The 57,671-nt window shown below is 70.9% G+C and carries 45 protein-coding genes (2 of these 45 cut by a window edge); 20 read left to right on the top strand and 25 right to left on the bottom strand.

Annotated features, from left to right (window positions below; genetic code table 11):
• The 4 genes from WMF19_RS18045 to WMF19_RS18030 form a co-directional block, all read left to right on the top strand.
• Positions 1 to 429, top strand: partial view of a fused MFS/spermidine synthase gene (locus WMF19_RS18045; RefSeq protein WP_437900231.1) — the 3' portion only. It extends 234 nt beyond the left edge of the window; 429 of the gene's 663 nt are visible here — the last part of the coding sequence; its start codon lies beyond the left edge, outside the window; the stop codon is at positions 427 to 429.
• A complete protein-coding gene (locus tag WMF19_RS18040) occupies positions 426 to 1,967 on the top strand; it encodes a spermidine synthase (RefSeq protein WP_437900230.1) in 1,542 nt (513 codons plus the stop codon). Before WMF19_RS18045 ends, WMF19_RS18040 begins: the two co-directional genes overlap by 4 nt.
• 124 nt (positions 1,968 to 2,091) lie before the next feature.
• Positions 2,092 to 2,871: a hypothetical protein gene (locus WMF19_RS18035; RefSeq protein ID WP_437900229.1), complete on the top strand. Its 780-nt coding sequence runs from the start codon at positions 2,092 to 2,094 to the stop codon at positions 2,869 to 2,871.
• A 155-nt stretch (positions 2,872 to 3,026) separates the two neighbouring features.
• Positions 3,027 to 3,272 (top strand): hypothetical protein, encoded by a 246-nt coding sequence (locus WMF19_RS18030; RefSeq protein WP_437900228.1) that lies wholly within the window; start codon positions 3,027 to 3,029, stop codon positions 3,270 to 3,272.
• A 28-nt stretch (positions 3,273 to 3,300) separates the two neighbouring features.
• On the opposite strand, the gene WMF19_RS18025 is transcribed toward WMF19_RS18030, so the two are convergent.
• From WMF19_RS18025 to WMF19_RS18015, 3 genes are all read right to left on the bottom strand, one after another.
• Positions 3,301 to 5,343, bottom strand: coding sequence for a G8 domain-containing protein (locus WMF19_RS18025; RefSeq protein WP_437900227.1), 2,043 nt, complete (start codon positions 5,341 to 5,343; stop codon positions 3,301 to 3,303).
• 21 nt (positions 5,344 to 5,364) lie between these two features.
• Positions 5,365 to 7,074, bottom strand: a complete 1,710-nt coding sequence (locus WMF19_RS18020; protein ID WP_437900226.1) for a hypothetical protein — start codon at positions 7,072 to 7,074, stop codon at positions 5,365 to 5,367.
• 382 nt (positions 7,075 to 7,456) lie between these two features.
• Entirely contained in the window at positions 7,457 to 7,984 is a 528-nt protein-coding gene (locus tag WMF19_RS18015; protein WP_272098291.1) for a MerR family transcriptional regulator, read from the bottom strand.
• 179 nt (positions 7,985 to 8,163) lie between these two features.
• On the opposite strand from WMF19_RS18015, the gene WMF19_RS18010 reads away from it, so the two are divergent.
• Both WMF19_RS18010 and WMF19_RS18005 read left to right on the top strand, forming a co-directional pair.
• Positions 8,164 to 9,240, top strand: a complete 1,077-nt coding sequence (locus tag WMF19_RS18010) for an aldo/keto reductase (protein ID WP_437900225.1) — start codon at positions 8,164 to 8,166, stop codon at positions 9,238 to 9,240.
• A gap of 229 nt (positions 9,241 to 9,469) precedes the next feature.
• Positions 9,470 to 10,699, top strand: coding sequence for a hypothetical protein (locus WMF19_RS18005; RefSeq protein WP_437900224.1), 1,230 nt, complete (start codon positions 9,470 to 9,472; stop codon positions 10,697 to 10,699).
• A 195-nt stretch (positions 10,700 to 10,894) separates the two neighbouring features.
• Here the strand turns inward: WMF19_RS18005 and WMF19_RS18000 are convergent, their stop codons facing one another.
• Complete coding sequence (locus WMF19_RS18000) at positions 10,895 to 11,344, bottom strand: hypothetical protein (protein ID WP_437900223.1); 450 nt, start codon at positions 11,342 to 11,344, stop codon at positions 10,895 to 10,897.
• A 421-nt stretch (positions 11,345 to 11,765) separates the two neighbouring features.
• On the opposite strand from WMF19_RS18000, the gene WMF19_RS17995 reads away from it, so the two are divergent.
• Together WMF19_RS17995 and WMF19_RS17990 are read left to right on the top strand one after the other, a co-directional pair.
• Positions 11,766 to 12,140, top strand: a complete 375-nt coding sequence (locus WMF19_RS17995) for a hypothetical protein (protein ID WP_437900222.1) — start codon at positions 11,766 to 11,768, stop codon at positions 12,138 to 12,140.
• Positions 12,141 to 12,520: 380 nt separating this feature from the next.
• Positions 12,521 to 15,523: a hypothetical protein gene (locus WMF19_RS17990; RefSeq protein ID WP_437900221.1), complete on the top strand. Its 3,003-nt coding sequence runs from the start codon at positions 12,521 to 12,523 to the stop codon at positions 15,521 to 15,523.
• 158 nt (positions 15,524 to 15,681) lie between these two features.
• Here the strand turns inward: WMF19_RS17990 and WMF19_RS17985 are convergent, their stop codons facing one another.
• Positions 15,682 to 16,131 carry a hypothetical protein gene (locus WMF19_RS17985; protein ID WP_437900220.1) on the bottom strand — a complete coding sequence of 150 codons (450 nt, stop codon included), beginning with the start codon at positions 16,129 to 16,131 and terminating at the stop codon, positions 15,682 to 15,684.
• A 642-nt stretch (positions 16,132 to 16,773) separates the two neighbouring features.
• On the opposite strand from WMF19_RS17985, the gene WMF19_RS17980 reads away from it, so the two are divergent.
• The 3 genes from WMF19_RS17980 to WMF19_RS17970 all read left to right on the top strand — a co-directional run bounded on the left by WMF19_RS17980 (position 16,774) and on the right by WMF19_RS17970 (position 20,367).
• Positions 16,774 to 18,138, top strand: coding sequence for a hypothetical protein (locus tag WMF19_RS17980; protein WP_437900219.1), 1,365 nt, complete (start codon positions 16,774 to 16,776; stop codon positions 18,136 to 18,138).
• Between the two features lie 49 nt (positions 18,139 to 18,187).
• The gene (locus WMF19_RS17975; RefSeq protein WP_437900218.1) at positions 18,188 to 19,885 is read left to right on the top strand and encodes an amidohydrolase; all 1,698 of its coding nucleotides are present in this window, start codon (positions 18,188 to 18,190) and stop codon (positions 19,883 to 19,885) included.
• Positions 19,886 to 19,983: 98 nt separating this feature from the next.
• Complete coding sequence (locus WMF19_RS17970; protein WP_437900217.1) at positions 19,984 to 20,367, top strand: hypothetical protein; 384 nt, start codon at positions 19,984 to 19,986, stop codon at positions 20,365 to 20,367.
• A gap of 79 nt (positions 20,368 to 20,446) precedes the next feature.
• On the opposite strand, the gene WMF19_RS17965 is transcribed toward WMF19_RS17970, so the two are convergent.
• Positions 20,447 to 21,316 carry a DUF899 domain-containing protein gene (locus tag WMF19_RS17965; protein WP_437329811.1) on the bottom strand — a complete coding sequence of 290 codons (870 nt, stop codon included), beginning with the start codon at positions 21,314 to 21,316 and terminating at the stop codon, positions 20,447 to 20,449.
• A gap of 400 nt (positions 21,317 to 21,716) precedes the next feature.
• Here WMF19_RS17965 and WMF19_RS17960 point away from each other — a divergent pair, with 400 nt between their 5' ends.
• From WMF19_RS17960 to WMF19_RS17945, 4 genes are all read left to right on the top strand, one after another.
• The gene (locus WMF19_RS17960; RefSeq protein WP_437900216.1) at positions 21,717 to 23,129 is read left to right on the top strand and encodes a cytochrome P450; all 1,413 of its coding nucleotides are present in this window, start codon (positions 21,717 to 21,719) and stop codon (positions 23,127 to 23,129) included.
• 103 nt (positions 23,130 to 23,232) lie between these two features.
• Positions 23,233 to 25,317 (top strand): alpha-amylase family glycosyl hydrolase, encoded by a 2,085-nt coding sequence (locus WMF19_RS17955; RefSeq protein ID WP_437900215.1) that lies wholly within the window; start codon positions 23,233 to 23,235, stop codon positions 25,315 to 25,317.
• 203 nt (positions 25,318 to 25,520) lie between these two features.
• The gene (locus tag WMF19_RS17950) at positions 25,521 to 26,195 is read left to right on the top strand and encodes an O-methyltransferase (RefSeq protein ID WP_437900214.1); all 675 of its coding nucleotides are present in this window, start codon (positions 25,521 to 25,523) and stop codon (positions 26,193 to 26,195) included.
• A gap of 341 nt (positions 26,196 to 26,536) precedes the next feature.
• A complete protein-coding gene (locus tag WMF19_RS17945; protein WP_437900213.1) occupies positions 26,537 to 27,067 on the top strand; it encodes a hypothetical protein in 531 nt (176 codons plus the stop codon).
• A gap of 96 nt (positions 27,068 to 27,163) precedes the next feature.
• Here the strand turns inward: WMF19_RS17945 and WMF19_RS17940 are convergent, their stop codons facing one another.
• A complete protein-coding gene (locus WMF19_RS17940) occupies positions 27,164 to 28,807 on the bottom strand; it encodes an FAD-dependent oxidoreductase (RefSeq protein WP_437900212.1) in 1,644 nt (547 codons plus the stop codon).
• Positions 28,808 to 28,890: 83 nt separating this feature from the next.
• Here WMF19_RS17940 and WMF19_RS17935 point away from each other — a divergent pair, with 83 nt between their 5' ends.
• On the top strand, positions 28,891 to 29,544 hold the full coding sequence (locus tag WMF19_RS17935; protein ID WP_437900211.1) for a TetR/AcrR family transcriptional regulator: 654 nt from the start codon (positions 28,891 to 28,893) through the stop codon (positions 29,542 to 29,544).
• A gap of 48 nt (positions 29,545 to 29,592) precedes the next feature.
• On the opposite strand, the gene WMF19_RS17930 is transcribed toward WMF19_RS17935, so the two are convergent.
• From WMF19_RS17930 to WMF19_RS17910, 5 genes are all read right to left on the bottom strand, one after another.
• Positions 29,593 to 30,003 (bottom strand): VOC family protein, encoded by a 411-nt coding sequence (locus tag WMF19_RS17930; RefSeq protein ID WP_437900210.1) that lies wholly within the window; start codon positions 30,001 to 30,003, stop codon positions 29,593 to 29,595.
• Positions 30,004 to 30,093: 90 nt separating this feature from the next.
• Positions 30,094 to 31,983, bottom strand: coding sequence for a c-type cytochrome (locus WMF19_RS17925; RefSeq protein ID WP_437900209.1), 1,890 nt, complete (start codon positions 31,981 to 31,983; stop codon positions 30,094 to 30,096).
• A gap of 250 nt (positions 31,984 to 32,233) precedes the next feature.
• Complete coding sequence (locus tag WMF19_RS17920) at positions 32,234 to 33,271, bottom strand: sulfotransferase family protein (RefSeq protein WP_437900208.1); 1,038 nt, start codon at positions 33,269 to 33,271, stop codon at positions 32,234 to 32,236.
• Positions 33,232 to 33,435: an SDR family oxidoreductase gene (locus WMF19_RS17915; RefSeq protein ID WP_437900207.1), complete on the bottom strand. Its 204-nt coding sequence runs from the start codon at positions 33,433 to 33,435 to the stop codon at positions 33,232 to 33,234. The genes WMF19_RS17920 and WMF19_RS17915 overlap by 40 nt, the downstream gene beginning before the upstream one ends.
• A gap of 51 nt (positions 33,436 to 33,486) precedes the next feature.
• The gene (locus WMF19_RS17910; RefSeq protein ID WP_437900206.1) at positions 33,487 to 34,647 is read right to left on the bottom strand and encodes a ferritin-like domain-containing protein; all 1,161 of its coding nucleotides are present in this window, start codon (positions 34,645 to 34,647) and stop codon (positions 33,487 to 33,489) included.
• A 295-nt stretch (positions 34,648 to 34,942) separates the two neighbouring features.
• Between WMF19_RS17910 and WMF19_RS17905 the strand changes: the two genes are divergently transcribed.
• Both WMF19_RS17905 and WMF19_RS17900 read left to right on the top strand, forming a co-directional pair.
• Positions 34,943 to 36,748 (top strand): TolB family protein, encoded by a 1,806-nt coding sequence (locus WMF19_RS17905; protein WP_437900205.1) that lies wholly within the window; start codon positions 34,943 to 34,945, stop codon positions 36,746 to 36,748.
• Positions 36,745 to 39,015: a hypothetical protein gene (locus tag WMF19_RS17900; protein ID WP_437900204.1), complete on the top strand. Its 2,271-nt coding sequence runs from the start codon at positions 36,745 to 36,747 to the stop codon at positions 39,013 to 39,015. Before WMF19_RS17905 ends, WMF19_RS17900 begins: the two co-directional genes overlap by 4 nt.
• A 57-nt stretch (positions 39,016 to 39,072) precedes the next feature.
• Here WMF19_RS17900 and WMF19_RS17895 read toward each other — a convergent pair whose 3' ends face one another.
• The 3 genes from WMF19_RS17895 to WMF19_RS17885 all read right to left on the bottom strand — a co-directional run bounded on the left by WMF19_RS17895 (position 39,073) and on the right by WMF19_RS17885 (position 41,596).
• On the bottom strand, positions 39,073 to 39,648 hold the full coding sequence (locus WMF19_RS17895) for a c-type cytochrome (protein ID WP_437900203.1): 576 nt from the start codon (positions 39,646 to 39,648) through the stop codon (positions 39,073 to 39,075).
• Positions 39,649 to 39,736: 88 nt separating this feature from the next.
• Positions 39,737 to 40,696 (bottom strand): TauD/TfdA dioxygenase family protein, encoded by a 960-nt coding sequence (locus WMF19_RS17890; protein WP_437900202.1) that lies wholly within the window; start codon positions 40,694 to 40,696, stop codon positions 39,737 to 39,739.
• A gap of 84 nt (positions 40,697 to 40,780) precedes the next feature.
• Positions 40,781 to 41,596, bottom strand: coding sequence for a class I SAM-dependent methyltransferase (locus WMF19_RS17885; RefSeq protein ID WP_437900201.1), 816 nt, complete (start codon positions 41,594 to 41,596; stop codon positions 40,781 to 40,783).
• Between the two features lie 687 nt (positions 41,597 to 42,283).
• Between WMF19_RS17885 and WMF19_RS17880 the strand changes: the two genes are divergently transcribed.
• On the top strand, positions 42,284 to 43,459 hold the full coding sequence (locus tag WMF19_RS17880; RefSeq protein WP_437900200.1) for a hypothetical protein: 1,176 nt from the start codon (positions 42,284 to 42,286) through the stop codon (positions 43,457 to 43,459).
• 492 nt (positions 43,460 to 43,951) lie between these two features.
• Here WMF19_RS17880 and WMF19_RS17875 read toward each other — a convergent pair whose 3' ends face one another.
• The 5 genes from WMF19_RS17875 to WMF19_RS17855 form a co-directional block, all read right to left on the bottom strand.
• Positions 43,952 to 45,421 (bottom strand): hypothetical protein, encoded by a 1,470-nt coding sequence (locus WMF19_RS17875; RefSeq protein WP_437900199.1) that lies wholly within the window; start codon positions 45,419 to 45,421, stop codon positions 43,952 to 43,954.
• 393 nt (positions 45,422 to 45,814) lie between these two features.
• Positions 45,815 to 47,854 (bottom strand): rhamnogalacturonan lyase, encoded by a 2,040-nt coding sequence (locus WMF19_RS17870; RefSeq protein WP_437900198.1) that lies wholly within the window; start codon positions 47,852 to 47,854, stop codon positions 45,815 to 45,817.
• A 301-nt stretch (positions 47,855 to 48,155) separates the two neighbouring features.
• Positions 48,156 to 48,491, bottom strand: a complete 336-nt coding sequence (locus WMF19_RS17865; RefSeq protein ID WP_437900197.1) for a 4Fe-4S binding protein — start codon at positions 48,489 to 48,491, stop codon at positions 48,156 to 48,158.
• Positions 48,488 to 50,149, bottom strand: coding sequence for an FAD-dependent oxidoreductase (locus WMF19_RS17860; protein ID WP_437900196.1), 1,662 nt, complete (start codon positions 50,147 to 50,149; stop codon positions 48,488 to 48,490). Before WMF19_RS17860 ends, WMF19_RS17865 begins: the two co-directional genes overlap by 4 nt.
• A gap of 204 nt (positions 50,150 to 50,353) precedes the next feature.
• Entirely contained in the window at positions 50,354 to 51,184 is an 831-nt protein-coding gene (locus WMF19_RS17855) for an NADPH-dependent oxidoreductase (RefSeq protein ID WP_437900195.1), read from the bottom strand.
• Positions 51,185 to 51,479: 295 nt separating this feature from the next.
• On the opposite strand from WMF19_RS17855, the gene WMF19_RS17850 reads away from it, so the two are divergent.
• The gene (locus tag WMF19_RS17850) at positions 51,480 to 52,214 is read left to right on the top strand and encodes an alpha/beta hydrolase (protein ID WP_437900194.1); all 735 of its coding nucleotides are present in this window, start codon (positions 51,480 to 51,482) and stop codon (positions 52,212 to 52,214) included.
• An 88-nt stretch (positions 52,215 to 52,302) separates the two neighbouring features.
• On the opposite strand, the gene aroA is transcribed toward WMF19_RS17850, so the two are convergent.
• The 5 genes from aroA to WMF19_RS17825 all read right to left on the bottom strand — a co-directional run.
• Positions 52,303 to 53,601, bottom strand: a complete 1,299-nt coding sequence (gene aroA / locus WMF19_RS17845; RefSeq protein WP_437900193.1) for a 3-phosphoshikimate 1-carboxyvinyltransferase — start codon at positions 53,599 to 53,601, stop codon at positions 52,303 to 52,305.
• 115 nt (positions 53,602 to 53,716) lie between these two features.
• Positions 53,717 to 54,859: a glycosyl hydrolase family 8 gene (locus WMF19_RS17840; protein WP_437900192.1), complete on the bottom strand. Its 1,143-nt coding sequence runs from the start codon at positions 54,857 to 54,859 to the stop codon at positions 53,717 to 53,719.
• Positions 54,860 to 55,101: 242 nt separating this feature from the next.
• On the bottom strand, positions 55,102 to 56,016 hold the full coding sequence (locus tag WMF19_RS17835) for an isoaspartyl peptidase/L-asparaginase (protein ID WP_437329786.1): 915 nt from the start codon (positions 56,014 to 56,016) through the stop codon (positions 55,102 to 55,104).
• A gap of 53 nt (positions 56,017 to 56,069) precedes the next feature.
• Complete coding sequence (locus tag WMF19_RS17830) at positions 56,070 to 56,654, bottom strand: hypothetical protein (RefSeq protein WP_437900191.1); 585 nt, start codon at positions 56,652 to 56,654, stop codon at positions 56,070 to 56,072.
• A 964-nt stretch (positions 56,655 to 57,618) separates the two neighbouring features.
• Positions 57,619 to 57,671: the 3' portion of a hypothetical protein gene (locus WMF19_RS17825; protein WP_437900190.1), read on the bottom strand. The gene runs 370 nt beyond the window's last position; 53 of the gene's 423 nt are visible here — the last part of the coding sequence; its start codon lies off the right edge, out of view; its stop codon occupies positions 57,619 to 57,621.

Below are 57,671 nucleotides of genomic sequence, written 5' to 3'. Positions count from 1 at the left end.
GGGGCGCTTTCGTGCCGGTACCCGCAAGCTGCGGTGACGCTGTTTGCGCTCTCCGAGCTCGGGATAGGCCTCTACGGCGCCTTCAGCCTTCGCCTCTTCGCCCTCATTGCAGAGATGACGCACGGCATTGGCCATGTCGCCACGGGTGGGGTGGCCTTCCTGCTCGTGGCGCTCCCGGCCATGCTGATGGGAGCCACACTCCCCCTCCTGGTCGCGCACGCCACGTCGCGATCGCGTAACGTCGGTCGCTCGCTAGGTAACCTGTACTTCACCAACACGCTGGGCGCGGCGTTCGGTGCCTTTCTGGCGGCGCGCTACCTGCTGGGCGGGCTGGGCCTCCGGGCCACGGCGGAGGTTGCCGCGGCGCTCAACGTATTTCTCGGTGTGCTCGTGATGGTTCTGCGCCGGGGGCGTCGCGGCGAGCCATGAGGCTCCTCGTTGCCGTCCTCGTCGCCACGCTCGGCGGTTATCTCGCGCTCTCGCACGAGGTCCTCTGGGTCCGGATCTACGGCTTCACGGTCGAAGGCGCTCCGGACGCCTTCGGCTTTCTGCTCGCGGCCTACCTTGCCGGTCTGGCCGGCGGATCGCTCCTCGCCGGTCGCTACTGCCGGAGCACGGCGGCGGAGCGCTCCGGACAGCTTTACCGGGTGGGCGGGGTGATCTTCGCCGGGGCGCTCGCGGCCTTCCTCGTGGCCCCCGTCGTCGCGCACCTGGTCGGCCGCGGTGTGGAGCCGGCCTCGACGCTGCCTGTCTTCGCGCTCGCCAGCACCTGCCTCGGCGCGGGGTTCCCGCTCCTGTGCCACTTCGGGATCCGCGCGGACGAGCTGGCCGGCGCGCGGCTGTCCTACGTCTACGTCGGCAACATCGTGGGCTCGACGCTGGGCAGCCTGGTCACCGGCCTCGTGCTGCTGGATGTCTTGCCTCTGCGCGAGCTCAACGTGGCCCTCGCGATCGCGGGCGCCGCGATCGGCGCGATGCTCATGCTCTCAGCGTCGACGACGGCGCGCTCGCGCGTGTTCAGCGGCGCCATCTTGGCCGCCGCCATCGCGTCCTTCGTGGGGTCGGCGCCGACGCTCTACGGCGACCTCTACGAGAAGCTCCTTTACGGGGAGGAACACCGCGAACACGGTCGCTTCGCCCACGTCATCGAGCGTCGCGAAGGCGTCGTCACGGTCTCCCGGTCGGGCACGGTGTACGGCGGCGGATCTTACGAGGGCATCACCAACGTCAGCCCGCTGCCGGAAAAGGACGAGAACCGGGTGCTGCGGGCCTATCTGGTGTCCGCGTTCCATCCCCGGCCGCGCGACATCCTCATGATCGGCCTCGGGTCCGGCTCCTGGCTTCAGGTGCTGGCGAACGACCCCGACGTCGAGCGCCTCACCGTGGTCGAGATCAACCCCGGGTTCGTCGAGGCGGCGCGGCGCGCGCCCGTCGTCGCGAGCGCGCTGGACAACCCGAAGGTGGAGCTCCTCATCGACGATGGCCGGCGCTACCTGGGGCGGACCTCGCGGCGCTTCGACGTCATCGTCGAGAACACAATCGTGTACTGGCGCTCGTATGCCTCGATGTTGCTCTCCCGAGAGATGATGGATCTGTCCCGCCGGCACCTGAAGCTGGGCGGCGCGCTCTACTACAACACCACCATGTCCACCGCGGCTCAGAAGACCGGGGCGACCGTATTCCCCAACGCCCTCCGCTTCCAGAACATGCTGATCGCGAGCGACGGTCCGATTACCATCGACCACGCGCGCTTCGAGAGGAAGCTCGACGCGTGGCGTATCGACGGCCGTCCCGTGCTGCCCGCCGGCAGCAGCGCCGCGCAGCTCGATCTGCTGAAAGAACAGGACTGGCGCGGCGGGCCCACCTGGGAAGGCCGGGAGTCGATCCTGCTGCGGACGCAGGATGACCCGCTCATCACCGACGACAACATGGCGACCGAATGGTGGGCGTTCGGCACGTACCCCTAGCCCCACGTTCCGCTGAAACTATGCCGCTCGCTTGACAATCCATGGTGGATTTGCTCCGCTCGCCGTGGGCGTTGCGCCCATCCTTGGACGTGACTACGGCGTTCGCCGAGCTGAACGACTTCGCATGGCCCACGATGCTCCGCCTGGAGCGGTGAGCGACCGCTTCGACATGTTCACGCGCGCAGAGCGCGCGGATCTCGGCGCCCTGATGGATGTCCTCGTCGCGCAGGCGTGGGCCGCGACGCCGTTCATCTACTCCAACGACGTCGAGGACGCCTATCTGGAGATCATCCGGGAGACCCCCGCGTTCACGTTCGGCCTCGTCGAGAGGGCGACGGGGCGTCTGGCCGCGGTCGGCAACGCCGCGCCGATCGCCGTGCGGAGCGACGATCTGGCGGCGCTGCCCGACGGCGGCTGGAAGTGGCAGGTCCTCCGCGCGAAGGCGGTCCGCGACGGCGAGCCGCCAACCCACCTGGGCGCCTTCACCGCCTCGGTGTCGCCGCTGTTCCGCGGCCAGGGCGTGAGCGCGCTCGTGCTCGCCGGCTTCAAGGCCCTGGCGAGGCGATCGGGCCTCGCCGGCGTGCTCGCCCCGGTGCGCCCCCCGTCCAAGGCATCCTGCCCGGGCATCGATATCGAGGAGTTCCTCGATCGCGCCCGCGAGGACGGCTTGCCCACCGACCCGTGGGTCCGAACGCATGTCCGCGTTGGGGGCCGGGTCGCCGGGACTCCTCGTTGCGCCCTCGTGGTCGACCTGGAGCTCGATTTCTGGGAGGTCTGGCTCGGCAGGCCCATCTTGCCTTCCGAGCGCTCTTTCGAGATCCCCGGCGGCCTCGCCCCCGTGTACGTCCAGGGTCGGCGCGGACGTTATGAGGAGCCAGCCGTCTGGGTCGTTCACTCGCTCTGACATAGAGCTGCTGGACCAGGCTGGCGATGTGGATTTCGGGCCCTATGGCCGCCCAGCACAGGCCTCGTCGCTGTCCCATCGGGGGCGCACCAGCCGCTCGGCGGTCGCAACCGTGCCTCGCGCGTCGGTCACCATCCCCCTGAGATCCGGAGCGGTTGACCGATGGCACAAGCTGGCTCCCGGAGCACGGCCGGCCATCCGATGGCGGGCTCAAGCTCGGCCTCGTGCTCATGCCCCCCTTCGGCGCCCGCTGGAAGGCCGAGGAGATAGAGCCCACGCTCGGCGCCTGGCCGGAGGCGAAATCGTTCGTGGCCACCTTCAGCGCCGATTACGCCAAGGTGAACAGCGTCCGCGTCGCCGTCGACTTCATCATCGCTCAGCGACCGAAGCTGGGAGTTTGAGCGACGGGCGGCGGTGCTTCTCGCCGCATCAACGTGGAACGAGCCACGCGTCGAACGGCGCGAAGTAGGCGCCCCCCTCGACCTCGTTGTCGGCGCGGTAGAGATCGAAGTCGACCGGCAGGTCCGGGAAGTCGGGGCTGGAGAAGCCGCGCACCTCCCAGGTCGAGTAGCGGTTGAACGTCTGCCCGAAATCGAACGGCAGCACGCCCGCCGGGAATACCGGATCGATGAAGCGCAGCCACACGCGCAGGCAGTCGGGATCGGCGGGGTCCTCCTCGTCGCCGCCGTCGCACGCCTCGTGGAGCTGCGTCACCGCGACCGGACGATCGCCCGTGAACGTCACCTGATCGAAGATCGCCGGCTTCTCCTGGATGAACACGTAAGCCAGGATCTTGATGTCGTCGACTGTGCCGCCCTGCATGCGGGCCGTGTCGTCGAGCGGGATGGCCTTGACGCCGATCGACGCCAGCCCGTTGTCCACCGCCACGACGTCGGAGAACAGCAGCGGATTCACGTAGGCACCCCAGAGGACGCCATAGTGGCCGTTCGACCAGAACGCGTTGTCGCGGTACGCCGGCTGCGCGACCTCGATGTTGTGCCAGATCATCGCGCCGTGCCCGCGGACGTGATGGGCGACGTTGCCGTCGAAGACGAAGTCCGCCGGCCGCCCCGAGCCCCCCTCCTGCCAGCCGAAGCCGGAGACGTCCTCGCCTGTGCCGTCGTAGCCCACGCCGACGGCGACCGAGTCGCGCGCGCCCGAGCCCTCGCCGCCCGACACCGCGATGCCGGTCATGCGGTGGTCCACGCGGATGCAGCCGTCGACGCGCTCGGGGATGCCGACGCGCGCGGCCAGCACATGGTCGAGGAGCACGCCGGCCGGCGCCTTCTCGCGATCGTCACAGAACGTGCCGCACGCGCCGTTGTCGTAGAACAGGCCGAAGCCCACTCCCTGGGTGTCGTAGCCGGCGACGTCGCTGATCTCGATGTCGTTCGACTGCTCGACCATGATGAAGTGGAGCTCGCCGCCCCAGATCGCAGCGTGACGCACGAACGAGCCCGCCGAGGCGTCCTTCTGCTGGTGGAACCAGAGCGGCGCGCGGCGGGCGGGGAGCGCGGTCCCCTCGGCGCCGCCGCTGCACGGGATCAGCGGGCCGAGCCAGCGTAGCTCCACGCTGTCGAGCTGCGCGTGCCCCTGCTCGGCGACCAGGATGTGCGCGTGCGCTGTGTCGTCGGCCGAGCGGATGACCACGTTGCGCGACAGGTTCGCGGCCTCGGCGCGGCGCAGGCAGTCCGCGCAGCCGTCGTGGGTGAACGCCGGCGCCTTGGCCAGCGTCACCTCGTTGCCGTCGACGGCGGCGATGGTCCCCTCATCGAACTGGTCGACCGCCACCTCGCCGCCGGCGAGCGGGGCCGACGGGGTGAGGACGACGCGATCGCCGGCCTTCCACCCCGACGCGTCGTCGACGGTGAACACCGCGTCGCCGTCGCCCGCGCCCTCGACGAGCTTCCCCCACGCGCGCTTGGGCGCGCCGGCCGCGAGCAGGCGCCCGGCGCCCATGACCCACACCCCGACGTCGCCGTCGACGACGGAGATGGGCGTGTCGACCGACTGCGAGGCGTCCCCTCCCTCCACCGCGCTGGGCGTGCCGGCGTAGTCCTCGTCGTGCATGCCGGTGAAGATGATCTCGGCGGCCACGCCGTCGGGGACGCGGTCGTCGGGCGTGCCGTAGTCGACGGTCCCCTCCACGACCAGGTTGCCGTGCAGGGTCAGCGTGGCCGACGCCTCGCGCGACGCGCGCAGCGTGCCGCCGGCCTCGACAAGGACCGTGTGCGCCTCGGCGGGGCAGTCGACCACGACGACCTTCCCTGACGGGATCACCACGTCGGTGTCCGCGCTCGGGAGCGCGCCGCCCCAGGTCGTGGCGTCACAGAAAGAGCAGGACTCGCCGTCGGGGCAGTCGGCGGTCGGACCGTCGGGGCCGCCAGAGCCGCCGGGGCCGTTCCCCGAGCTGCCGCAGGCCGCGAGCGCGGCAGCGGCCACGAGTGAGAGCGCGAGACGTGTTCGAACCATCGTTCCTCCAGCAATCGCCGCCTAGGAACACGCCGCCAGGTCGGCGGCGACCTCGGGCGGCGCGAGCGCGCGCAGCTCCGCGCGCTCGTCGAGGGCGAGCCCCTCACACCCATCCCGCCAGGCGTTGCCAAGGACCACGTGATGATCGGACGTGAGCGTCCCGCCGCCGGCCAGGAACGCCGCCTCGCGCGCGAGGAAGCGGCGCAGCAGCGAGGCGCGGATCGGGCCGGGCACGCGCCGCAGCGGCACGGCGAGCAGGCGCACCGGCCCGCGATCGGTGCCGAAGTCGTCGGCGAGCGCGCCCTGCGACTCCTCCAGGCTGCCGACGAGGTGGAGGTAGATGATCGTCCACGGGCCGGCGCCGGCGCCGTCGGCGGCGGTGAGGACGTCCTTCCAGTTCAGCGGTCGATCGCCCGACGTGTGGCCCCGGCCGGGGTTGACCGCGGCCTGGGCCACCCACCAGGAAAAGGTCTGCGCCATCGCGTCCGGCACGGCCTCGGCGAACGCCGCCTCGAAGAACGCGAAGCCGACCTCGTAGGGGAATGCGGGCCCGCCGTCGGGGAAGCCGTGGTCTGCGCCGTCGAAGCCGCCGTGGCGCCGCTGCCAGTCCCACAGCTTGATCGCGGCGTAACGCAGGAGCTCCACGCGCCCGGCGTGATCGCCGGTCGTGATGAGGATCTCCTTGCCGATCTGCACCGCAGCGCTCTCGAAGGCGCGCGCGGCCTCGAGCGTGCCGTCGCGCTCGAGCGCGGCCTGCGCCTCGGCGAGCCGGCCGTCGTCGCGCGTGAACCAGGTCTCGTCGATCCTGCGCGGCAGCCAGCGCATCCACGACGGCGTCTCGACGGGGAGCGCGATGGCCGAGGAGTCGAACGACGCGGCCAGGTCCCAGGCCGGGTCCTCGGGGAAGCCGCCAGGGAACAGCGCGGCGCCGAGCGCCTCGTCGGAGTCGAGCACGGCCTGGTGCCCGGCGCCGGCCGCGCCCGCGTACTGCGGGCCGGGCTGGAACGGCGCATCGATCACGCGTCCGACGGGGCGGACGGCCAGGGAGCGCACGTAGCTCGCCACGTCGGCGGCCTCGGCGGGGGTGAAGAGGTGGTGCTCGGCGCGCGCGATCACGCTGTGGTTGGAGAACGCGAAGTAGGCCAGGTCGGCGCCATCGTCGGCGTGGCAGCGCGCGCACACAGGCCCGCCGTCACGGCTCTCCTCGGTGAAGAAGCGCCGCCCGCGCTCGATGGCATCGGCGTCGGCCGACGGCGCGGTCCAGGCGGCGGGGTCGTCGGCGGGGAGGTCGGCCGTACCCCGCCGCCCCCCGGACACCACGGCCACGTCGATCACGCGGAACCCGGATACGTCGCGGACCTGGCGGTCGTAGCGGAACACCACGCGGTTGGCGCCCGCGCGCAGCGTGCCCTCGGGGAGCGGGAGCGTGGCGGTCGCGTGGCCGCCCGACGGCCTGCGCAGCCCCGGCGCGGCGAGGTCGATCGGCGCCGCGTCGTTCACCACCACGTAGGCCGCGTCGGCCTCGACGACGTTGTGCACCGTGAGCGCGAGCGCGGCGCCCGGCGCGGAGGCGACGTCGCCGGGGACGTCGATCGTGACCGCGACGGCGGCGCCCGGCGCGCCGAGGACCTCAATCGGGAGCGAGGTCGCGGTCGAAATTGCATCCTCGTCTCCATCCGGCGCGCACCCCATCAGGATCACGGCGAGCGCAAGCTGGGCGAGCCATCGCACGGCCGCAGCATATCAGTCGCCGTCGAGGGTTTCGTCAGCTTCAACGCCGAGGAACAATACACCCACATCCTCCCCGGGGGAGCGCACACGCGAGCAGGTCGTCCAGGCCCTGGAGTTGCTCTTCCCGTCGCACCCTTGTCTACGAGGAAGCGTCTCTTGGTCGCTGCCAGCGGCCGACATGGCAAGCGACTGTCGCGGGCCTCGGGCAGGGCTCAGTCCTACAACCAGAGACCCTGTTGGCAATGTCTTCTGAACGAGAAGACTTCACCCTGGTGACATGGCTCATACGAGCCTTTCACGGGGTTCACCGGCCGGCCAGCCTGGCTGAGGGCGAATCGAGGAGGCGCAGGGCGCCGCGCACAAGGACTGGCACGATCGGCGATCAGGCGCTCGGCACGAAGGCCGCCGGCTGACGGCCGGGCGCGGGCGCGTCGCGGCCGCTCTTCTCGGCGAGCTGACGCTCCAGCTCCTCGTACATTCGCACCTTCTTCTCGATGCCGGCGAGGTGGGCCTGCTGCTCGGCGAGCTTCCTGGCCACCTCGTCGCGGTGCGCTTCGAGCAGGGCGCGACGCTCCGAGATGGTCGCGTCGCCCCGGCGCGCGAGCGTCGCGTAGGCGAGCATCCGCTGGATGGGCATGCCCGTCTCGTGCAGCCGGCGGAGGAAGACGACCCAGCGCACGTCGTCGGGACCGTAGCGGCGGTGGCCGCTGCGCGCCCGCGCGATCGGCTGGATGAGGCCGATCCGCTCGTAGTAGCGCAGCGTGTGCGTGCTCGTGCTCGTGGCGGCAGCGACCTCGGCGATGGTCAGCCTGTCAGCCGCTCCCGAGGGCGCCTCGGCGCGCTCCGCGGGAGGGGGGCGGACGTCGATGGCGGAGAGCGGAGGGCGATCAGCTGCTCGGCGGGGCTGCACTGGACCTCTCCTTGCCGCGCGGGGGAGGGCCGGCGGCGTTTCGGGACCCGTCACGGTAAAAGCTCGAGCGCGCTCGAAGTCAAGGGCGCCCCCGGCCTCGTTTTGTTTCGCCAGCCGCCCCTTGACTTCGAGCGCGCTCGAAGCCTTACCCCTCCCGGACACACAAGGGAGAAGGCACGATGCGATACAAGCTCCTGGGGAAGACAGGCCTCTACGTGTCCGAGCTCTGCCTCGGCACCATGACGTTCGGCGGGAAGGGCTTCTGGCAGGTGATCGGCGCGCTCGGCACCGGCGAGGTCGAGGCGGTCGTGGGTACGTCGCTCGACAGCGGCGTCAACTTCATCGACACGGCGGACGTCTACGCCGAAGGCGAGTCGGAGCGGCTCGTCGGCGGGGCGCTCAAGGCGCTGGGCCGCCCGCGCGAGCAGGTCGTCGTGGCCACCAAGGTGCGCGGACGCGTGGGCCCGGGCGTGAACCAGATCGGCCTCTCGCGGGCGCACATCCTCGCGAGCATCGACGCGAGCCTCCAGAGGCTCGGGCTCGATCACGTCGACCTCTACCAGATCCACGGCGTCGATCCCGTGACACCCATCGAGGAGACGGTGCGCGCCCTCGACGACGTGGTGCGCTCGGGCAAGGCCCGTTACGTCGGCTTCAGCAACCTGCCCGCGTGGCTGGCCATGAAGGCGATCGGCTTCGCGCAGGCGAACGGCCTCGCGCGGTTCGAGAGCGCCCAGGTCTACTACTCGCTCGCGGGGCGCGACATCGAGCGCGAGATCGTGCCCCTGGCGCAGTCGGAGGGCATCGCGATCCTCCCCTGGAGCCCGCTCGCGGGCGGCATGCTGTCGGGCAAGTTCGATCCGGAGAAGCCGGGCGGCCCTGACGGCGCGCGGCGCACGAGCTTCGACTTCCCGCCCGTCGACCGCGCCCGCCTGCCGCGCGTGCTCGGCGCGCTGCGCGAGGTCGCGGGCGCCACGGGCCTCTCGGTCGCGCGCGTCGCGCTCGCGTGGCAGTTGACTCGCCCCTTCGTCACCAGCGTCATCATCGGCGCAAAGACGCGGGAGCAGCTCGCCGACAACCTCGCCGCCGCGGAGGTCACGCTCTCTCCCGAACACGTCAAGCAGCTCGACGAGGCGAGCGCGCTGCCGCCCGAATACCCCGGCTGGATGCTGGAGTGGCAGAACCGCGACGTGCGCGGCGTCCCCGGCGGGCAAACGGTCGCGGATCGCGCCCGCCAGCACCAGACGAACAAGTAGCGGGCCTCATCCCCGAGGCCTCCGCGGGTCAGTCGCGGATCCAGCGTCACCACTCCGGGAGGGAGCGGCTCGCTCGGGTTGAGCAACTGGGTTGGCGCCGCGCGCCGCCGCGTTGGCATGGAGCGCGCTCAGCCCCCTTTCGGATGCCGCAGGAATAGCGCTCTTCTCGGCCTGGAGAGCACCGTTCTCACTGGTACGCGTGTTGCCAACACCGCCCGTGATGTGGCAAATGAGGTCTCTCCATCTCCCATGGTTGGCGCTCGCCGCGGTGGCGTGCGGCACGGATCCCGTGGCGGTGCTCCCCCGGACAACCTCGCAGCTGGTCGAGGGCGGAAAGCTCACCGAGGAGCGCCCGCAGGTCATCGTCCTGGTCGTCGATGACGCTGATACGGCCGAAGCCGCGCAGCTGCGCGAGCGCGTCGCCCAGAGCATGCGCGCGAGCCTCCTTGCCGTTATCGAATCGCGGTGGGGAACATGTGGCAGCGCGGATCCGGCCCAGTGGCACCCCGGCGATATCCGGGTGGTCGTCGCGCGGCCGAGCGCGCCCGACGCTACGGCGCTCCTCACCTCGAGGGAAATCCCCGCGCTCGCGTGGATCACGCAGACCTCGCACGAGGAGGAGGTCGAGGCGGTGATGGCAGGCGTGACAGAGGCGCTGGGGCAACGCCTCGCCGAGCCCGGCGAGGAGTACCGCCCGCTACGGACGGCCAGGCGCGCGCTGGAGCTCGTCACGGGCGCGCTCGCACCCGTGGGAGAGGCGGAGGTAGCCCTCGTCAGGTCACTGCCCCAGGGCAGGCTCGCGAGGCTGCTCGTCGCGAGCACGCGCGACGACGATGGCCCCGGGCACGTCGCCGACGACGTACCCAGCCAGACGGCGCTGTCGATGACCCTGGACACGGAGGTGGCCGGGCCTTTCACCACGCCCGATTGGACCTGTCGCACCGTCGACCGAGGCAGCACGCGACTCGAGGCGTGGAGCGAGCTCGTGCGCGCGGAGCCGATCACCTCGCGCTGCGACGATCAGGACACGTGGGACATGCTCCTTCACCCGGGTTGGGCCGATTGCGGCTTCATCTGCCAGGCCCACCCGCTCGCCGTGGACGACGGAGGCGTGGTCGCTTGCAACGTCATGATCGATCAGGCCGATCTCGAGCGCTGCGATGCCGCGCGAGGCCAGCGCGATCCGGGCGGGCAGCCCACGTTCGTCGAGCGCGGCGGCGAGGAGCTGCGCCGCTGCGAGGTCGTGCAGCTCGCCGGCGCCGACCTGGAGAGCTGCCGGCATTCGCTCGATTGTCCAGGATGCCCGAGCGGCTTCTGCGCGACCGAGGTGCCGGAGCTCGTATCGCAGTGGCGCTGCGAGCGTTCGGATCACCCATGGCCACTCCGGTTCATCGGCGGCGCGATCGAAGGCCGTCGAGGGTGGATCAACATCACATGCAGTACCGAAGCAGGGGAATGAGAGACGGCATCGCACAGCGCGCCGTGCCCGGTCGTCCACACCTCGCTCCGAGCCTGACAACCCCCTCATTTTGTTGGCATTTGAGCAGATAAAATTTAAACAGGGAGTCGGGGAGGCAGGGAGATTGGCGGGATTTCACTCCCCGTCTCCCCGACTCCCTGTGAATTATCCCGAAAAGAAACCAGCAGGGTCGGTTCAGTCGAGGATGGTCCAGGTGGCCTTGGCGGTGCAGCCGTAGGCGTCGAGCGCGCCGGGGTGCGAGAGCGGGACGAGCTTGATCTGGCCCTTGGCGAGCGGCCCGGTGACCGAGCGGGTGAAGGGCCCAGGATCGCCGTAGTAGTGCGTGACCGTGAAGGTGATCTTCGCCGAGTCCGGAACGGCGAAGAGCGAGGTGTTCTTGATCGCCGCGTTCGGGTTGAAGATGCTCGGAAAGGTGATCGAGCAGGAGAGGTTCACGGTCTTCGTGACCGGGCCGCCGCCGTCGTCACCCCCGGGGCCGATGATCGCCTCGGCGCCCTCCCCCACGACCTCGGCGGCGTCGCTCGCGCCCTCATCGGCGCTGTCGCCGTCGAGCGGCTCGGCGATGCAGCCGACGAGCGAGAAGGACGAGATGAGCGAGCAGAGGAGCAGGTTCTTGAGCTTCATGGTGGTGTTTCCTTGGGTCGGGGGTTCACGCTCACGAGATCGCGTCTCGGTGGCCTCTGGCGATACCGAGTCGCCTCGGAGGCCATCGTCGCTGTCTCGCGGCGTCGCGTCCCGATAGAGCAACCGGCGGGCCAGGTTGTCGGGGCGCTTCGGGCCGCCACCGGTGCGCCCAGGATCCGCGGGAATGAAGGCCTTTTTCGTGGTTTTCGCGCTCCACCGCGCAGCGCCGGGGGGGCGGCTGCGCGGCGCGGTGGAGGTCAGAGCCCCCACGCCGACGGCGCGAGCCTCCACCGCCTCGCACGGTCACCGCACGCCGACCACGGCTTCCTTCAGGGTCCGGCGAGCGTTGTGCGGGCCATCCCCACCGCGTAGCATCCGCTCTCGTGCTTCCCACGCTCTCTGGTCCCTGGCCGCCGGTCCCATGTTGATCATTCGACGCCACCAGAAGGCGGCGTTCGCCGCCCTGCAGAGGGACCGCTTCCTGGATCAGACCGCCGCTTATCTCCGGCGCTGGCATGGCCCCGCCTGCGAGGCGCTGGGCGACGCAGCTCTCCGCGCTTTCATCGAGGAAGGCGTGGTCCGCGCCGGCCGCTACGGCGTCACCCTCGAGCATCACGCGATCCAGTTTCTCGACTGGATGCTCGACGTCGGCCCCGGCTTCGACGCCGATCCCGCCCACCCCTGGATCGCCCGCATCCTCCGCGATCCCGCCCTCCACGGCGATCTGAAGATGCCGGCCCTCGAGGACGAGGCCGAAGCACGAGGCTTTCCCCTGGGAGGCGACGGGTCGCCATGAAACGCAACATCCCGACGGGCTACGACCCCCCGCCTGCGAAGCGGCACAAGCCGTCACCCAGGCAGGAAGCGCGCGACCAGGCGTTCGGCGAGCACAGCGCCAGGCGGGTCGGCGACCCCGTCCTGGCCTGCCGGGATCGCCGCCCGGTGCTCATCAATCTCAGGGTCATCGCCGGCGCCGCGCCGACGGGGCCCAACTCCTCGCGGACGACGACGCACCCCGCCGGCTTCGTCCTGCTCGAGGCGGATACCATCCCCAACGACGGAACCGCCTGGAACCAGATCGCGTGGGCTGGGGGGCTCGACGCGGGCAGTCCCCGGCACCGGCTGGTCCCCCGCTCGCAGGCCGGCGACTTCGTGGTGTTCGCATGCCTCGGCCCGATGCTCGCCTCCCATCACGTCACGGTCTTCGATCCTTTCCTCGTGCGGCTCGACGTGGTGAGAGACGCCGAGCTTCACCGCGGGACCTGGTGGACGCTCCACGAAGAGGACGGGGTGGTGCTGGTGCGGGCAACGACCACTCCCGACGATCAGGAGACGTGGGCCCAGATCCAGTGGACCGGCGGGGCTCCCGTGACTGGAAACCCCAACCTGCGCGCTGTCCCGCGCGCGGTGTTCGACGAGCAGATCATCGGGGCGACCCTCGGCGGGGTCGAGGACGAGCTCGTCGTGCGGGTGTTCCGTCTCATCTCGCTGGTGCTCAGCGCCAACGAAGCGTCCTACGACCCTGCTGCGACCGTCACCGCGACGGCCACCACGCTCCCCGACGTACCGGACGCCTGGAGTCAGCTCGTATGGCATGGCGTCGCGTCATCGAACGGCAACACGGCCCAGGTCTCGCGCAATCAGCTCGGCTCGCGGGGCGTGCAAGTGTCGCTGCAGGGCAAACCCCTCTCGGACACCGTCACCGTCCACCCCGTGCTCGTCTCGCTGGTGCTCAGCGCCAACCAAGCGTCCTACGACACCGCTGCGACGGTCACCGCGACGGCCACCACCTCCCCCGACCTACCGGCCGCCTGGGACCAGCTGGTATGGCATGGCGTCGCGTCATCGAACGGCAACACGGCCCAGGTCTCGTGCGATCAGCTCGGGTCGCGGGACGTACAAGTGTCGCTGCGCGGCAAACCCCTCTCGGACACCCTCACCGTCCACCCCGTGCTCGTCTCGCTGGTGCTCAGCGCCAACCAAGCGTCCTACGACACCGCTGCGACCGTCACCGCGACGGCCACCACCCTCCCCGACCTACCGGCCGCCTGGAGCCAGCTTCAATGGGAGGGCGCCACGCCCAGCGGCGACCAACACACCGCTCAGGTCTCGTGCGATCAGCTCGGCTCGCGGAACGTGCGGGTGTCGCTGCGCGGCGCGTCCCGCTCCGACACCCTCACCGTGCACCCCGTGCTCGTCTCGCTGGTGCTCGGCACCAAAGAAGCGTCCTACGACGCCGCTGCGACGGTCACCGCGACGGCCACCACCTCCCCCGACGTACCGGACGCCTGGAGCCAGCTTCAATGGGAGGGCGCCGCGCCCAGCGGCGACCAACACACCGCTCAGATCTCGTGCGATCAGCTCGGCTCGCGGAACGTGCGGGTGTCGCTGCGCGGCGCGTCCCGCTCCGACACCCTTACCGTGCACCCCGTGCTCGTCTCGCTGGTGCTCAGCACCAAAGAAGCGTCCTACGACACCGCTGCGACGGTCACCGCGACGGCCACCACCTCCCCCGACGTACCGGACGCCTGGAGCCAGCTCCAATGGGAGGGCGCCGCGCCCAGCGGCGACCAACACACCGCTCAGGTCTCGTGCGATCAGCTCGGCTCGCGGAACGTGCGGGTGTCGCTGCGCGGCGCGTCCCGCGCCGACACCCTCACCGTGCACCCGGTGCTCGTCCGGCTCGATGTCGCCAACGCCACGGACAATGGCAGTGGCGCCTGGGAGGCCTTCAAGGGGACAACCGACGTGGTGATCCGAGCCGTCACCTCGCCGCCCGCCGCCGCGAGTCAGGTCACCTGGGTCGGGGGCGTCCCGGTCCAGGCGGGCATCGTGAACGTGTCGTGCGCGGACATCGGCACCACCGACATCGAGGCTGCGCTCAAAGGTCCGCCCCAGAAGGTCACGATCATCGTCAAGCGAAACCTCCCTGCCTTGCTTGGCAACTACGGCGCAGACCAGAAGATTCTCACCGCGGCCGAGAGGTTTTTTACCCACCGCGGCACCGAACCCCAGCTCGGCGACGCGGTGAGGAGGGCCTACCAGGCTAGGGAGCTCCACAGTTGGCTGCAGCTCGCCTCGGTCGAGCTCCAGTTCACTCAGGGTCTCACGCTGCTGGAGAGCCTCGCGCCGGCCTGCCTGGCGGCGAACCTGCCGGCGACCGCCCAGCTGCTGAAAGCCGCCTGCGACGTCGTCCGCAAGGGCCCCACTGCCGTGGCAGTCGCGCAGCTGCTGTCCCGCTACTACACCCTTGATCGCTGCGTGAAGCTGACCGAGTTGCTCGCGCTGCCTCTGTCCGACGCGGACTGGCGCACGATCCTCGCTGACCACCAGCTCTGGCCGCTCGGTCGCAGCTTCCTCGTGTTCGACCGCATGCTCCGTTATGCGGCGAGCGCGAACTTCGGGTCCGATCGCGCGCTGAACGTGCTCCACGCGCTACGGTGGGTGATCGACGATTTTGACAAGGCCATGGAGATCCTCGCGAGCGCGCCCACGCTCCCCAATACCCGTCTGTTCTGGCTCCTCGAATGTGGACAGCGTGTGATGGGCGACCCCGCCGCCGCGGGCCTGCTCATCGAAGCCCAGGGGACGCCTCTCGGGAAAGAGGCCGCCGAGGTCCTTGTGCAGTCGTGGGGCATCGCCGGTCAACAGGCCCAGGATGCCCTCGACTACGCGACGAACGGCGCCGGGACCTTAGACGTCGTGCACGAGCGGCTCTTCGCGCTGAAGTCTACGGGCGGCAACCAGCAGAGGGCGAACCAGCTGCTCGCCCAGCAGGATTATGGTGTGCACGACGCGCGCGCGTTGCTCCAGACAAGCGCCGGCCGCAATTGCGCCGAACACTATGCCAACAATGACAATTCGGCCAAAGAGGCGGCCGAGTTGCGCCGAAACGTGGGCGCCAACGCCTGCATCACCAGCGGGCTCGATGGGATGGCCACGCAGCTCGCGCGGGTGCTGCACCAGCATCGCGCGGAGATCAACGGCTTGCAGGTGGACGCGGAGACCTCGCTGATGAAGTACACGACCCACAGGGCCGGAAAGCTGTGGATCTCGATCCAGGGCGGCAACCCCGTGAAAGAGGATTGGGTGGGCCTCGAGGTCGTGCTCATCCGTCGATCGAATGGCACGCTCTTTGTCAAGCACTGCCAGCCCACCACGGCGAAGTCGTGGGCATGATGACCGCCCTCGCGGATCGGCGCCCTCATGGGACCATGTCACTGAAGAACATCATCAAGTGAACCGCTGTCGTGGTGCGCTCGGGGCCGTGCAGGATTCGCACCCACTGGACGACGACCCCGATTTCGGAAGCCACCGCTTGATCAGCTGCGGCGGGTTCAGTCGAGGATGGTCCAGGTGGCCTTGGCGGTGCAGCCGTAGGCGTCGAGCGCGCCGGGGTGCGAGAGCGGGACGAGCTTGGTCTGCCCCTTGGCGAGCGGCCCGGTGACCGAGCGGGTGTAGGGCCCAGGATCGCCGTAGTAGTGCGTGACCGTGAAGGTGATCTTCGCCGAGTCCGGAACGGCGAAGAGCGAGGTGTTCTTGATCGCCGCGTTCGGGTTGAAGATGCTCGGAAAGGTGATCGAGCACGAGAGGTTCACCGTCTTGGTGACCGTGCCGCCGCCGTCGTCACCCCCGGGGCCGATGATCGCCTCGGCGCCCTCCCCCACGACCTCGGCGGCGTCGCTCGCGCCCTCATCGGCGCTGTCGCCGTCGAGCGGCTCGGCGATGCAGCCGACGAGCGAGAAGGACGAGATGAGCGAGCAGAGGAGCAGGTTCTTGAGCTTCATGGTGGTGTATCCTTGAGTCGGGGTTCACGCTCACGAGATCGCGTCTCGGCGGCCTCTGGCGATACCGAGTCGCCTGGGAGGCCTTCGTCGCTGTCTCGCGGCGTCGCATCCCGATAGAGCAACCGGCAGGCCAGGTTGTCGGGGCGCTTCGGGCCGCCGCCGGTGCGCCCAGGAGCCGTGGAGAAGACGTTCTTTCTCGGGGTTTTCGGGCTCCGCCGCGCGGCGCAGGGGGGCGGCCGCGCGGCGCGGTGGAGGTCAGAGCCCCCACGCCGACGGCGCGAGCCTCCACCAGATGTCTTCCCTGGTGCTCTCTGGTCCGGGAGGCCGCGGCAGGCTCGGGCTCGATCGCCAGCTCCGCCGCGGCAGCCGGTGCTCCCCCGGAAACCCCGCGCTCGAACGCTCGGCGCCGCCCGTCGCGATCCGGCGGCCTCCTTGACGGCGATCGGCGCCCCATGGGATCGTCGGACATGCAGGCCGGGGCGCGGTTTTCCTAGGCGCGCAGCGTGCAGCGCGCTCCTCGGCGCCCGGGTGGTCCTGACGTGGGCGGGGCGCCTCGGTGAAGCTCAAGGAGCGTTGATGCTGGCATCGGGCGATCATCCCCCCTCTTTCTCCTCGGACCCTCCGAGGGGTCACGCCGCGTGCGTGGGGGTCCTGGTTGGCCCCTGCGTCGCATTCGCCATCCTCGCGGGCAAGCACGTGGCCGTCCCCTGGTTCGTGGTGGAGGCGGGCTTGTTCGTCGCGCTCCTCTGCGTCGCCGCCGCGACCCGCAGCCCTGCGCTGCGCGTCTCCCTTCCCCTCTTCGTCCTTCCGCTCGCGTACCTTTTCTTCCGCATGACCCGGGATGCGATGACGTGCCCCGACATCCCCCCTTCCTGGCACGTATGGCGAGAGTGGCTGCCGGCCATCGGCAGCGTGTTCGGGCTCATGTCCGCCCTTGTCGGCGCCCTCGGGGTGGTGTTCTTCGCTGCCATGACGACCACCATGGTCCGCGTGCCGCCGCGCGCTCTCCATGCGGCGAGCGTCGCCGTCCTCGCGCTGACCACGGGCCTCATTGCCGTATCGACCGCTCACGCCGTACGAGAGCGCGATCCGGAGGATCACATCGCGTCCCTTCCGACCATCGGAGCCGTCCCACCCGTCGAGGGGGCGCCCTCGATGATCGCAGAGGGCCCGTCGGACCCGTCCGGACCGCCCCTCGTGACGCGCATCCACGAAGTGACCATCGGTCGGCTGGGGGTGCGCCGGTTGTGCCCGAGCCTGTCCGAGAGGTGTTTTCTCGATGTGGAGGAGGCCGGGAGGCCTTTCGACGCTCAGCTCGTGACGTGGCTGTCTCAGCGCGGCACGTACACGATGGTCGACCCCGAGGCGTGCCCGCAGCAGCCGGGCTGGATCGATCCCCGCGATTCTTTCATCATCCGCCAGGCGTCGCCGCTCGTTCGCAAAGCGTCTCCGTTCGCCAAACACCACGAGCTGGGCGAGCTGATCGTGCTCGACGGATCGATCTACGATGCCCCTCGCGGCGGCGAAGCAGGTCCGGTCGTCCTCACGGCGCCGCGGTTCTTCCCGAGGCCCGCGTCCATGCGCCTCGTCGCAGACGTGCTCGGCGCCCACCGGCGCGCGATCGCCGTCGCGGCCTGCGGAGCGCTGCTCTCCGCGGCGCTGCTCCGCCATCGCTGGCGCGCCCGCCGCGCCCTCGCGCGGATCGCGGGGGCGAGGGTCGCGGTGCTCGCGGAAAACGGCTGGCTCGACTTCGCGGACGGCTCGCCTCCCGTGCGCGCCGCGGACCGCGGCTTGCCACCCGGACCGGTCGTGGTCCTCGGACCGACGTCCGGGGGCACGTACCGCGGAGGGGATCTCTGCGGCGCCGAGATCGTCGCCGGAGAGCAGGCCCGGCTGCTCGATAGAGGGCGCGCGCGGATCGCGCGGATCGACGTCCTCGTCTTCTTCATCGCGGTGCTCGCGCCGCTGCCGCTGCTGACCGTCGCGGTCACGCTGAGCCTCTGGTAGCCCCCTCCCGCGCCGTTGCGCGCCCCGTGCGGGTGCTAGGGTGGCGCTCATGTCGAACGCGCTCCGAGCGACGCTCCTGAGCCTCTTCGGCAGCCTCGGCCCCGGCTGTGCCTCGCCGGGCCTGTCCGCCGCGACGTCGACGCCCGAAGCGCCCGCAGATCTCGTGATCACGGCCGGCGTCGTCCGGACCATGGACCCCGGGAACCCGCGCGCCGAGGCGGTCGCCGTGCGCGGCGAGCGGATCGTCTTCGTGGGCAGCGCGGCCGGCGCGAAGGCCTTCGTCGGGCCCGGGACGCGCGTCGAGGAGCTGCCGGGGCGCGCGGTCGTGCCCGGTCTCGTCGACGGGCATGCCCATCTCTACGGGCTCGGGGTCGCGCTGGAGACGCTGAGCGTGCGCGGCGCCACGAGCGCCGAGGCGGCGGCGGCGATCGTGGCCGGGGCGGCGAAGGCCCGCCCGAAGTCCGAGTGGATCACCGGCCGCGGCTGGGACCAGAACCTCTGGCCGGGCGCGGCGTTCCCCACGCACGCCCCCCTCGACGCGGCGGCGCCGGAGCACCCGGTGGCGCTGCGCCGCGTCGACGGGCACGCGCTCTGGGCGAACGCCGTGGCGATGCGCGCGGCCGGGGTCGGTCGAGGCACGCAGGATCCGCCGGGCGGGCGCATCCTGCGCGACGCCGCGGGCGAGCCGACGGGCGTCTTCGTCGACAACGCGATGGGCCTCATCGAGGCCAGGATCCCCGCCGACCCGCCCGCCGTGCGCGAGCGGCGCATCCTGCGCGCGGCGGAGGAGGCGCTCTCGTCCGGGCTCACGGCCGTGCACGAGATGGGCATCGACGACGAGACCGTGGCCGTCTACCGCGCGCTCGCCGCGGCCGGGCGGCTGCCGATCCGCGTTTACGCCTACCTCGCAGGCGACGGGCAGCTCGAGGGGCTGAAGGCGCGCACGCCCGACGTGGACCCGACAGGCACGGCGATGTTCGTGCTGCGCGGGGTCAAGCTCTTCGCCGACGGCGCGCTCGGCTCGCGCGGCGCGGCGCTGCTCGCGCCGTACGCGGACGAGCCCTCGACGAGCGGGCTCTTGCTGATGGATCGCGAGGCGCTCGCGCGCGCGGCGCGGCTCGTCGCGGACGCGGGCTTCCAGCTCGCGGTGCACGCGATCGGCGACCGCGCCAACCGCGCCGTCCTCGACGCGTTCGAGGCGCTCGGCCCGGGGCGGGCGGCGGCGCTGCGGTTCCGGGTGGAGCACGCGCAGATCCTCTCGCCCGACGATCTGCCGCGCTTCGCGGCGCTCGGGGTGATCGCCTCGATGCAGCCGACGCACGCGACGAGCGACATGCCGTGGGCGCCCGCGCGGCTCGGCGCCGATCGCCTGAAGGGCGCGTATGCCTGGAGGTCGCTGCTCTCATCGGGCGCGCGCCTCGTGTTCGGCTCGGATTTCCCGGTGGAGGACGCCTCACCGCTGCTCGGCATCTACGCAGCCGTGACCCGGCAGGATCTCTCGGGCCAGCCCCCGGGCGGGTGGATGCCCGAGGAGCGGCTCGACCTCGACGAGGCGCTCTTGGCCTTCACCGCGGCGCCCGCGTACGCGGCCTTCGCCGAGGGCCAGCGGGGCCGGATCGCGCCTGGCTACGTGGCCGATCTGACGGTCCTCGGCCGCGATCTCTCGCCCGATCGCTCGCTCGTCGACACGCCGATCGACATGGTGGTCGTGGGCGGACGCGTGGCGCGCGCGCCGGCGCCGCGGTGAGAGGCGCGCTCGTGCTGCGCGCCGCGCTTCGTCCGGACCGCCATGAGACGTCGCGGCCGACGCATCCCAACGACGAACGAAAGGAGGAATGAGCGTATATGCTTGCACGCTACCACCTCGTCCGCGGGCGCCGCCCGGAGGACGATCCGCTGCCAGAAGGCAAGCGGTACGACACGCGCAAACACACGCACCACGTCCTGAGGCCCACCCCGGAGATGGTCGAAGAGTTCCTGTCGGACCCCTCGCAAGCTGGCTTCAAGAGGTTTCGCGCCGCCTACCTCGCGGCGCTCGATGAGCGGTTTGCGGAGCAACGGGAGCGCTTCGACGCGCTGGCGCAGGAGGCCCGGCAAGGTGACGTGTTCCTCGGCTGCAACTGCCCGACGGCGCACCAGCCTGACGTCCGGCACTGCCACACGTGGCTGGCGCTGGAGTACTTCGCCCGCAAGTACCCGGACCTGGACGTGAGGTTCGATGCGCGGTGAGCGGCGTTCACTCCTGCCGACGGCGAGCGAGGCAGCTCGGGCGTCGCGCTCTCGCCGAGAGTGGCGCGGGACCCGCGGTTCAGCGGCGCATCCGTGAGCAACAGTCGTCCGCCTCGGGAGCGGCGGCCGCGGGCCGCGCGCCGCTCGAATCGGACAGGTCCTCCTGCTCGTCGGGGTAACGGATGCGCTCGTCGCCGGCCTTGGCGCCCAGCCCGGTGCTGCGCCCCTTGGGCTCTTCCCATTCCTCCTGGCGCCCGAGCGCGGTCAGATCGAGGAAATAGTACGAGCCGCCGGTCGACTCCGTGCCGCGCCCGTAAGTCGAGTAGGTGTGGTACACGCGCTCGCCGTCGCGCAGGAAGCAGCTCAGCCCGTGCAGGTCGAAGGGCTGCTTGCCCCCCAGATAATAGGCGGAGCCCGCCTGCTCGTGCTCGGCGGGCGTTCGGTAGTTGTACTCCACTGGCGTGACCGACTCGTCCAGCGTGACGTGATAGTCGTGGTTGAAGCGGCTGCCCGCCGACGAGTACCAGGGCACGGGCCAGCCCATACGCGCCTTGAACGGCGCGATCTTCTCCCAGGGAGCGCGCGAGATGAACGCGAACGTGGTGCCGACGTTGTGCCAGTGCCGCAGGTGGCCCTTCGAGATCTGATCGGCGTAGCCCGAGCAGCTCGGGCAGCCGCGATCCTTGGGAGTGCCGTCGTCCTCGAACAGCCACATGAAATGATAGACGATGAGCTGCTGCCGGCCCTCGAACAGATCGAGGAGGCGCAGCTTGCCGTGGGCGCCCGAGAACTCGTACGGCTCGGTCACCTCGACCATCGGCAGGCGCCGGCGATCCGCGTTGAGCCGATCGCGCGCTCTGGTCAGCTCCTTCTCGCGGGCGAGCAGCGCCTTGCGTGCCTCCAGCCACTCGGCGCGCGACACGACGCGGGGCAGTTCGATCCGGGTCATGGGGACGTCTCCATTGTCATCGGGAATGGGCCTCGCCCGGTGCGGGCGCTGCCGCGGGATAGGTTCGGGGGGGTGGACTGCCGGAGCGCGCAGAACTCATCGGTGCATCCATCAAAAATGTCGTCGGCCGCCGCTACGCCTATGGCACGAGCATTGCGTAATGCCCCAGGCGAGCTCTCCGGTGGGCGAGCGCGGCAGCGCCGGCCGGCCCCGGCCCCGGCAGCATGGTCACGATGGCCCTGGTCGGGCGGACAGCGCGCGGCGCGCCCCCACCTGGCGCCATCCGTCGCAACATTGGCGCCCGACGCCGCTGCCGGAGCGGCGCGCCGAGCCCATCCTTGGTATCGATCCCGGCGAGGCGCCGCGCGCCCCCGAGACCGAGCTCCCGCCGAGGTACGCCATGAGCCAGTTGCTTCGAGGCCCGCGCGGCCGACTTCTGACGACCTACCAGTTCATCACCCGTCCCTTCGAGTTCCTGTCGCGGTGCGCCTCCACGTACGGGGATGTCTTCAACGTCCCCGTGGTCAGCGGTGACGTCGTGATCGCCGGATGCCCCAGATCGGCGGAAGAAGTGTTGACGGCGCCGCCAGAGACATTCCTTCCCTTCGCCACCAAGGCGATCGCGCCCCTCGTGGGGGAGCACTCGCTCCTCATGCTCTCGGGCGAGCGCCACAGGCGCGAGCGGAAGCTGCTGACACCGCCGTTCCACGGCGATCGCATGCGCGCTTACGCCGCGGCGATGGCGGACACCGCCGCCCGTCGGCTCACCGAGGCGGCGCGCGCGCCCCGCGCCGTCGCCCAGGAGATCACGCAGGCGATCTCGCTCGACGTCATCATCCGCGCCGTGTTCGGCGTGGAGGAGCCGTCTCGAACGAGCGCGTTCGCCAGCGCCGTCGTCGCCATGACCGACGCGCTGACCCCGGCGCTGACCTTCCTGCCGTTCTTGCAGCGGGACCTCGGCGGCCTCGGCCCCTACGCGCGCTTCCGCCGGCGCGTCGATGACCTGGATGCCCTGTTCCGCGGGCAGATCGAGCGGGCGCGCGCGGCGCCGGGAGACGACATCCTGAGCCTCATGGTCTCGGCCCGTTACGACGACGGCTCGACCATGAGCGATCAGGCCATCTTCGACGAGCTCCGCACGCTGCTGTTCGCCGGGCACGAGACAACGGCGCTCGCCCTCGCGTGGGCCCTCGATCACGTGCACCGCAACCCCGGCGTCCTCGCGCGCCTCCGCGATGAGATCGACGCCCTCGGCCCGGAGCCCGACCCCGAGCGCCTCGCCGCCCTGCCCTACCTCGACGCCGTGTGCAAGGAGGCGCTGCGCATCTATCCGATCGTCACCGAGTCCCCGCGCCTCCTGGCGCAGCCGTTCCGCCTAGGCGAGCACGAGCTCCTGCCGGGAACGGGGGTGGCGCCCTGCATCCTGCTCGTGCACCACCACCCCGATCTCTACCCCGAGCCGTCCCGGTTCAGGCCAGAGCGCTTCCTGGAGCGCAAGTTCTCCCCGTTCGAGTACCTGCCGTTCGGCGGCGGACACCGCCGCTGCATCGGCGCGGCCTTCGCGATGTTCGAGATGAAGATCGTGCTCGGCGTGGCGCTTTCGGCATGGGAGTTCCGCCTGCTCGACGAGCGGCCGCCCCGACCCGTGCGCCGCAATCTGACGCTGAGCCCGTCGGGCGGCGTCCCGCTCGTCGTGCGCGCCCGCAATCGCGTCTCAGCGCCGCCGCCTGATCCTGGCGCGAGGAGGCGCAGAGGAAGCCCCAGCACGGGAATGCATCGCCGTGGAGGCCACGACATAGCGGACATGGAGTAGATGGAGAAGATCACGACATAAAAGCTCCGCGCTCTCTGCGCTTCGGGGATCGCCGGGGGTGGATCTGGAATAGAGGGGCTCCCCCGCTTGCCGCATCGCCCCCATGCTGAGACGTCTCCTCCGCTCGACGGCCGCCTTCTCTCCCTGTGCATCCCCACCTCCGCCGGTCGTTTCGCTCGACGCGAGCACCGGTGTCCGGCCACAGCGCGTCGAAGGCCCATCACGTCGCTTTCGGCTGCTCGCCCGGCTCGGATGGGCTGCCGCTCTGCTCCTGGCGGCGTCCTCGTGCGAGTCGGTCACCCCCTCGGTATCGCCGCGCCCGTCCGGATCGGCGCAAGCCCGGCTGGAGCTGCACGCCGGCGATGCCGACGTCTGGGCCTTCAGCGCGCGCATCCAGGGCGCCCTCGCCGGCGCGGGCACGCTGGAGGAATGCGCGATCCGGGTGGGCGGCGACGTGTTCCCCGCGGCGATCGAGCAGCAGCGGTTCTTCGCGGACATCCCGCTGATCGAGGGCGAGAACGAGATCGTCGCGCGCTGCCGGGAAGCGAGCGCGGGCGACCTGGACTCTCCGCCCGTCACCTACCGCGTCCGGCTCGAGGACAGGCCGCGCGCCCGCGCCCGCGCTGCGCTGGCCGGCGGCAAGCTCGTCCTCGACGCGACGAGCAGCGAGCCCGGCGAGCGCTCGCGCGCCGAGATCGTCGCCTTCGACTGGTTCCGGCTGCGCGGCGGCGCGGCGCCGGAGCCGCTCGGGCAGGGCGCTCGCCTCGAGCTGCCGGCGCCCGACGCCCGCGGTCAGGCGCTGTACGAGCTCAGGGTGCGCGACGAGCGCGGCCGCGGCGACGCCGCGCGGGTCGCGCCGCCGCTCGAAGCCGCCCCTGGCGCGACCGCGCCGGCGTGGATCGACGACGCCGTCCTCTACGGCGTCGTGCCCCCGTTCTTCGGCGATCCGCCGCTCCAGAGCGTCCGCGCCGCCCTCCCCGCAATCGAGCGGCTCGGCGCCACGGCGATCTGGCTATCTCCCCTCTTCGCCGCGCCCGAGGGCGACTTCGGGTATGCCGTCACCGACTACTTCAGCGTGCGCCCCGACTACGGGACCGAGCAAGATCTCCGCGAGCTCGTGGACGACGCGCACCGGCGCGGCCTGCGCGTGCTGCTCGATCTCGTGCCCAACCACACATCGGCCGAGCACCCGTATTTCCGGGAGGCCGAGCGGCGCTCGAACCGCGCCCACACCTTCGACTTCTACGATCGCGACGACGGCGGTGAGCCGACGCATTACTTCGACTGGGAGCACCTGCCGAACCTGAACTACGACAGCGCCGAGGTGGCGCGCTGGATGCTCGAGGCGTCGCTGCACTGGGTGCGCCGGTTCGACATCGATGGCTATCGCGTCGACGCCGCGTGGGGCATCAAGCAGCGGCGGGGCGAGCTCTGGTCCCCCTGGGCCGCCGAGCTCCGGCGCGTGAGCCCGCATGTCGCGCTGATCGCCGAGGCCTCGGCGCGCGATCCGTACTATCTGCAGAACGGGTTCGACGCGGCTTACGACTGGACCGAGGAGCTCGGACACTGGGCCTGGAAAGACGTGTTCGGCGCGCCGCGGGGCATCGCGGCCCGGCTCGGCGCGGCGCTCGCCGCCACCGCCGCGCGCCCCGAGCGAACGCTCAGGTTCATCAACAACAACGACACCGGCGCGCGCTTCATCACCCGCCACGGGCCGGGGCTGACGCGCGTCGCTGCGGCGGCGCTGCTGACCCTGCCGGGGATCCCGTGCGTCTACACGTTCGACGAGCTCGGCGCCGAGTACGAGCCTTACGGCGGCCTCGCCCCGGTCTCACGGCCCCCGCGCGGCCAGCTGGCGCGGCATTACGAGCGGCTGATCCGGCTCAGGCGCGGTGTCGCGGCGCTCCGGTCGCGGGGGCACCTCACGGTCCACGCCGGGGGGCCCGACGACGAGGTCTTCGCCTATGTCAGGCACGGCGACGACGCGTCCCGCTTCGCGCTCGTCGTCCTGAATTTCAGCGATCGACCGGTAAGGAAGCGGCTCATCGTCCCGGAGCCGTTCGCCGCCCACGCGCGAGGCGGCCTGCGCGACGCGCTGAGCGGCGCGCAGGCCGCCTCGCGCCTCCGGGCCGGCGCCCTCGCGCTGGACCTCGCGCCCTGGGACGTCCGCGTCCTCGTGCCGCGGTAGGACGAGCCCTGCGCGGCGGCGGGCGCTGCGCCCACCGCACACATCTGCTATAACGGACAAACATCCAACGTTTGACGTGGCCGCGAGGCGTCCCTATCGGGACGCTCAGCGTCTCTGTCAGCTGCAGGAAGTTTGAACATCTGGCGCTCAGCTCACCCGTGCGCCGCGACGGTGGTCGCCGCGACGGGAGGAGGATGATTTTCATGTCTCAGGAGCAATGGTCCGCCGTCGATCGCTACCTCACCGATACGCTCGTGCCGTCCGACGCCGCGCTCGATGCGGCGCTCGCGGCCAGCGCCGCGGCCGGCCTGCCGCCGATCAACGTCGCGCCGAACCAGGGCAAGCTGCTGCATCTCCTGGCGCGGATCCAGGGGGCGCGAACCATCCTGGAGATCGGCACGCTCGGGGGTTACAGCACGATCTGGCTCGCGCGGGCGCTGCCTGCCGTCGGCCGCCTGATCACGCTGGAGTCGGAGCCGAAGCACGCCGAGGTCGCCCGCGCGAACCTCGATCGCGCCGGGCTGGCCGACATCGTCGAGCTGCGCCTCGGGCGAGCGCTCGACACGCTGCCCAAGCTCGCCGCGGAGGGCCGCGGCCCGTTCGACCTCATCTTCATCGACGCCGACAAGCCGAGCAATCCCGACTACTTCGCGTGGGCGCTCAAGCTCTCCCGCCGCGGCAGCGTCATCGTGATCGACAACGTCGTGCGCAAGGGGGCGATCATCGACCCCGAGAGCGCCGATCCCAGCGTCCAGGGGGTGCGCCGCCTGAACAAGCTGCTCGCCGCCGAGCGACGCGTGAGCGCGACCGCGATCCAGACCGTGGGCAGCAAGGGATACGACGGTCTCGCCATCGTCCTCGTCACCGAGGATCCGTAGCCGCAGCGGCCCAGCGTCTGCCGGGCGCTCCTCGCACCCTCCCGCGCCGGCCCACAAAAAAAAGAGCGCCCATTCGACGGCGGGGGGGAAGCCGTCACGGGCGCTCTGCCCTGGTTCTCTAGCAGGACACGGGCCAGGGCCTTTCCACGCCTTCTTCAAGGACTTGCCCGTCAGGGAACCCCTGGAGCTTTCGATCCTGAAATCGTCCCTTGCAGACCCGACGATGCACCCGCGGCTCGGCCGTGCTGCCCCGGCTACGAGGCAAGGAGGGCCCGCCTGCGTGAATCGCGGACGACGCGCTCGGCGTGAGACAGACGCGCGTCCGTGCTAAGCGGGTGTTCGTGGATCTCGAAAAACTGGTTAGCGTCGTGTTCAAGGCGGTCGCACGCAGGAACACAATCGCCGATTCGGAGCTTTTGGAGATCTTGCTCGAGGCGGGCGCTGACGTGGCGGTCGCGCGCCGCGTGGTCGCCTTCGCGCCGAATTCAGCGGCGCGAGTCTGGCTGCGAAGCGAGAAGATCACGTGGCCCGACCACTACAGTGTTCACCGCCCGTCGAGCGGTGTCGCTTCCCTCGAGCATCGACCCCTGGCGGCAGAGCCCGTCTTCGTCGCGTGTATGTCGGTGGCGGAGCGATGTTCGAAAGCGCAGCGGCAAGCGATGTTCCAACGCAGCGCGACCTTCAAGACACTACGACAGCTCGGACAGCGCACGTCTCCCGAGGGGCCTGGAAAACCGGTGAATGTGCAAGTGGGCCCGTTGCTGATGGTTGCTGAGTACCTCGACCCTCCGGAGCCTGTCGCCCCTGTTCCTCGCGCGCACACGCAACGAGGACTTTTCGCACGACTGAAGCGGCTTTGGCGCGGGCATTGACTTTCTCTGGGGTCGCGCGGGCGCGTGAGCGGATCTCGCGGGCGCGCGCGTGCGGGGATTCGGTCCATTCCTGCGCGGGCGGAGCCCGCGGTCGCGTCAGGAGACGCCACTTCGAGAGGTGTCGCGTGGCCTGCGCGGTAGCTCGATCGGATTCAGCGTACCGCCAACCTCAGCCGTAGCAAAGCCGACCAGCGGGCGGAGGTAGTCCTCGAGCTGCTCGGGCGTGCCCGGCGAAGCGCGCCATCCGATGTAGCCGTCCGGGCGGACCAGCACGAGCGCATCGCCGTCGACGTCGTAGCCGGCGCGGGCGTGCCCGTCCGTATCGACGAGGACGCGCCGGCCGGCTGGCTCCCCCGGCTGCACCACGGCGCGCGCGTGCACGGCAGCGCCATACCGGGCATTCACCCGCGCGACAGTGTCCCCGTGCGCCGCGCCGAACGCGAGCAGCGTGAAGTGCGGGCCACGGAACACATCGAACAGGCGGACGGGCGCCCCCGCGACGTCGTGGCAGGGCGCGTCGGGCGCTCGGTCCCCCGGGAGGGCGCGCGCCGGCGCGCTGTGCTCGTCATGGGCCTCGTCGCAGGCCTCGCCGCGGGCCAGCGAGCTCCCGCGGTAGCTGATGCCGAGCTGCTGCGTCTCCGGGCCGCGCCGCTGCTCGCCCGCGCTTCCCTCCGCGATCCGGCGATGCAGCCTCGAGGTGAGGCCCAGCATCGCCGCGGCGACCGGCAGCCGCTCCTCCTCGTAGGTGTCGAGCAGCGCCGCGGGCGCTCCCGCCAGCACGTGGCCGAGCTTCCAGCCGAGGTTGTAGGCGTCCTGGACCCCGGTGTTCAGGCCCTGCCCGCCGGCCGCGGGGTGCACGTGCGCGGCGTCGCCGGCCAGGAACACCCGGCCGACCCGGTACCGGTCCACCATCCGCACGCTGGGCCGGTAGAGCGACAGCCAGCTCGCGTCGTGCAGCCGGACATCCGAGCGCCCCGTCCGCTCGTGGAACAGCCTCTCGACGGCCTCCACCGTCAGCTCGGGCGCCTCGTCGCCGTGGATCGGTATCAGGATCTGGAAGCGCTCCGTGCCGGGCAGCGGGCACAGCGCGATCGGGCCGCCGCGCGCCTTCGGCCAGGCGTGCCAGCGCTCGCGGTCGAGCCCATCGGCGCGGACGTCGCCCACGAGCGCTCGGTCCGCCTCCAGCGTCTCCCCTTGAAAGCCGACGCCGAGCGCGCGCCGCACGGAGCTGCGCCCCCCGTCCGCGCCGACGAGGTAGCCGGCGCGGACCCGCTCCGTCTCGCCCGCGCGGACCAGCGTGGCGGTCACGCCATCGCCGTCCTGCTCGAAGCCGGTCAGCTCGGTGGCGAGCTCGACACGGACGCCGTGGTCCGCCAGCCGGGCGCGCAGGATCTCCTCCGTCCGCCATTGCCCGAGGAGCAGGATGTTCGGATACGGCACGTCCGGCGCCGGCGCGCGGCGCTCGAACATGGCCCAGTCGCCCATCACCGCATCGCCGTCGTAGGCGCGGATCAACGGGTAAGGGGCTCCGGCGGCCATCGCCGCGTCCACCACCCCGAGGTCGTCGAGGACCTCGAGGGTGCGCGGCTGCACGCCTTTCCCGCGGGAGCCGGCGAAATGGGATGGCGCCTTGTCGACGATGCGGCACGCCACGCCACGGCGGGCCAGGTCGCACGCGAGGGTCAGGCCAGTGGGCCCTGCCCCCGCGACGAGGACATGCGTGCTCAGCGACGGATTCATTGGCTGTCTCCTGTCAGGTGAAGTCACGCCATCTTGGAAGCTGTCGCTTGCCTCGTCAGCTTGCGTTCTGCCAGCATGGTTCCATGCGCAAGCGGGACGCCATAACGCCGCGGAAACAGCCGACGCAGGACCGGTCGCGCGCGACCGTCGAGGCGATCCTGCAGGCGACCGCTTACATTCTGGTCCGGGACGGGTACGCGCGGCTGACGACGAACCGCGTGGCCCAGCGGGCCGGGGTGAACGTCGCGTCGCTCTACCAGTTCTTTCCGGGCAAGGAGGCGCTCGTGGCCGAGCTCCACCGTCGGCACATCGAGCAGGGCCGCGCGGCCGCGGCCGCGGTGCTCGCCGCGCATCAGGGGCAGTCGCCCGACCGGGTGGTCCGGACGATCGTGGAGGCCGGCATCGCCGCCCACGCGGTGGAGCCCGAGCTGCACCGCGTGTTCCTGGAGCAGATGCCGCGCATCAGGGCGCCCCGGTCCGCGGCGAGCGAGGGCTTCCTGCTCGAGGAGGCAAAGCAGCTCCTGTCGGCGTGGGGTTGCCCGGCGCCGGACGTGGAGCTCGCGTGGTGGATGATGCAGACCGCGGCGCACGCGGTGGTGCATCAGGCGATCGTCGAGCGGCCCGACGATGTGCGCTCCGGCGCGCTGGCCGAGGAGCTCGTGCAGCTGCTCGATCGCTACCTGCGCGGGAAGCAGACCCCAGGGCCACGCGCCGGCGCGGGGCGAGAGGACACGTGATCTCGCCGAGGCCGCCGAGGGCCGCTGTCCCGCGTGACCTCCGCCCGCTCAGCCGGGCGTGGCGATCTCGTCGTAGCCGCGGCCGCTGAACTGAAGGAGGCAGACGCCGTGGCCGAAGGGATCGGCCAGGCGGAGCATGCGCCCCCACGCTGCCACCTCGATATCTGCTTCGGGGACCGCGCCTGCCTCCTGCGCGCGGCGCGCGGCGGCCTCGAGGTCGTCGACCACGAAGTCGAGGTGGACCGGCGTCCAGTGGCGGCGGTAGTCGCGCGGGGACGCACCGGCGGCAGGCTCGCTTCCGGCCGGCTTCACCAGGAGGTAGATGGGCGCCGCCGCGCCGAGGAGCTCGACCCCGGAAGCACCAAGGCGCCGCCCGACGCGCAAGCCGAACGCACGCGTGTAGAACGCGATGGCAGGATCGAGCGCCGGTACATCGATGTTGACGAGCAGGTCTGACATGCGATGAGTCTAGCTGTTGGGCACGTCGCCCCCAAGCCAGGGCGCTTCGCGGCTGCGCGAGGCGCTCGGCGCGAACCGGGGGCGCTCGGGTCAGAGCGTCTCGAGATACGCGACGAGATCGTCGATCTGGGCCGGCGTGAGCGCCCAGGTGCCGCCGTGTCGAGCCCCTCCGCCGCACGGGCCGAAGCGGTCGTGGAGCGTCGCAGCGCAGCCGTCGTGCATGTACGGGGCGCGCGCCGCGAGCCCGCGCAGCGAGGGCACCTGGAAGGGCTTGCCCGTGCCCACGTCCATCGTCTTGTTGTTCGTGAGCGTCTCGCCGGAATGGCACCTCGCGCACGCCAGGTCGTTGAAGAGCGCCTCGCCGCGCGCGACGGCGTCCTCGTCCGCCGGCTTCGACCGGGGCAGGGCCTCGATCGTGTCGAGCCACGCCGCGAACGCCTCGGTGTGCGCGCGTCCCCGAATCAAACCGTTCATCCGCTTGTCAAAGACTTCCGTCATGAAGGCGTCGAAGCTCGCCAGGTCACCATCCCAGTGCAGCGGCGCCGTCGCGAGGACGCCGCCCGCGAGGGATTGCGTGCGGCGCGGTCCGGTGGGCTCGAAGTTCCATACCCGGCCATCTTCATGCCCCTCCGGGTGGCAGGACGCGCAGGTGACGTAGCGGCCTCCACCGCCGTCGCCATGGAAGAGGGCATGGGCATCGTCGAGCCGGCTCTCACCGGGAAGATCGACCGCGCCGAGCTCCTCGCCGCTGAGGGCCGCGAGGCGCACGAGGCTCGGCGGCTCCCGTATCTGCACGAGCACGTTCCTCTCTCCGTCATAGCCGACGGCGATGGGCTCTTTCCTGACGGCGACGATGAGGAGGCGCTGGTCAGGGGCGAGCGAGCAAATGTCGACCCCGTCGTTCCGCTCGAGGGACTCGAGCGGCGCCTCGATGACATAGCCGCTGCCCGCCTGTAAGATCGCCGCGCTGAGCCCATCCGGCGACACCGCGATGTCGACCGGGAGCACCCCGACCCCGATGCCGCCACCACCATGCCTGGACAGCGCCGGGTTCGACGGATGGGCCTCGCCGGGCAGCGGTCGCATGAGGGTCATCGCGGTATGGAGCAACCTCCGGTTGCAATTCTTCGAGTAGTAGAGGCCGGCTCCCGCGCCCCCCATGTTGCTGGCGAGGCTGACGGGGCTGGCGAGACTGCGCTGGTGCACCATGGCCACGCCGCCCCCGGGCAGCGGGACCGTCCTCCACGCCACCCCCGGCTCGTACTCACGCGCGTCGTCCTCGCGGTCGTAGAGCTCGCCCGGGATGTACGCCGGCGGCCTGATGCGCTCGGCCACGGTCCCGTCCTTCGCGATCACCAGGAGCTCGGCGGACCGGAAGCGGCTCACGAGGAGCGAGTCCCCCTCGACGATCACGTCGCGCAGATCGCGGTCGAGGCGGAGGTCGCGGACCGGCGGGGCCGTGACATCCGAGGAGAGCGTCACGAGCTCGCCTCCCGCGCACGCCACGTGGAGCAGGTCTGTCGAGGCGTCGTACGCGAGCCCGCGGGGCGCGGGGCAAACGGGCCTGCGGTGCATCTCCTTGGTCGCGAGATCGATCGTGACCACCGCGCCCCCGCGGCGGAGCGCCACATGAACGGAGCCAGCCTCCCCCTCGGCCACGCGCCCGGGCTCGTCGCCCTTCTCCAGAGGGAGGATGGCGTCCACCTCGAACGTGCCGAGGTCGACGATGGAGACCCTGTCGCGGTCCGGATCCGCCGCAATGGCAAGCGCCTTGTCGGCGGTCACGAGGAGCGTCCCACCGCTGATCGGGGGAGGCGGCACCGCGGAGACCTTGGGGGGCGGATAGTGCGTCTCGGACTCCGTGAAGCCTGGGGTCTCGTAGTACGGGAGTTCGTTCCAGCCGTCGAGCACCTTGCACCCAGCGATGGCCGTGATCATGGCGACGAGCGCGGTGATCCACGCTCCGAATTGAGCTTTCATTGCGCCTCCTGCGACAGGCGCGGCGATGCAAGAAGGTTGCCGGGGTCTCGCATCGAGCCTCTGACGACAACACCTCTCCCCGAAATAAGCGAGATGGCAGCGGGCGTGTCGGTTTCAGGGGGCGCGTCCATGCAGCAGGATCGGCAGTCTCCGCCCAGGGCACAGACTTTCGGCTGCCGGAATCGTGCTGGAAGACGCAAAATGTATACGCTGAAAAGGCCAGGTGTTGCCGTCGTTCCACACGCGGCGATCAGGCCGGCGCCTCGCCCATGGCCGCCTCCGCGACCTCGGCGGAATACAGCTCCGCGAGCGCGGCGAAGCCAGGCTGACACGCGTCCATCAACGCGCGTCGCTCTCCGGGCGCGAGCTCGGCGAAGCGCGAGCGCGCCGGACGCACGATGCCCGCCATGCGCTCGATCCAGGCGTCATCGGCGTCGACGCCGATGAACTCCATCAGGCGAGCGATGGTCGGGCGCGGCGCTCGGCCGAAGTCCTCGTAGCGAAGCGTCAAGAGCCGCCCGGGCGCGACGCCCGAGAGCTCGTCGAGCCCTGTCACGATCTCGCCGGACCAGTAATGGCCGCACAGCGGCAGCGGCGTCTCGTAGCGCAGGAAGGCCTCGCGATCGAAGCGCTCGGGCAAGAACGGGAGCAGCTCCTCGGGCACGTCGTCCACGTACGCGCGGTCTCTCGATTCCCACGGATCGACGCCGAGGATCTCGGTCAGCTGAACCGCGATCAACGCCATGCGAAACCCGAGGTGACGGCTCATCGAGATCGCGCAGGTGCGGCCGTCACGGACCAGATGTACGAAGCGAGCGTCGGGAAAGTTCTTGATCAGCCGGCGAACCAGCCGCAACGAGCCCCCGGAACGCTCGACCCACGTTCGCTTGCCGAAGCGGTGAGCGAGGAACCCGAACACCTGCTGATAGTGCTGGCCGACCGGCGCCACGGGCAGGGTGGAGACGAAGCGCTCGAGGTCGGCGAACAGCGCCTCCGGTTCGTCGCACAGATGCGGAAGCGCGGTCTCCAGGATGGCCGGCACGCCCGGTACGCCCCCGAAACATGGCAGCGCCGCCGGCCGATACAGCACCTCGTCCATCATGACGTCGTGGCGCCGCATCGTCGCCAGCTTGGGTTGAATGCCGCCGACGATCCGCCAGAGCTCGTCCGCGTCGATCGGATGGTCCGGGAAACACAGGGAGATCCGTCCACCGAGGTCGGTGGCCAGCGAGAAGAACTCGGAGATGCTCAGCAGGTCCGGATGCCGGCGCACGAGGTTCGACAGCATGGGCTCGCAGCATGATGGATGGACTGGCGGAACCTCTCGACCGCCCCGGTGTCGCCGGGTCGGACCATCGCCACGATGTCGTCATCGGTCCGCCGCAGCAGCTCCAGGACGAGCGCACCGCCGATAAACCCCGTCGCCCCGGTCACGAGATGCGCTTCCTTCATGGCGGAGAGGGAGGGTATCGCGTGGCCAGGGCGAGCGAAAGGGCCCCGCCCTCAAGCCGTCATCGCGCTCTGGGCAGCTTCGTCCGGGCGTCCTGCCAGGAGAAACCTCGACGCCGGCCGCACGATCTCCTCGATCGCGCGCGCGGCCGCCTCGCCGCGCGCTGCGGCGCCGAACCGCCCGTGCGCCGCGAGCTGCGCACCTCCCGCGCTGTCGCCTCCCCCGAGCTCCGCGCGCCCGAGCCCCGCGAACACCTCTTCAACCGCCGCGCGCACGCGCTCGCCGCCCGCGCGGATCGCCCATGCCACCGTGCGCCACGCGAGCTCCGCGTGCCGCGCTTCGTCCGCCGCGATGATGGCGAGCGCGCTCCGCACAGCCGGGTCCTCCGCGGCGCCGAGCTCCTCGGCCGCGACCACCGCGGCGATGGTCTCGCCGATGCAGCCCTCCTTCGCGGCGCGCGCCGCGATCGAGGCGAGATCTGCCTCGACCTCCACCCGCCCATCGAAGGGAAACGCGCCCGGAGCGATCACCTCGCCCGCATAGGCGCTCGCGAGGGCGAAGCAGAGGCGCGCGTGGCGGGCCTCGTCGAGCGCCGCGCGGTGCGCCTCCTCCACGAGATCGGCCGGCGCGCCCGCGGCGAGCAGCTCGAGCGCGAAGCGGCCGAACGATGCCACGGATGCGTGCTCGAAGAGCGCGTCGCTCGTCCACGCCGCGGCCAGCGCCTCCCGCAGGTCCGCGTTGAGATGATCGATCCGCGGCGTCATGGCCTCCGCCGCGCCCCAGCCGGCGCTCTCGCGGGCGCGGACGAACGGCGCTGTCCGCGCGGCCTCTTCGACGAGGTACGGGCGCCCCTCGCACATCGGGATGAAGGACGTCTGATAGCAGCACTGCCCGTCCTCGAGCGATCCATCGCTCCTGACGCTGTGCGACCCGAAGGCGGACTGATTGAGGATCTCCTGCGCCTCCGGCCGCGAGGGGCACGCGACAGGCTCGCCCCCGCCGCCACCGGCGCCACCGGCGCCGCCGGCTTCTCCGGCGCCACCCGCGCCGTCCTGCGGCCACGCGAAACAGGCCACCTTGGAGACGGGCTCAGGCTCCTCGGGACAGCTGCTCATGGCGGTGACGCAGCCGGTCGCGCCACCCGCAGCGGGGAGCGCGAGCAGGGCGAAGAGGCGATATGCAAGCGTGCGGCGAAAAGCATGTGCGGTGGTCATCAGGTTCCTCGTTGATGAAGAGCAGGTCTGGACCCGCTTGCACGACGCATGCCTCCCGGGAACTCACGCCAATCTCGAGTCCCCCGCGCCGGGAGAGTATGGTCAGGCAGTCATGGGGGGTGGCCAGCCCGAAGGCGGGGCTCCTCCCGAGGCCGGCCCCTCCACTCCTGTTCATGCAGCGTCGCCACACGGGCCGTAAGAAGCGCGGACTCCCGGGCAGCCCGGCCAGCGTCCTTCCCGCGCGCCACGCTCACGCAGCTTTACGCCCTCTCGCGGATAGGGCACGTCCCTTTCCATGGAGGAGCCTCGACCCCCGACCGACGCGCAGCCCCCCGCCCCCGAGGCCGAACCGCCGGAGTCGCTCGAGACGCTCGTGCCGAAGCGCAGGCTCTGGCCGGTCTTCGCGGTGCTCGGCCTCGTGATCGCGGCGGCGGGCCTCCTCGCCTTCCGCTCGATGCCCACGACCGATCCGCTGCGTATCCTCGTGGCGATCGATCTCGATGGCTACTGGTGGGAAGGGTCGCAGCCCGCGGCGAGGCTCGCCGACGAGCTCGGCGAGCACCTCGCGGAGCTCGGGTTCGATCCCGTGAAGGGCGGCGACCCGAAGGTGATGAAGGCGCTCGAGAGCGCCAAGGACCCGAAGGAGGCCGCGAGGGCGCTCGGCGCCGGCTTCATCATCGAGGCGCGCCTCGCGCCCGAGATCGTGGAGCACCCGGTCAAGGAGGGGTATTTCGAGCTCCGGGTCGACGCGCCGGTGACGCTCACGTCCCTGGACAAGGGCACATCGACCGAGGGGCGGATCCGCGGCTACTCCGGGGCGACGAAGAAGGACCGCGCGATGGCGCTGCTCGCGAACTCCATGGCGTCCCAGGCGCTCGACGCCGTGATCGCGCAGCTCATGGACCACCCCTCGGTGCGCGAGATCACGGAGGGATCGGACATCAAGCTGCTGGAGCGGCTGGCGTCGGCGCGGAGGTTCGTGAAGGACCGCGCCGCGAACCTCGACCGGGCCGCCGCCGCATACGCCGCCCGCGCGAAGGAGGTCGAGGCCGAGGAGCAGGGGCGCGTGACGTTCCTGTCGCCCCAGGCGGCGGAGGACCTGCTCGTGGGCACGGCCGAGGGCGGGTATTTCGTCAAGACGGCCGATGTCTCGGTGTTCCACTCGGCGAGGTCCAGGGACCTCGCCCGCAGCGAAGCGCTGGAGACGGTCGAGTGGCGGCCGCTCGCTCAGCCGGCCGTCCCGACGACGGATCCCGGCGCGGTCAAGCCGATGTGGAGGGGCTATCACGTGTACTCGTATCCGTCGTCGCAGCGCGACGGCGACCGGGCCGCGCTGGTGGAGGACTTCTTCGGCTGGGCGAAGACGATCACGGTCGTCGACCGATCCAGGCAGAGCAAGCGCGTGCGCGTCGACCCGGAGCACCGGTTCGTCGACCCCAAGCTCGCCCCCGGCGGCAGGTTCGTGGCGGTCTACGATCGGCCGGAGGCGGGCGCGCAGGCCGATCTGATGGTGCTCGACACCGACGGCGGCAAGGAGGTGTTCGGCTTCCACACCGAGAATCAGTCGCTCGGCGGGTTCGCGTGGCTCGACGAGACGAGGCTCGTGTTCGTCTACGTGCCCGACGCGTCGGAGGACGACGCGCCGCACCTCGCGGTGGTCGACGTGGGCAAGCAGCCGCTGTCGATCGAGCGCCCGTTCCGCGCGAAGCCCGGGGAGGACCTGCGCAACCCGGCGGCGTCGAACGACGGGACGAAGATCGTGTGCGTCGTCGACGGCGACGAGCCGGAGATCGCGGTCATCGACACGGCGACGTGGCGCCGCAAGGTGTACGCGGCCCCGGGCGGCGCTTCGTGGCCCGCGTTCTCGCCCGACGCCGCGCGCGTCGCGTTCGAGACGCGGGGCGCGGGCGGTACGGACATCGCGGTGCTGGCGCTCTCCACGGGCGAGATCAAGAAGCTCACGGTGGGCTCCGCGGCGGAGCGGGTGCCGCGGTTCTCCGCCGATGGGAAGCGCGTGCTGTTCGAGGTGCGGTACCGCGACCCGGTGTTCCCGCAGAAGCGGTCGATCTCGCGCATCGCGAGCGCGGCGGTCGAGCCGTGAGCGCGCCCCTGGTCCCTCCGCAGCACGGCGCCGGCGCTCCGCAGAACGCCAGCGCCCCGCCGCAGAACGCCAGCGCTCCGCCGCAGAACGCCAGCGCTCCGCCGCAGAACGCCAGCGCTCCTCCCGGCGAGGAGAGCGCCGCGACCACGATGTTCTACCGCATGTCGGCCGAGCGCCTGCGCGCGCGCTGCCTGTGGAGCGGCCTCGCGCTCGCGCTGTCGGCGCTGGTGCCGTACGAGGTCGCCTACGGCCACGGGATCTTCGTGTGGAGCGTGCTCCCCGAGCTCGCGCCCGCCGCCCAGGTCGCCGCGCTCGCGCCCGCGATCGCCGGCCTGTGGCTGCTCTTCCTCGGCGCGCGCACCGAGCGGCGCGCGGGCCTGCTCGTCGAGCGGCCGACGTCGCGCGCGATCGCCGTGCTCGCGGCGTTCGTGGCCGTGAACGTCGCCGTGTGGATCGGCCGCCGGAGCTCCGCGTGGGACATGCTGCCGCTGCCGGACAGCCTGCTGACGCGGCCGGCCCCGTTCCTCGCGGTCTTCGCGTTCACCGCGGCGGGCGTGGTGCTGCGCTTCCACGCGCGGGCGCGCAGGGGCGGCAGCGCCCTGCTCGTCGCGTCGGTCGCCGCGGCGCTCGTCTTCTATCTCTGGCCGTCCCGCGGCGAGATCCCCGCGCAGACGATCGCGCGCGCGGCCGTGCTCGTCGCCACGCTGCCCGACGCCCGCTTCCAGCTCGGCTACGGCATGGTCCTGCTGTTCGTGCTCGGCCCGCTCGCGATCGCCCTGCTGGGCCTCGCCCACGTGCGCCGCGTGCCCCGGCGCGAGCACCCTGGCCTCGCGATCGCGGCCGTGTGGGCCATGCCCGGCCTCATGCTGCTCTTCGTGTACCGCGCGTTCCTCTCGGGCGGCTGGGGCGTCGAGGCGGGCGCCGTCGCCTTCTTCGCGCTCCTGCTCGCCGCGGTCGTGGCGGTGCTCGCCTCCGCGATCGAGGTGCTCGCGCTCGGCGTGATGGTGCCCGAAGCCGAGCTGGAACAAGGCATCGGGGCCAGCGCGGGCGGCGGCGGCGCGCGGCCGATCGCAGCGGCAGGCGCGGCCGCGGCCTCGGTCGCCGCGCTGCTCGGCGCCTTGCTCGTGCTCGGCCGCCCCGCGCCGAAGGGCGTCGACTGGAGGCCCGGCGCGCCCACGACCGAATGGGACAAGGTGTACGGCGAGCTCTTGCCGAGCTGGGAGCGCGCGCGCATCGCCCGCGACGCGCACGCTCGCGACGCGCAGGGCACGGGCGCGGAGGCGCAGGTGCTGACCAGGGCGCGCAGCCGCGAGATGCTCACGGTCGCCAGGGCGCAGCCCGACGGCAAGGACGTCGCCGCGGCGCTCGCGGCGCTGGCCGGTCAGGTGGACGACCTCGAGCTCTCCGGCCGCGCGTTCGGCCGGCTCGTCGCCGAGGTCAACGACGCGGCGCGACGCGCCGGCCTCGGGTACTACCTGGACGCGTCCGTCCACCTCGGCGTCTCGACCGACGGCGCCACGAGGCGCTTCTACACCACGCCTTACCGGGTGAAGGAGATCCACGCCTACCGCGTCGGCGACGACCGCTTCGCGACGCTCCTCGTCGAGCCCATGACGGGCGAGCCCCGCGTCCACCTCGGCTTCTCGCGCGACCAGGATCCCTTCGCGCTCGTCCTCGGCTCCGAGGTGCGGTCGTATGCCGAGCGGTTCGACAAGGAGGGCGCGACGTGCCACGCGGCGGCGGGCGGCGCGGCCGGCGCCAACGCCGGCGCCCTCGCGCGCTGCGACGCGGCGCTCGCGAAGCTGCGCGAGCGCCTGGGCTCCACGCTCGAGCGGGCCGTGCTCGCCGGCACCGAGCGGCACGAGCTCCAGCACCAGATCGACGGCCCTCACCTTCCCCTCTCGCCTGCGGTGACCGAGCTGCTCGCCGGCTTCTCCGACGAGGCGCAGCACCGCGTGAGCCGCGAGCTCTCCGCGTACATCGCCGAGATGACGGCCGGCGACGCGCCGCCGCAGCTCACGCTCGTGCACCTGTTCCCCTTCGGCGTCGTGGCGCGCGGCGGCGCCGAGCACCGGGTGGCCACGATCGTCCTCGAGACGCTCTCCGGCAAGAGGCTGCGCTCCGGCGCGCGGGAGGTCGATGCCGAGACGTACGCGCAGGCGTTCGAGGAGCAGTTCAGCCGCGGCGACGACGAGCTGCGCGAGGCCGCGCGGCGGGGCTACCGCGAGCACTTCGGGGTGGATCTGCAGGAGCCCGTTCGGCAGTGACCGCGCTCGGCGCCTGGAAGCGCCTCCCCGGCGGCCCGCTCCGATCGCCCGCGCTCCTCAGGGCAGGACGCGCGTCTCCCGCGCCGCCGACAGCGCCGCGCCGCCGGCCCAGGGATCCATCCGGTCTCCCAGCGAGGCGCGGACCTTCGCGACCTCGTCCCGCGTGATGGCGGGCGCGCTGTTCCCCCAGCTCGACCGGACGTAGGTGAGCACCAGCGCGACGTCCTCGTCCGACAGCGTGACGCCGAGGTTGGGCATCACGTCGTTGTAGAGCGCGCCGTTCACCTCCATCGGACCGGCGGCGCCGAGCAGCGTGATCCGGATAGGCGTCTCCTTGTCCTCGAGCAGCCACGAGGAGCCGGTGAGGGGCGGATAGCGGCCCGGCTTCCCCTCCCCCCTCGCCTGGTGGCAATTGGCGCACGAGCGATAATAGATCTTGCCGCCCTGGGCGAGGTCCTCGTCCGGGACGCCGGAGGCCGCCACGCCGCCCGTCGGCGTCCGGGCGTCCAGCTTCCGGAGGACCATCCACGGCAGCGCGAGCACGCCGAAGGCCACGATCAGCATGATCACCACGACGTGCGCCGTGTTCTGCGCTCCGTCTCGAGCGTCGTCGCGCTTGCTTCTTGGACCCACGGGGCACTCCTCCGCCGCAGGTGAAGCGCACGCGTCCGCGGCCGTCAAGGATCCCCTGACGCCCGCGGACGCGCCCCGGCTCGGGCGACTACGCGCTCGCCGCGGCCACGGCGACGCCGGCGCTCTCGCTCCTCGCGGCGGGGGCGCGCTGCGCCTTCTTGCGGGTGACGCTGCGCTTGCCGTCGATGCTGACGGGCGCGTCCCCGTCCACCGTCACGCGGCGCACAACGCGGACCTGATCGCCGTAGTCGTTGATCGCGTAGTGCTGCGTGGCGCGGTTGTCCCAGACCGCCACGTCGCCCGCGGCCCAGCGCCAGCGGACGGTGTTCTCGAGGCGCGTGACGTGCTCCTGGAGCACCTGGAAGAGGTGCGCCGAGTCGTGGGACGAGACGCCGACAAGCCGCTTGACGAAGTGGCCGAGCACGAGCGACCGCTCCCCGGTCTCCGGGTGAACGCGCACGACGGGGTGCTCGGTCTCGTACACGGTCGACGTGAACACCTCCTGAAAGCGCCGCAGGTCGTCCGACGACGAGTTCGGCTTCCGCCCCTGGTAGTCGTACTCGTTGCTGTGGACCGCCCACAGCGTGTCCGCGAGCGCGCGCAGCGCGGGCGGCAGATCCTGGTACGCGGTGACCGTGTTGGCCCATACGGTATCGCCGCCGTACGCCGGGATCACGAGCGCCCGGAGGATCGAGGCCCTCGGGTAGGCGTCCACGAACGTGACGTCGGTGTGCCAGGAGTTCGCGCGTCCGCCCTCGCGCGAGTCGAGCTCATGGATGTAATCGGTGCCATTGACCACGGGCACCGTCGGGTGCGCGACGGGCTTCGCTCCGAACAACGTGGTGAGCGCCTCCTGCGAGGCGTCGTCGAGGTGGTGCTGGCCCCTGAAGAAGATGACCTTGTGTCGCAGCCAGGCTTTCCGGATCTCGCTCACGGTGGTGGCGTCGAGATCGGCGCTGAGGCGCACGCCCCGCACCTCCGCGCCGATCCGGCCGGCGACGGGGACGATCTCGAGGACGTTGTTGCTATGGTTCTGTGTGGCGCTCATGCGGAGTTCTCCTCGTGGCAGAGAAAAGCGATAAAGATGCTGGAATGGCGTCGCGGTGCAGGGGTCGGCTATCGACCTGTCAGCTCAGTGCGACGCCGGTTTGTGTGCGATGGCGAAGAGCCGCTTCCCCTCGAGCCGGATGCCCTCGGGCGTACGGAAGGCCTCGAGCTCGCGCTGGATGTCCTCGATGGCCTGGCTGCGCAGCGACTCGGGCAGGTGGCCGAGGAAGTTGCCGAACGAGCTCGCCTGCGAGAAGGCGATGGCGGCGCGCCCGTCGGGCTGATGGTGCACGTTCTCCTGGGCCTCGATCTTCTGCACGGTGAAGCCGGCGCCCCCGAGCAAGCCGGCGAGCTCCACGGCGGTGACCCAGTGGGGCGTCCCATCCCGGGACTCCGGATAACGCGCGTAGGGCTCCCGCGAGAGCACCTCCCGCTTGATGGCCTGCAGGCGGTTCGGGTGATCCTTCGCGCCCGTGGTGAGCCCGAGCCGGCCCCCCGGCTTGAGCAGGCGGTGGATCTGCCGCAGCGGCTCGGTCTTCTCGGGGAGCCAGTGGAAGACGGCGTTGAGGTACACGACATCGAAGCTGCCGGCGGGGAACCCGTCGAGCGCGTAGGCGTTGCCGACCTGGAAGGAGAGGTTCGCCTTCGCCTTCTGCTGGGCGATCTCCACGCGCAGCGGCAGCGGGTCGATCCCGAGCACCTTGCCGGTCGGCCCGACGAGGCCCGCCACATGTTCTGCGAGCAGCCCGGTGCCGCTGCCGATGTCGAGCACGTGCTCGCCGGGGCGGACGCCGAGCTCGGCGATCAGCCGCTTTCCATGGCGAAACTGCCGATCGGCGCTGCGCACCTCGTAGTCCTGCGCGAGCTGGGGCGTATCGAAGACGAGACTGAGACCACTCATGCGACGGCTCCGTGAAAAGGTTGTTCTCGGGCGCACTCGGCGAGGTGACGGCCCGGGCGGCGCACCGCCGCGCCCTCCGTGCCGGGTCGCGGCTCGGACGCGCGCCGTCGGCGTCGGTCGTTGGTCGTCAGTCGTCGTATCGCACACACCGTGCCAGGCATTTCCACGCGCTTCGGCCGGATTTCGCGCGCCAGGTGCTGCGTCACGAGCACGCGGTCAGCAGCGCCTGCTGCCGAGGCCGCACCGCGCCCGCCGCGGCGGCGCGAGCAGGGTGCCGGAGCGGCGCAAGAGCGCGGCGGACAGACGATGCCGGCTGTTCGGGCCCTGAACGATCCGGCGCTGGACGCGCGGTGTACAGCAAGAGTGGACCATTCGATAGGTTCACATTTTCAGAGGGCGCCCTGCCCTCATCGGCTCTGTCGGACCCGCCGCTGCGCTGCCCGCTCGATCGTCGATTGATCGACGTTCACATCCCTCCGACAGCAGATCGGACCCGCCGCCGCGCTGCCCGCTCGATCGTCGATTGATCGACGTTCACATCCCTTCGACAGCACCGACAGCACAGACGACCGCTGACCGGATGAAGCGCGCGGCGGGGCGATGCGCGATGCGGCATGGCGAAGGCGTGACTCCACGCTCCCAAGCGCTCCTCTCCTGTGGCAGACTGCGCGCATGCTTTTTCATGTCGTGAGGAACGGTCCACTCGTCGGCGTGCTGCTGCTCGCGGCGGGATGTAGCTCGGGCGGCGGGCAGGCGCAGCCCGAGGGCGAAGGGGGGTCGGGCGCCACGGTCGGCAGCGGCGGTTCGGGCGCGCAAACGAGCGGCGCAGGCGGCGGTGGGGGCCCGAGCTGCGCGGAGTTCGCGATGCCCACCGACGTGGACTGCGCCGCGCCCATCGACGGCGTTCTGCCGGTGAACCTGCGCTGTACGGGGCTCTACGGGAACTTCGATCAGCGCGAGCTCGCGTGCGGTGTGCTCGAGTACAAGCCTGCCGTGGAGCTCTGGAGCGACGGCGCCAAGAAGCGGCGCTTCGTTTCCATCCCGAAAGGGCAGCACGTGGACACCAGCAATCCGGACGCGTTCATCTACCCCGAGGGGACGCAGTTCTGGAAGGAGTTCAGCGTGACGGGCGCGGGCGGCGCGCTGCGCCTCGCGGAGACTCGCCTCCTGCGCAAGACGGCGGCCGGCTGGGTCTACACGAGCTATGTGTGGTCCGAAGACGAGAAGCAGGCCATCCAGATGCAGAACGACTTCGGCGTGGAAGATCTCTACGGCACCGGCCACACGGTGCCGAACCGCGATCAGTGCAAGGAGTGCCACGTCGGACGCGCCGATTACGTCCTCGGCTGGGACGCGCTCATGCTCGGCTCCGGCGCCCAGGGGCTCTCGCCCGAGACGCTGGTCGAGCTCGGCGTGATCGCGGACGCGAGCAATCTCGCCCTCACGATTCCGGGCAACGAGGTGGAGCGCCAGGCGCTCGGTTACCTTCACGCCAACTGCGGAGTGAGCTGTCACAACGACCTGCCCGAGTCGGCGGGCCAGAAGACGGGCCTGTACTTGCGGCTCGAGGCGAGCGAGCTCGGCAGCGTGATGGCCACGGATGCCGCCCGGACGGCCATCAACAAGCGCCCCGCGGAAAACGCGAAGTACGAGGGGCTCCCGAACCCCGACCCCGCCAACTGGTACGACATCCGGCCGGGAGATCCGTCGCGCAGCTTGCTTGTCGCCCGCCAGGTGCTCCGCGGCTTCGAAGGGCAGATGCCGCGGATCGGGACGCACAAGGTCGACGAGACGGGAGTGGAGATCGTCTCGCGCTGGATCCAGGAGATGAAGGAAGACACTTACCCGCCTCCGGGCCCCTAGTACGGACTCGCCTGGGTCCGTCTCCCCCGCTTCACCCCACCATCGGTCACCAACGTGAACGTGAACGTGAACGTTTACGTGGTCGTGGTCGTGGTCGTGGTCGTGGCCGTTCACGGCCTATCGTTGACGACCACGACCACGACCACGTTAACGACCACGACCACGTAAACGTTCACGTTCGGATGTAGGAGAACGCGGCGCGAAGCTTGGTTAACGCCTCGGCCACGGGGGCCTGCCGTGGGCGCGGAACCGAGCGCGGTGCCTTGCGCCGGCGCCCGCAGAGGCGACGCGGCCGCTCACGGCGGAGATCGATGTGCGGAATGCGAGACAGGAGGGAGGCGGAGCGCCCCAGGCATGTTCCGACGCCTCGGGGTGCGGGGCGAAGGGCGCTGATGGCGCCCCGGAGCCCCCAATGTCGGCCCGAGACGAACTTGGCTCTTCACCCTCGAGGTCGGCAGATCAGATCCCGCCGACCTCGAGCGTTCGCCAGGATCAGGGCGGTCCCGCGGCGCCGTCCGAGATCCATTTACGCAAGATCTCGAGCTGCGCCGGGCTGACGGTCGGCCCCCCCGTGCTGGGCGGCATCACGCCCGAGATGCACTGCGCCGTAGAGGTCTGCTGGCAACCCGCGCCCTCCGCCTTGCCGGCCGCCTTGAGGTAGAGCCAGCTGTGGTCGGGGTCGCCCGGGACGACGAGCTTGAACTGACCACCGTCGCGGGAGGGCACGTTGACCAGACCGTCGACGATCTCCCTGGAGCTGAGGTGGCCACCGAGCGACAGCCCCGCGTTGGCGCCCGACTCGGCGTGGCAGCCGCTGCACAGGTTCGTCGCGCTCTCGAAGATGGGCCGCACCTTCTCGTGGAAGTACCCGGACTCCACCGGCAAAGGCGCATTGGGATCCCTGACGTCCTCGGGGTCCAGGTTGTCCTTGATGATCTTGATCTCGGTATCCATCTCGCGACACTGCGCGACGAGATCGTCCTTCAGCTTCTTGTCCGTCGGCAACAACCCCTTGGCGAGCCGGTACTTCTCCCACACGTTGTCGATCCAGCCGTGGAGCTTCCAGAACATGTAGTTGTCGATGTTCGCGCTGGTGTTGTTCACACCGTGCGTCGTGTTGCCCGGCCGCGCCCACTTGGCGTGCAGCACGAAGTGGAGCCCGACCCACGGCATGCTGGCCGCCCCCGCCAGCTTCTGACCCACGTTGCACTGAAGCCAGAAGCCGAGCTCGCCTTCGTCCTTGAACCTCGCGAGGTTCTCGGGCTTGTCGATCTCATCGCCGATTTTCCCTGCCGCGAGGGCGTCCGCGTCCCAGTTCTTCCACGCGGAGCGCCACTGGGGCGGCACGTCTTCCGCCTTGGTCGGGAACTTGGTGAAGCCCGTGAACTGCTCTTTATGATTCGGCCAGAGCTGCTGCAACGCCTGGATCATGTGGCGGTGAAACACGAGGAACTGATAGCCGTCGCCGGCGGTCTGACAGTTCTGATCCTTCGGGACCAGCTGCTTGAAGTCGCAGATGCCTACCTTGCTCCCGGCGCCCCCGAAGTTGCAGGCGCGGATCGCGTGCCACTCGACGTGGGCGTCCTGCCACTTGTTCTCATACATCCAGTCCAGGACCTGGGGCTGCACCGTCGTATCAACGATGTTCGGATCGTTGTTGCCGGGCGGAAAGAACTCCGCCGGGCCATCCTTCATGTTGGGATCCGAGTCGCTCGGGTGGGGCATGTACCCGTTCACGCAGTGGTCGTACGCAGGATGGTCGTCCGGGGCGCCACCGGCACCGGCGCCTCCGGAGCCGGACCCCGAGCCCGAGCCCGAGCCCGAATCCGCGCCCGTGCTGGCTTGCGAGCCAGCACCCGAGCCCGCGCCCGAGCCTGAGTTCACGCTCGATTGCGAGCCCGCGCCGCCCGTCCCGCCCGTCGCATCGGGTCCTCCCGCGCCGCCCTCCGACGCGCCGCTCAACGAGTTGCCATCGTCACCGGCGCACGCGCTGAGCAACAACGCGGCCAGCGCGGCGAGCGTGGCCAGGCCCCGCCGTGATGTACGGAGGTCGGTCGCAGAACCCTGGTGCAAGTCGATAAATCGCATGTCGCTCTCTCAGGCTCTCAGGCCGTTAGGCTCAGTCCGTCAGGCGCAACCCGCCTCACCTCGGGCAGGTAACACCACTCTACCAGCGGCACGCGAACTTCGTCAACGGTGTTAACGAATGTACTGTAATCATGTATTTATAGACATGTGAACGCTCACAGGCAGACTGTGCAGTGAGGGCGGCCCTTTCGATGCGTTTTGACTCGGTAGCCAGGCCGTCGGCTTCAGATATCGAGTCGAGCGAGGCGACTTGCCAGCGCCGGAGTCTCAGCGGACGTGGATATCCGGCTTCGGCGGCGCGGCCATCCCCTCCCCGATATGGAAGCTCGGGTGAGGCGGCTGGTTGTACGCGCCGTTTTGCCACGAGATGGCCACGCGGTACTGCGGATCGTGCATCAGGGTGTAGATCCGGTTCGTCGCGACCTGGTTCGTGGTGAAGATACGGATGGAATCGCCGCAGCGGAAGATCACCTCTTCACGCCAGTCGCCGAGGAGGTCGGCGCTGAGCGTCGGCGTGCTCTTCGTGCCGTTGTTCGAGGTACACCCGGCGGCCGTGAAGTTCGCCCCTTGGCCGTCGGCCTGGCGGATGCCATTGCCGTCGAGGAGCTCCCGGCTCAGATCAGCGTCCCACCAGATGAGGAAGTTGCTCGACGCAGGGCGGCTCCCGACGCGATCGCCCTCCGAGCCGCCCAGCAGCTCGCTGTTGTTGACCCACGCCTCGCTGCCGGGGCTGCGCGGGTCGACGTCCGCAGCCACGCCCCGGCCGGGGCCCTCCTCGCCGCCGTTGCCTGGCCCCTTCCAGAGGACCTCGCACGTGCGGGCGTCGCGCATGGCGTAGGCGGGCGACTCGCTGCCCTCGTACGGCTGGAACACCTCGAGTCCAGGGCGCGACGGGATGTGATCCGTGACGTGCAGCGCGTCGCCGTGAGCATAGTAGTTCACCGCGCAGAGGCCCTTGCCGTCGTTGTCGAACGTGGCGCCGCCGTTGATGATCTCCTGCTGCGGGTCGTCGTCCACGTTCGCGACGCTGATGGAGTGGCAGCCCTTGCCGCCGAACGCCTCGTTGGCGCGGCTCGAGCTGGAGTCGAACGTCCAGAGGTTCGAGAGCGCGCCGTCGCGGTAGTTCCAGGCCGAGAGCGTCGTGCGCGCATAATAGCCTCGCCCGAACACGACGCTCGGGCGCCCCGTGTCGTCGAGGAACGCGACGGTGCCGACGAAGCGGTCGACGCGGTTGCCGTAGCACTCGTTGTTGCCCCAGCTGCACACGTCGCCGCGCCCGACCTTGAACTCGGTCGTGGCGAGCTCCGCGCCGGTGTCGCCGGCGAACACGGTGAGGTACTCCGGGCCGGTGAGGATATAGCCGTCGTTGTTGCGGTAATCCTTGGAATCGTCATCGCCGGCCGCCGGCCCCTTGCTCAGGTACTCGCCCCTCCCATCGCGCGTCCCCGGCGCCGTCTTGACGGCCACCTCCGCCTTCCCGTCGCCGTCGAGATCGTACACGAGGAACGGCGAGTAGTGCGCTCCGGCCCGGATGTTCACGCCGAGATCGATGCGCCAGAGCCGCTTGCCGTCGAGCGAGTAAGCGTCGAGGTAGGTCTTGCCGGTGCGGCCGGCCTTCGAGTTGTCCTGGAGGTTCGACGGATCCCACTTGAGGATGATCTCGTAACGTCCGTCGCCGTCCACGTCTCCCACGCTCCCATCGCCGCTCGAGTACGTGTAGCCGTCCCCTGCGGGCGGCGGCGTCGTCGGGATGGACAGGTATCCATCCTTCCACACGGGCGCGGACTCCGACTCGCCTTGCTCGACGCCGCCGACGACGGGGCGCACGGTGTAGACCGAGCTCGGAGAGCCGCCGCGGTCCACGAGGTTCGTGGAGTCCGTGAGCGGCGCGTCGTTGACCTTGGCGCCGTCGCGGTAGACGTTGAACGCGATGTCGTCGGGGTCATAGCCGAACAGGCGGAAGCCCACGTACGTGCCGCCGTCCGTGGGCACGGCCACGACACCGCGGTCGAGGTCTTCCATCTGCGCGAACCCCGTGGGCGCCCCGCCGCCCGCCCCGCCGCCCGAGCCGCCGCTGCCGGTCGCGGCGCTCGTCCCAGCGCCGCCGCTGCCGGACGCAGCGCTGGTGCCCGCGCCGCTGCCGCTACCGCTACCGCTGCCGCTGGACGCCGCGCCGGTCGTGCCGCCGCCCGTCCCGGCGCCTTCTCCGCCGGCGCCGCCCGCGCCGGTTCCGGAATCACCGCTCGATCCGCATGCCAGGTGAGCGGCAGCGAGCGAAAAGCAAATGAAGAAAATAGATCGTCTCATGCATACCTCGCGCGGCCCCTCATCGTCCGGTCGGCGCCTCGCCTCCCGGCCGTGAGCGGAATGGTGGCCTCGTTTCTCACCCAGGTTGTGAGAGCAGGACGAAGTCAGTCACGAGAATTGCACGGGACGCACGATTTCTCGTGCATTGAAATTTTACCGCCACGCACCTGAGGACTACGGGCTCGACTGGCCCGAGCCCCTTCAGGGCGGCAGGTGCTGGCGCTCGAACGGCTCGCCGCAAGGACGGTTGTGGTGGGGATGGGGATGCTGCCGTGACGGCACGCGGAGACGCGCGGCGCTGCTAGCCCTGCCGAGCGACGGAGAGTACGCGGAACGTCTGGTCGGCGGCGGCGCCCGGCTTGCGCCGGGTGCCCCACCCCACCGCGGCCCGGTAGCTCCCGAGCAGCCCGGAGGCCTCGAGCTGTCCCTCGTCCACCGCGGTTGGCCGCTCCGCCTCCGGGGCCACGTAGAGCGCGTCCACCGGGCAGTAGGCCTCGCACATGAAGCAAGTCTGGCAGTCGCCCTGCCGGGCGATGACCGGCGCGCCGCCCGGGACGCGGTCGAACACGTCGGTGGGGCAGACCTCGACGCAGAGATCGCACCCGATGCACCGGGCATCGCTGACGAGCTCGATCATGGCGCCTGCACCTCCGCCGCGGCCGCGCCGATCGACGCCGGCGCGGGCGACTCGGGGCGCACCCACACGTGGTCGAGACCGCCGGTGATCAGCCGCCGCTGCTGCGCCGGATCGAGCCCGGGGTGGTCCTTGTGCTTGTGCATGCCGCGCGTCTCGGTGCGCGCGCGCGCCGCGTTGAACATCCAGCGCGCGGTGGCCACCATCGCGGCGCTCTCCCGCGCCCGCACGGCCTCGCGCACCGCCGCCCCGGGCCAGGCCTGCCGCACGTCCCGCCACAGCCCATCGAGCCTGTCGAGCGAGGCCGCGAGCCCCTGCGCGGTGCGGAAGAGGTTCTTGTCGTACGGGAACACCTCGTCTTGCACCGACCGGATCACCCCCTCCGCGTCGAGCGGCCTCGTCCCGCCCGCCGCCGGGAGCGCGGCGCGGCCGACCCCCTCCACCGCGCGCCGGCCGGCGCGCGGGCCGACGCTGCGCGCGAACAGGGCTGCTCCCTCGCCGGCCCACTGGCCCGAGGAGATGGCCCACGCGGCGTTGTGGCTGCCGCCGCCCGTGAATCCGCCGCAGATGAGCTCTCGCGTCGCGGCGTCTCCGGCGGCGTAGAGCCCCGGCGCCGACGTGGCGCAGCCGTGGCTGGTGATGCGGATCCCGCCCGTGCCGCGCACGGTGCCCTCGAGCCGCAGCGTGACAGGGAACCGTTGCCGGAAGGGGTCGATGCCGGCGCGATCGAAGGGAAGGAAGAAGTTCGGCTGGGCCGTGCGCATCCACGCCTGGAGCGCCTCGTCGGCCTTGTCGAGCTGGGCGTAGACCGGCTGCGTGAGGAGGGTCTCCGCGATCACGGACCGGCCGCGCTGCGAGCCGGCCCCCTCGATGACGCGCCCGTCCTCGTAATAGAACGTCGCCCAGTTGTAGAAGAGGGTCTTTGTGACCGACGCGAAGGCCGGGGCGATCGCGTAGGCGTTGGAGAACTCCATCCCTGACATCTCGGCGCCCGCCTCGGCGGCCATCAGCCCTCCGTCGCCGGTGAGGACGTTGGTGCCGAGCGCCTTGCTCAGGAAGGCGCAGCCGCCGGTGGCGATGACCACGGCCCCGGCCCTCACCGCCCACCTGTGCCCGAGCTGCCGGCAGACGCCGGCCGCCCCGGCGACCACGCCGCTCCCGTCGACGAGGAGCTCGATCGCGGGGCTGTGATCGAGGATGCGGACGCCAGCGAGCTTCACCCGCTTGCGCATCAGGCGCATGTACTCGGGGCCTTGCAGGCTGCGGCGGACGGGCTGCCCGCTGTCGTCGACCGGAAATGGATAACCCCAGGTCGCGAGGTCATTCACGCTGGCCCACGTCTTGTCGAGCACGCGGTCCATCCAGCCCCGGTCCGCGAGGAAGCCGCCCAGCCCCTCTCGGCTCGCCTTGGCCGCCTCGCGCATCTCGGGGACCGGGGGCACGTACCACACGCCGACCCCCGAAGGCGCCGTGGCGCCGCTGCTGCCGCAATACCCCTTGTCCGCGAGCACGACGCGCGCGCCCTTCGCCGCCGCGGCGAGCGCGGCCCACGTCCCGGCGGGCCCGCCGCCAATCACCAGGACGTCGGCCTCCAGCGCCAGCGTGTCGCTCCCGTCGAGGACGCGTCCGCCCTCGCCCTCAGGCTCCAGTTCCTCGCTCATGATGGGAAGGCTCCCTTGTTCAGGCCAGCTGCCTTGTCCGCCCCCCTCCAGCGCAATTGCAGCCGACATGCCATCGCCTGTTTCCCGGCGCCGATCCGGTGGGCGGCTCCCTGATTGCTGGAGAGGCACCAAGGGCTGCTGCCAAGGTGCTGCTCCGGGCGCACCTCCGCGGCACCTCGCGCGCCGGGGGCGCCTGGGCCCTGGCTACTGCAGCTGGAACCCCATCGCCAGGAGCGCCGCGCGCAGCCGGTCGCGCCCGCGCAGCGCCTGGGCCGACTCGACGCGCGCGGCCGAATGGCGGCTCCAGCTCCCCTGCACGCCCATGCGCTCCTTCGTATAGAAGCGCTCCATGAGCTGGTCGTAGGCATCGAGCGCGCCCACGCTTCGCTCGAACGCGCCGTACTGCTCGCGGTGCAGGACCACCTCTTGCGGGAGCCGCGGCTTGATGCTCGCCGGGGTGGCCTGGTCGGGCCAGCCCACGCACAGGCCGAACGTCGCGAACACCTGGGGTGGCAGGCCGAGCTCGGCCGCCACCGCTTCGGGGTGGTTCCGCAGCGCGCCGATGTAGACCGTGCCGAGGCCGAGCGACTCGGCCGCGACGAGCGCGTTCTGCGCGGCGAGCGCCGCGTCGACCACGGCCATGACGAACATCTCGAGGTAGTCGAGCCCCTCGTGCCCCACGCCGCGGTGCTTCGCGAGCTCGCCGAGCCGCTGCAGATCGGCGAGCCAGACAAGGAACAGCCCGCAATCGCGCACGTGCGCCTGGCCGCCGGCGAGCTCCGAAAGGCGCCGCCGCCGCTCGGCGTCCTGCACCGAGAGCACGCTCCAGAGCTGCAGGTTCGAGGAGCTCGGCGCCGACTGCGCCGCGGCCACGAGCAGCTCGAGCGTGCCCTCCGGGAGCGGCCTCGGCGCGTAACGCCGCACCGAGCGATGCCCGAGCAGCGCCTCGATCACCTCGTTCCACTGCGCGAAGCGGGGCGCCGGCCCCTCGCCGCCGTACCGCTCGCCGAAATACGCCACGCCGCGATCACTCATCGGTCTGCTCCTTGCCATCCTTGCAATCGATCGTCTCTCGCAGCGCGGGACGTACTCCCCTGCGGCGATGCCAGGCTGTTCTCTGCGCGCCTCCGTGCCTCGGGCGCACGGCGCGACGATCCCGGGGAGCCGCGCCAGCCAGGCCAACATCCGTTATAACGGACAATTCATCCGTCAGAAAGAGCAAAACCGCTCTGCTCGCCAGGTGAGCGGAAACTCCTGCGGGCGCGAAGGAGCGCTTGCGGTGGGTCGAGCGTGGCCCAACGCCAGGCTTATGAAAATTTCCGCCATAGCCATGTCCGGACTCGGCCTCGCGGCGCTGGCGACGGGGTGTAGCAAGGAGGAACGCGCGCTCGCGGAGGATCGCCCGGCACAGCCCGCGCTGGTCGAGCGGCAACCCGTCGAGCCGCCGCTCGCGGCGACCGAGGTGCCCGTGCCAGGCGACTTGCCGGCGTTCGTCGTCACCGGGCCGCTCGGCGCGTGTCCACGGATGGTGTTTCTTCACGGCATGTGCGGGCACGGGCTGGGCTACGTGCAGGCCTTCGCGAGGGCGGCGCGGGAGCACGGCGGGGTGCTCGGGCTCCAGGGCGACGTGCCCTGCGGCGCCGACCGGGTGTTCAGCAAGTACTCGCCCGACGTCGACGAGCAGGACGGCCGCATCCGGAACGCGCTGGCGGCGTGCGGCGGCGAGGCGGAAGACCTCGTGGTCATCGGCTACTCGCAGGGTGCCAATCTCGCGGAGCGGCTCGCGGAGCGGTGGCCGGAGCGGTATTCGCGGCTGGTGCTGCTCGGCGCGCCCACGACGCCCTCGGCCGCGCGCCTCCGGGACATCCGGGGAGCGGTGATGATCAGCGGCGAGCTCGACGCCACGTACCGCATGAAAGAGGGCGCGAGCGGGCTCCTCGCCGCCAAGATACCGGCGGTCTACCGGGAGATGCCGGGCGCGCACCACGGAGCGCTGCCGGACGCCGAGCGGGTGATGGACGAGGCGCTCGACTGGCTCGACGCGAACGCGCGGCCCCGCCCCTGACATGGGCCCGGCGCGCGTGTGTTATCGAGCGCGCGTGGAGGCCGTGGTCGCCATCTCTTGATCTTCTTGCCGACGGCGCGGGCCGGGATCACACCGCCGGCGCCGCGCCTGCCGCGCGGGAGCACCTCTCGACGTCCTCCCAGAACGTCGGGTAGGTCTTCGCGACGCAGGCCGGATCCTCGATGGTGATCCCTGGCCGACAGAGCCCCAGGATCGCGAAGCTCATCGCCATGCGGTGGTCGCTGTAGCTGCGCACGAGCGCGGGCGTCAGCGGCCGAGGCTCGATGCGGAGCCAGTCGTCGCCGTGGGTCACCTCCTGGCCCAGGCGGCGGAGCTCTGCGACGGTAGCGGCGAGGCGGTCCGTCTCCTTGATCCGGATGTTCGCCACGTTCCGGATCGTCGTCGGCCCATCGAGGAGCGGAGCGATCGCCGCCAGCGTCATCACCGTGTCCGAGATGTGGTGCATGTCGATGTCGATGCCGCGCAGGCGCCCGTCGCTGCGCACGGTGGTGGCGTCGGCCTGCCGGCTCACCCGCGCGCCGGCCTGCTCCAGGAGCTCGACGAACCGGTAGTCCCCCTGCAACGCCCCGTCGGCGAGGCCGGGCACGGTGATGGATCCGCCCGCGGCCGCGGCGAGCGCGAACGGATAGCTCGCGGACGACGCGTCGGGCTCGATCGGGTACGCCCGCGGGCGGTACCCCGCGGCGGGATGGACAGTGAACCCGCCCGCGGCCTCGTCGATCCGGCCACCGAAATCCGCGACCATGCGCCGCGTGATCTCGACGTAGGGGCGACTGACCAGCTCGCCGGCCACGCGCAGATCGATGGCGGCGTCGGCGAAGGGGCCGGCCATCATCACCGCCGAGAAGTACTGGCTGGAGCGATCGCCGCGCATCGTCAGCGTGCCGCCCTTCAGCCGGCCGCCCCGGATCCGGAGCGGCGGGCACCCCGTCGCGCACTCCACGTCCGCCCCGAGCTGCCTGAGGCCGTCGACAAGATCGGCGATCGGCCGCTTGGCCATGTGCTCGTCGCCGACCAGCACCACCTCGCCCGGCACGAGGCACGCGAGCGCCGCCAGGAACCGCACCGTGGTGCCGCTGTTCCCGACGAACAGCTCGCGCCCCGGCGCGCGCAGCCGGCCCCGCCCCCCCTTCACCACCAGCGTGTGCGGCCCGGCGTCCTCGATCCCGATCCCCAGCGCCTCCAGGGCGGACCGCATGTGCCGCGTGTCGTCGCTGTGGAGCACCCCCTCCAGCGTGCTCTCGCCGTCGGCGAGCGCAGCCAGCACGAGCGCGCGGTTCGTGATGCTCTTCGAGCCAGGGACCCGCCAGATCAGATCAGGCGGCGAGGAAAGCGGTGTGATGGGCAGAGGACCGGCAGGGATCATGAGGGCGGCGGACTATAGCGAGGCGCATCTTCGTGCGCCACGGGCTCATCGCGTCGCTGCGTCGCTCGACCGAGCCCGGATCACACGAATCTGCGCGGCGCCGCGCCGCCGCGCCTCACTGCGGCGCGTATGCCTGGAACTCGCCGCTCACGTGCAGCAGCGCCATGAAATACAGCATGCCGTCGTAGTAGCGGTACTGCCCGCTCGGGGGATCGAGGTCCCAGAGCGCCTGGACGAAATCGGCGGACCGCTGGTCGGTGGCCGCCAGGCTGGCGACCGCGTTCATGGCGACGAGGCCCGAGGAGTGGTCGGCGCTCAGCTCTTCGCCGTCGAGGGTGAACTGGTTCCCGTACTCCGCGCCTTGCGCCTCGAAGAACACCTGGATCCGATCGCTGAGCTCCTGCTGGCGCTCATCCTTCGCCCACCACGCCCAGTCGACGGACCAGTTCATCGCGGTGCGCCACGCGTCGAAGCGGAAGTCCACGGACTCGGGCTTCCAGGACGCCGCCTTGGGCGTGCCGTCGAAATTCGCGTAATCGGGCGTGAGCCCCGTCTGCGGGTGAGCCGCGAGGTGGAAGTAGCCGCGGCTCACCTCGGCCGCCTCGCTCCAGAAGGCGCGGTCCGCCTCCGGACCGTACTTGGCCCAGATCTCGTAGAAGGCCGGCAGGTGATACGACAGATCGGTGTGATCCCCGTTGGTCTCGAAGTTCCCCGTGTCCGGCGTGAAGCGGATCTGGTGGTTCTCGGTGTTGAAGAGCGTCGACCCGGTCGTCGTGCGCGTCTCCCCGTTCGCGAACACCTCCCCCGCGACGTCCGGCCGGTTCTTCATCAGGTCGAGCAAGCGATCCGCTTCCGCCCGGTAATCGTAGATGCCCTCGCCATTGCCCCAGCGCCCCGACGCGAAATAGAGCGCCGTCGCGAAGTACTCCTCGCCGTCCGGCGCCGGCATCTCGTCCAGCGGGGTGCCGTCGAAATTCATCGACCACGAGAAATACCCGTACGCCGGGTGCGTCTCGTCGGCGTGGAACATGTATGTCTTCGCCCAGTTCCAGAGCGCGTTGAACTCCGCCTGATGGTCTGTCTGGACGGCGATCATCATGCCGTAGCTCATGCCCTCCGAGCGCACGTCCTCGCTCGCGATGTCGCGGATCTGCGCGAGCGGGCCGTTGTCGTTCTCGTCCTGCTCGAAATAGACGGCCTCTTCGGCCGGATCCCCCTTGAAGAGATGGTCCCAGGCGGCCGCGATCTTGGCGTTCACCTCGTCCTGCTGGCGGAGCCCAGCGTGTTCGCCGTGGATCGGGCGCCGGTCAGGCCGCCTCGCCGTGCATGACACGCCACGATCCGACGCGCGCAACAGCGCTGCGGCTTGGTTTGCGAACACCCCAGCTCAGGACGAACGCGGTTTGACGGTAATGCGCATTACCGCACACGCGAGAGCGCCCGGGACGCCATGCGATGAACAGTGACTATGGAATCATGTGTATTCTCTGTAAAGAGAATTCACACACCGCTCTCTTCGCCCCAATCGCCGACAGCTGCCCACGACATGGTCGCGGTCGAGCGCGCCAGCCCGAACCGCCCGGTCCGATCGAGCGCGATGACGCCCCCGGTGATGTCGAGGCGCTCCGCCAGGTGCGCGATGATCCCGCTCGCCGCGTCGACAGCGCCGACGCCCGCGCGCATCCGCTCCACGGCCGAGTGCGCCACCACGAGCCGGATCATCCCCTCGCCGTGGCCGGTCGTCGACACGGCCCCGGCCTCGTCGTCGGCGTACGTCCCAGCCCCGATGAGGGGCGAGTCCCCCACCCGCCCGACCCGCTTGTTGACCGTGCCGCCCGTGCTCGTCGCCGCGGCCGTGAGCCCGCCCTCGTCGAGCGCCACCGCGCCGACCGTGTTGCCCGCCCAGGAGGTCGGGCGGATGCCCTGCTGGGCCGCCGCGAGCGCCTCCCGGGCCGCCTCCGTGATGAGCGCGGCCTCGCCCACGGGCGAGAACCCCTTCATCCGCGCGAACCGCGCGGCGCCGTGCGCGGCGTACAGCACGTGCCGGCCATCCTCCAGCGCCGCGCGCGCGATCGCGATCGGCTCGGCGAAATCCGAGAGCGCGCAGACCGCGCCGGCCCTGAGCCCGCGGCCCTCCATGATCGACGCGTCGAGCTCGATGTGGCCCTCCTCGTTGAGGCACGCGCCCGTGCCCGCGTTGAAGAGCGGATCGTCCTCGAGGACGCGCACAGCGCGCTCGACGGCGTCGAGCGCGCTCCCTCCCTCGGAGAGCACGCGCGCTCCCTCGCGCGCCGCGCGGAGGCACCCCGCCGCGTGCAGCGGCCGCCGCTCAGGAGCGACGTCGCCCGCGCCGCCGTGGACAAGGACGGTGCGCCGCCCGCCGTGCCCGCCCAGAGAATGGATGACGTGCTTCACGACCGTGGCACCCTACCCCGGCGCGCGCCCGGAGGTCCACGCCCACCCGATGCTCACTCGGGCGGGAGCGCGCTCCGCTTGGCCTTGAGATCGTAGGCCATGCCGCACGGCAGCGCCGCGAGCACCGGCGCCACGCTGAGCTCTCCGGCGACGAGGTCCTCGCACCGCGACCCCGCCGTGGGCACGAACTCGAAGGACATCGTCGCCTTGAACCCGGCGACGTCATCCCCTCTGCCGCCGAGCTGCCCGAGCGCCCGGTCGCGGCGCTCGACGGAGCACGGCGGCCCCGGCGGCGCGTCGCCGGCGCGCATGTCCACCACCACGCGCCCGTCGATCGAGAAGCTCACGTCATCGTCGTCGATGACGCCTGGGATCACGCTGGCGCCGTTGTTCCAGTACAGGGACCCGTCGCCGCGCGCGAGCTCGACGTCGAACTCCCACAGGCGCTTCGCGCCGAGCGCCCCCTCCCCGCACGTGTTCGCCGTCTGCGTCCCGACCACGTGGAAAGCGCCGAGCGCGGTCCCCCGCTCCGGCGCTTCCTGATCCCCGAAGGCGTCGGCGCAGGCTGGAAGCAAGGGCAACGCCGGCAGCAGCGCGAGCAGCAGCATCCGCATCGAGCCCGCGTACCAGACAGGCACGGCGCAGGACAAAAAAGCGCTCCCAGGCAATGGAAATAAAAACGGGTCGGGTGCTTTGCTCGCACCCGACCCGTCCCGTGGGCCTCTACCGGAGGCCTTCTGGACCCCGCTTGATCCCGCCTGTGCGGCGCCCCCCCTGTCCCGTCGCGACGAGCGTTCGGCCCCGGAGCGCCGGTGAGAATCGTTGCTGGAAGACCTGAGTCTTCCTCGATTCCCTCTCTGCCGGCCTCGCGGAGGTCGCGATGGCAGTCAACAGGTTATCGAGCGCCGGACCTGGCCGAGCGCGGTAGCGTTTTGCAAGGCCCCGATGACCCTGCGTCCACGCTCCACGAGGGTCAGCCGTTCCCAGCCTCCGGTATAGAAGAGCCACTGGTACTGTGCATGGTGTCCATCCCTCCTCCGGCTTGCCGGCACCCCGCGCCGGATCGAAAGAGATCGTCCGGCATGGCAAGGGTGTTCGATTGCGGATCTGCGGAGAGCCCGCCGATCTGGTGTCGACCCCGGCACCGTGGTGCTCCACGGCAGGACCATCCTGGAGCTGATGCTCCGTCCGAGGCCGAGGACCAGCCTATCACCGCTGTTCAGGCGAGCAAGGGGCTCACGCACCGAAACATCGAAAGCGATTCTCTTCCATTCCATCCATGTCTACCCGCGGTCCGCAGGGCTCCCACCGCGTCTCGCAACGCAGCCGGGCAGGCGTCGTTCGATGCGGCACGCCGCACGCCGCACGCGGCCAGGCAGGCGTCACCGGAAGCAGCGGCCAGGCAGGACGAGGTGCAAGGCGCGTCTCGGCAGGACGAGGCGCAGCGCTCCGGCGAGACGACGTGCCGGACGCACGCGCGCAGCTGCCGGAACAGGTCCGGTGGAACAACGGCGAGGACGCCGGCGAGGACGTTGGACGGCGGGCCAGCGCGCCGTGACCTCCGCCGCTCGCGCCGCAGCGCGAGGTGGGGCCGCGCGCCCGTCAGACGTGCGCGAACCAGCTCGCGTCCTCGCCCTCCGGCAGCGCCGTGGCGA

Origin of the sequence: Sorangium sp. So ce124 (assembly GCF_051525235.1) — a bacterium.
Taxonomy (GTDB): domain Bacteria; phylum Myxococcota_A; class Polyangia; order Polyangiales; family Polyangiaceae; genus Sorangium; species Sorangium atrum.
This window is presented reverse-complemented; position numbering and strand designations above follow the sequence as displayed.

Bases quoted from the DNA above. Each gene is read 5' to 3' on its own strand.
- WMF19_RS18040 (WP_437900230.1), top strand. From the start codon at position 426: ATGAGGCTCCTCGTTGCCGTCCTCGTCGCCACGCTCGGCGGTTATCTC.
- WMF19_RS18035 (WP_437900229.1), top strand. From the start codon at position 2,092: ATGGCCCACGATGCTCCGCCTGGAGCGGTGAGCGACCGCTTCGACATG.
- WMF19_RS18025 (WP_437900227.1), bottom strand. From the start codon at position 5,343: ATGGTTCGAACACGTCTCGCGCTCTCACTCGTGGCCGCTGCCGCGCTC.
- WMF19_RS18010 (WP_437900225.1), top strand. From the start codon at position 8,164: ATGCGATACAAGCTCCTGGGGAAGACAGGCCTCTACGTGTCCGAGCTC.
- WMF19_RS18005 (WP_437900224.1), top strand. From the start codon at position 9,470: ATGAGGTCTCTCCATCTCCCATGGTTGGCGCTCGCCGCGGTGGCGTGC.
- WMF19_RS18000 (WP_437900223.1), bottom strand. From the start codon at position 11,344: ATGAAGCTCAAGAACCTGCTCCTCTGCTCGCTCATCTCGTCCTTCTCG.
- WMF19_RS17995 (WP_437900222.1), top strand. From the start codon at position 11,766: ATGTTGATCATTCGACGCCACCAGAAGGCGGCGTTCGCCGCCCTGCAG.
- WMF19_RS17990 (WP_437900221.1), top strand. From the start codon at position 12,521: ATGCTCGCCTCCCATCACGTCACGGTCTTCGATCCTTTCCTCGTGCGG.
- WMF19_RS17985 (WP_437900220.1), bottom strand. From the start codon at position 16,131: ATGAAGCTCAAGAACCTGCTCCTCTGCTCGCTCATCTCGTCCTTCTCG.
- WMF19_RS17975 (WP_437900218.1), top strand. From the start codon at position 18,188: ATGTCGAACGCGCTCCGAGCGACGCTCCTGAGCCTCTTCGGCAGCCTC.
- WMF19_RS17970 (WP_437900217.1), top strand. From the start codon at position 19,984: ATGCTTGCACGCTACCACCTCGTCCGCGGGCGCCGCCCGGAGGACGAT.
- WMF19_RS17965 (WP_437329811.1), bottom strand. From the start codon at position 21,316: ATGACCCGGATCGAACTGCCCCGCGTCGTGTCGCGCGCCGAGTGGCTG.
- WMF19_RS17960 (WP_437900216.1), top strand. From the start codon at position 21,717: ATGAGCCAGTTGCTTCGAGGCCCGCGCGGCCGACTTCTGACGACCTAC.
- WMF19_RS17955 (WP_437900215.1), top strand. From the start codon at position 23,233: ATGCTGAGACGTCTCCTCCGCTCGACGGCCGCCTTCTCTCCCTGTGCA.
- WMF19_RS17950 (WP_437900214.1), top strand. From the start codon at position 25,521: ATGTCTCAGGAGCAATGGTCCGCCGTCGATCGCTACCTCACCGATACG.
- WMF19_RS17940 (WP_437900212.1), bottom strand. From the start codon at position 28,807: ATGAATCCGTCGCTGAGCACGCATGTCCTCGTCGCGGGGGCAGGGCCC.
- WMF19_RS17935 (WP_437900211.1), top strand. From the start codon at position 28,891: ATGCGCAAGCGGGACGCCATAACGCCGCGGAAACAGCCGACGCAGGAC.
- WMF19_RS17930 (WP_437900210.1), bottom strand. From the start codon at position 30,003: ATGTCAGACCTGCTCGTCAACATCGATGTACCGGCGCTCGATCCTGCC.
- WMF19_RS17925 (WP_437900209.1), bottom strand. From the start codon at position 31,983: ATGAAAGCTCAATTCGGAGCGTGGATCACCGCGCTCGTCGCCATGATC.
- WMF19_RS17920 (WP_437900208.1), bottom strand. From the start codon at position 33,271: ATGCTGTCGAACCTCGTGCGCCGGCATCCGGACCTGCTGAGCATCTCC.
- WMF19_RS17915 (WP_437900207.1), bottom strand. From the start codon at position 33,435: ATGAAGGAAGCGCATCTCGTGACCGGGGCGACGGGGTTTATCGGCGGT.
- WMF19_RS17910 (WP_437900206.1), bottom strand. From the start codon at position 34,647: ATGACCACCGCACATGCTTTTCGCCGCACGCTTGCATATCGCCTCTTC.
- WMF19_RS17905 (WP_437900205.1), top strand. From the start codon at position 34,943: ATGGAGGAGCCTCGACCCCCGACCGACGCGCAGCCCCCCGCCCCCGAG.
- WMF19_RS17890 (WP_437900202.1), bottom strand. From the start codon at position 40,696: ATGAGCGCCACACAGAACCATAGCAACAACGTCCTCGAGATCGTCCCC.
- WMF19_RS17885 (WP_437900201.1), bottom strand. From the start codon at position 41,596: ATGAGTGGTCTCAGTCTCGTCTTCGATACGCCCCAGCTCGCGCAGGAC.
- WMF19_RS17870 (WP_437900198.1), bottom strand. From the start codon at position 47,854: ATGAGACGATCTATTTTCTTCATTTGCTTTTCGCTCGCTGCCGCTCAC.
- WMF19_RS17865 (WP_437900197.1), bottom strand. From the start codon at position 48,491: ATGATCGAGCTCGTCAGCGATGCCCGGTGCATCGGGTGCGATCTCTGC.
- WMF19_RS17860 (WP_437900196.1), bottom strand. From the start codon at position 50,149: ATGAGCGAGGAACTGGAGCCTGAGGGCGAGGGCGGACGCGTCCTCGAC.
- WMF19_RS17855 (WP_437900195.1), bottom strand. From the start codon at position 51,184: ATGAGTGATCGCGGCGTGGCGTATTTCGGCGAGCGGTACGGCGGCGAG.
- WMF19_RS17850 (WP_437900194.1), top strand. From the start codon at position 51,480: ATGTCCGGACTCGGCCTCGCGGCGCTGGCGACGGGGTGTAGCAAGGAG.
- aroA (WP_437900193.1), bottom strand. From the start codon at position 53,601: ATGATCCCTGCCGGTCCTCTGCCCATCACACCGCTTTCCTCGCCGCCT.